The 57,671-nt window shown below is 43.8% G+C and carries 44 protein-coding genes and 1 tRNA gene (2 of these 45 running past the window's edge); 19 read left to right on the top strand and 26 right to left on the bottom strand.

Features of this window, described 5'->3' with window-relative positions; all coding sequences use genetic code 11:
• The 5 genes from K5Q73_RS03105 to cutA all read right to left on the bottom strand — a co-directional run.
• Positions 1–2,434, bottom strand: the 5' portion of a protein-coding gene (locus K5Q73_RS03105) for a glycoside hydrolase family 2 TIM barrel-domain containing protein (RefSeq protein ID WP_220758992.1). It extends 779 nt beyond the left edge of the window; only the first 2,434 of its 3,213 coding nucleotides appear in the window; its start codon is at positions 2,432–2,434; its stop codon lies off the left edge, out of view.
• Positions 2,435–2,476: 42 nt separating this feature from the next.
• Positions 2,477–3,403 carry a hypothetical protein gene (locus tag K5Q73_RS03100; RefSeq protein ID WP_220758993.1) on the bottom strand — a complete coding sequence of 309 codons (927 nt, stop codon included), beginning with the start codon at positions 3,401–3,403 and terminating at the stop codon, positions 2,477–2,479.
• 68 nt (positions 3,404–3,471) lie between these two features.
• Positions 3,472–5,130 (bottom strand): cation:proton antiporter family protein, encoded by a 1,659-nt coding sequence (locus K5Q73_RS03095; RefSeq protein ID WP_220758994.1) that lies wholly within the window; start codon positions 5,128–5,130, stop codon positions 3,472–3,474.
• Positions 5,131–5,338: 208 nt separating this feature from the next.
• Positions 5,339–7,171, bottom strand: coding sequence for a protein-disulfide reductase DsbD (locus tag K5Q73_RS03090; RefSeq protein WP_220758995.1), 1,833 nt, complete (start codon positions 7,169–7,171; stop codon positions 5,339–5,341).
• Entirely contained in the window at positions 7,168–7,491 is a 324-nt protein-coding gene (gene cutA / locus K5Q73_RS03085) for a divalent-cation tolerance protein CutA (protein WP_220758996.1), read from the bottom strand. The genes K5Q73_RS03090 and cutA overlap by 4 nt, the downstream gene beginning before the upstream one ends.
• Before the next feature lie 317 nt (positions 7,492–7,808).
• Between cutA and K5Q73_RS03080 the strand changes: the two genes are divergently transcribed.
• Positions 7,809–8,411, top strand: a complete 603-nt coding sequence (locus K5Q73_RS03080; protein WP_220758997.1) for an FxsA family protein — start codon at positions 7,809–7,811, stop codon at positions 8,409–8,411.
• Here the strand turns inward: K5Q73_RS03080 and K5Q73_RS03075 are convergent.
• On the bottom strand, positions 8,408–10,210 hold the full coding sequence (locus K5Q73_RS03075; RefSeq protein ID WP_220758998.1) for a protein kinase: 1,803 nt from the start codon (positions 10,208–10,210) through the stop codon (positions 8,408–8,410). The genes K5Q73_RS03080 and K5Q73_RS03075 overlap by 4 nt on opposite strands.
• Positions 10,211–10,455: 245 nt before the next feature.
• Here K5Q73_RS03075 and K5Q73_RS03070 point away from each other — a divergent pair, with 245 nt between their 5' ends.
• Both K5Q73_RS03070 and K5Q73_RS03065 read left to right on the top strand, forming a co-directional pair.
• Positions 10,456–10,797, top strand: a complete 342-nt coding sequence (locus K5Q73_RS03070) for a hypothetical protein (RefSeq protein WP_220758999.1) — start codon at positions 10,456–10,458, stop codon at positions 10,795–10,797.
• A gap of 236 nt (positions 10,798–11,033) precedes the next feature.
• Positions 11,034–11,693 (top strand): thiopurine S-methyltransferase, encoded by a 660-nt coding sequence (locus K5Q73_RS03065; RefSeq protein ID WP_220759000.1) that lies wholly within the window; start codon positions 11,034–11,036, stop codon positions 11,691–11,693.
• A 230-nt stretch (positions 11,694–11,923) separates the two neighbouring features.
• Here the strand turns inward: K5Q73_RS03065 and K5Q73_RS03060 are convergent, their stop codons facing one another.
• Both K5Q73_RS03060 and K5Q73_RS03055 read right to left on the bottom strand, forming a co-directional pair.
• The gene (locus tag K5Q73_RS03060; protein ID WP_220759001.1) at positions 11,924–13,021 is read right to left on the bottom strand and encodes a porin; all 1,098 of its coding nucleotides are present in this window, start codon (positions 13,019–13,021) and stop codon (positions 11,924–11,926) included.
• A gap of 595 nt (positions 13,022–13,616) precedes the next feature.
• A complete protein-coding gene (locus tag K5Q73_RS03055; protein ID WP_220759002.1) occupies positions 13,617–14,681 on the bottom strand; it encodes a porin in 1,065 nt (354 codons plus the stop codon).
• Positions 14,682–15,070: 389 nt separating this feature from the next.
• On the opposite strand from K5Q73_RS03055, the gene tcdA reads away from it, so the two are divergent.
• Both tcdA and K5Q73_RS03045 read left to right on the top strand, forming a co-directional pair.
• The gene (tcdA, locus tag K5Q73_RS03050) at positions 15,071–15,871 is read left to right on the top strand and encodes a tRNA cyclic N6-threonylcarbamoyladenosine(37) synthase TcdA (protein WP_220759185.1); all 801 of its coding nucleotides are present in this window, start codon (positions 15,071–15,073) and stop codon (positions 15,869–15,871) included.
• Between the two features lie 180 nt (positions 15,872–16,051).
• A complete protein-coding gene (locus K5Q73_RS03045) occupies positions 16,052–16,669 on the top strand; it encodes a superinfection exclusion B family protein (RefSeq protein WP_220759003.1) in 618 nt (205 codons plus the stop codon).
• A gap of 96 nt (positions 16,670–16,765) precedes the next feature.
• Here K5Q73_RS03045 and K5Q73_RS03040 read toward each other — a convergent pair whose 3' ends face one another.
• On the bottom strand, positions 16,766–16,900 hold the full coding sequence (locus K5Q73_RS03040; protein WP_012153859.1) for a DUF3149 domain-containing protein: 135 nt from the start codon (positions 16,898–16,900) through the stop codon (positions 16,766–16,768).
• Between the two features lie 342 nt (positions 16,901–17,242).
• On the opposite strand from K5Q73_RS03040, the gene K5Q73_RS03035 reads away from it, so the two are divergent.
• Positions 17,243–17,327, top strand: a tRNA-Leu gene (locus K5Q73_RS03035).
• Between the two features lie 390 nt (positions 17,328–17,717).
• Here K5Q73_RS03035 and K5Q73_RS03030 read toward each other — a convergent pair.
• Together K5Q73_RS03030 and K5Q73_RS03025 are read right to left on the bottom strand one after the other, a co-directional pair.
• Complete coding sequence (locus tag K5Q73_RS03030; protein WP_220766126.1) at positions 17,718–18,455, bottom strand: response regulator transcription factor; 738 nt, start codon at positions 18,453–18,455, stop codon at positions 17,718–17,720.
• A gap of 48 nt (positions 18,456–18,503) precedes the next feature.
• Positions 18,504–20,324, bottom strand: coding sequence for a cytochrome c3 family protein (locus K5Q73_RS03025; RefSeq protein ID WP_220759005.1), 1,821 nt, complete (start codon positions 20,322–20,324; stop codon positions 18,504–18,506).
• A gap of 651 nt (positions 20,325–20,975) precedes the next feature.
• Here K5Q73_RS03025 and K5Q73_RS03020 point away from each other — a divergent pair.
• The 4 genes from K5Q73_RS03020 to K5Q73_RS03005 all read left to right on the top strand — a co-directional run bounded on the left by K5Q73_RS03020 (position 20,976) and on the right by K5Q73_RS03005 (position 29,701).
• Entirely contained in the window at positions 20,976–21,851 is an 876-nt protein-coding gene (locus K5Q73_RS03020; protein WP_220759006.1) for a LysR family transcriptional regulator, read from the top strand.
• Positions 21,852–22,176: 325 nt separating this feature from the next.
• Positions 22,177–26,424: an Ig-like domain-containing protein gene (locus tag K5Q73_RS03015; protein WP_220759007.1), complete on the top strand. Its 4,248-nt coding sequence runs from the start codon at positions 22,177–22,179 to the stop codon at positions 26,422–26,424.
• Between the two features lie 58 nt (positions 26,425–26,482).
• Entirely contained in the window at positions 26,483–27,565 is a 1,083-nt protein-coding gene (locus K5Q73_RS03010; RefSeq protein ID WP_220759008.1) for an OmpA family protein, read from the top strand.
• Positions 27,566–27,787: 222 nt separating this feature from the next.
• Entirely contained in the window at positions 27,788–29,701 is a 1,914-nt protein-coding gene (locus K5Q73_RS03005) for a S9 family peptidase (protein WP_259650680.1), read from the top strand.
• A gap of 192 nt (positions 29,702–29,893) precedes the next feature.
• On the opposite strand, the gene K5Q73_RS03000 is transcribed toward K5Q73_RS03005, so the two are convergent.
• The 9 genes from K5Q73_RS03000 to K5Q73_RS02960 all read right to left on the bottom strand — a co-directional run bounded on the left by K5Q73_RS03000 (position 29,894) and on the right by K5Q73_RS02960 (position 40,682).
• Positions 29,894–31,018, bottom strand: a complete 1,125-nt coding sequence (locus tag K5Q73_RS03000; RefSeq protein ID WP_374706797.1) for a site-2 protease family protein — start codon at positions 31,016–31,018, stop codon at positions 29,894–29,896.
• A 113-nt stretch (positions 31,019–31,131) separates the two neighbouring features.
• Complete coding sequence (locus K5Q73_RS02995; RefSeq protein WP_220759010.1) at positions 31,132–32,796, bottom strand: DUF342 domain-containing protein; 1,665 nt, start codon at positions 32,794–32,796, stop codon at positions 31,132–31,134.
• A 534-nt stretch (positions 32,797–33,330) separates the two neighbouring features.
• The gene (locus K5Q73_RS02990; protein ID WP_220759011.1) at positions 33,331–34,356 is read right to left on the bottom strand and encodes a methyltransferase; all 1,026 of its coding nucleotides are present in this window, start codon (positions 34,354–34,356) and stop codon (positions 33,331–33,333) included.
• A 285-nt stretch (positions 34,357–34,641) separates the two neighbouring features.
• Positions 34,642–35,946, bottom strand: coding sequence for an alkaline phosphatase (locus tag K5Q73_RS02985; protein ID WP_220759012.1), 1,305 nt, complete (start codon positions 35,944–35,946; stop codon positions 34,642–34,644).
• Between the two features lie 14 nt (positions 35,947–35,960).
• A complete protein-coding gene (gene gshB, locus K5Q73_RS02980; protein ID WP_220759013.1) occupies positions 35,961–36,914 on the bottom strand; it encodes a glutathione synthase in 954 nt (317 codons plus the stop codon).
• A gap of 108 nt (positions 36,915–37,022) precedes the next feature.
• Complete coding sequence (rsmE, locus tag K5Q73_RS02975) at positions 37,023–37,754, bottom strand: 16S rRNA (uracil(1498)-N(3))-methyltransferase (RefSeq protein ID WP_220759014.1); 732 nt, start codon at positions 37,752–37,754, stop codon at positions 37,023–37,025.
• Between the two features lie 13 nt (positions 37,755–37,767).
• The gene (locus tag K5Q73_RS02970; RefSeq protein ID WP_220759015.1) at positions 37,768–38,511 is read right to left on the bottom strand and encodes an endonuclease; all 744 of its coding nucleotides are present in this window, start codon (positions 38,509–38,511) and stop codon (positions 37,768–37,770) included.
• Between the two features lie 152 nt (positions 38,512–38,663).
• Positions 38,664–39,242 carry a SprT family zinc-dependent metalloprotease gene (locus K5Q73_RS02965; protein WP_220759016.1) on the bottom strand — a complete coding sequence of 193 codons (579 nt, stop codon included), beginning with the start codon at positions 39,240–39,242 and terminating at the stop codon, positions 38,664–38,666.
• 279 nt (positions 39,243–39,521) lie between these two features.
• Positions 39,522–40,682 carry a hypothetical protein gene (locus tag K5Q73_RS02960; protein WP_220759017.1) on the bottom strand — a complete coding sequence of 387 codons (1,161 nt, stop codon included), beginning with the start codon at positions 40,680–40,682 and terminating at the stop codon, positions 39,522–39,524.
• A 411-nt stretch (positions 40,683–41,093) separates the two neighbouring features.
• Here K5Q73_RS02960 and K5Q73_RS02955 point away from each other — a divergent pair, with 411 nt between their 5' ends.
• From K5Q73_RS02955 to K5Q73_RS02930, 6 genes are all read left to right on the top strand, one after another.
• A complete protein-coding gene (locus tag K5Q73_RS02955; RefSeq protein WP_220759018.1) occupies positions 41,094–42,425 on the top strand; it encodes a sigma-54 dependent transcriptional regulator in 1,332 nt (443 codons plus the stop codon).
• Between the two features lie 188 nt (positions 42,426–42,613).
• Complete coding sequence (locus tag K5Q73_RS02950; RefSeq protein ID WP_220759019.1) at positions 42,614–43,219, top strand: hypothetical protein; 606 nt, start codon at positions 42,614–42,616, stop codon at positions 43,217–43,219.
• Between the two features lie 23 nt (positions 43,220–43,242).
• Complete coding sequence (locus K5Q73_RS02945) at positions 43,243–44,337, top strand: hypothetical protein (RefSeq protein WP_259650681.1); 1,095 nt, start codon at positions 43,243–43,245, stop codon at positions 44,335–44,337.
• 64 nt (positions 44,338–44,401) lie between these two features.
• Positions 44,402–45,088, top strand: a complete 687-nt coding sequence (locus tag K5Q73_RS02940; RefSeq protein WP_220759020.1) for a C39 family peptidase — start codon at positions 44,402–44,404, stop codon at positions 45,086–45,088.
• 8 nt (positions 45,089–45,096) lie between these two features.
• Positions 45,097–45,807 carry a hypothetical protein gene (locus tag K5Q73_RS02935; RefSeq protein ID WP_220759021.1) on the top strand — a complete coding sequence of 237 codons (711 nt, stop codon included), beginning with the start codon at positions 45,097–45,099 and terminating at the stop codon, positions 45,805–45,807.
• 29 nt (positions 45,808–45,836) lie between these two features.
• Positions 45,837–47,168 (top strand): transporter, encoded by a 1,332-nt coding sequence (locus K5Q73_RS02930; protein ID WP_220759022.1) that lies wholly within the window; start codon positions 45,837–45,839, stop codon positions 47,166–47,168.
• A gap of 44 nt (positions 47,169–47,212) precedes the next feature.
• On the opposite strand, the gene K5Q73_RS02925 is transcribed toward K5Q73_RS02930, so the two are convergent.
• On the bottom strand, positions 47,213–48,124 hold the full coding sequence (locus tag K5Q73_RS02925; RefSeq protein WP_220759023.1) for a LysR family transcriptional regulator: 912 nt from the start codon (positions 48,122–48,124) through the stop codon (positions 47,213–47,215).
• 122 nt (positions 48,125–48,246) lie between these two features.
• Here K5Q73_RS02925 and K5Q73_RS02920 point away from each other — a divergent pair, with 122 nt between their 5' ends.
• The gene (locus K5Q73_RS02920) at positions 48,247–52,803 is read left to right on the top strand and encodes a biotin carboxylase N-terminal domain-containing protein (protein ID WP_220759024.1); all 4,557 of its coding nucleotides are present in this window, start codon (positions 48,247–48,249) and stop codon (positions 52,801–52,803) included.
• A gap of 102 nt (positions 52,804–52,905) precedes the next feature.
• Here K5Q73_RS02920 and K5Q73_RS02915 read toward each other — a convergent pair whose 3' ends face one another.
• Both K5Q73_RS02915 and glf read right to left on the bottom strand, forming a co-directional pair.
• Positions 52,906–53,721: a DUF707 domain-containing protein gene (locus tag K5Q73_RS02915; RefSeq protein ID WP_220759025.1), complete on the bottom strand. Its 816-nt coding sequence runs from the start codon at positions 53,719–53,721 to the stop codon at positions 52,906–52,908.
• Between the two features lie 23 nt (positions 53,722–53,744).
• Positions 53,745–54,890 (bottom strand): UDP-galactopyranose mutase, encoded by a 1,146-nt coding sequence (gene glf / locus K5Q73_RS02910; RefSeq protein ID WP_220759026.1) that lies wholly within the window; start codon positions 54,888–54,890, stop codon positions 53,745–53,747.
• 165 nt (positions 54,891–55,055) lie between these two features.
• Here glf and K5Q73_RS02905 point away from each other — a divergent pair, with 165 nt between their 5' ends.
• Entirely contained in the window at positions 55,056–56,045 is a 990-nt protein-coding gene (locus K5Q73_RS02905; protein ID WP_259650682.1) for a sensor domain-containing diguanylate cyclase, read from the top strand.
• Between the two features lie 79 nt (positions 56,046–56,124).
• Here K5Q73_RS02905 and K5Q73_RS02900 read toward each other — a convergent pair whose 3' ends face one another.
• The gene (locus tag K5Q73_RS02900) at positions 56,125–57,015 is read right to left on the bottom strand and encodes a LysR family transcriptional regulator (RefSeq protein WP_220759027.1); all 891 of its coding nucleotides are present in this window, start codon (positions 57,013–57,015) and stop codon (positions 56,125–56,127) included.
• A 115-nt stretch (positions 57,016–57,130) separates the two neighbouring features.
• Here K5Q73_RS02900 and K5Q73_RS02895 point away from each other — a divergent pair, with 115 nt between their 5' ends.
• On the top strand, positions 57,131–57,268 hold the full coding sequence (locus K5Q73_RS02895) for a hypothetical protein (protein ID WP_220759028.1): 138 nt from the start codon (positions 57,131–57,133) through the stop codon (positions 57,266–57,268).
• Between the two features lie 20 nt (positions 57,269–57,288).
• Here the strand turns inward: K5Q73_RS02895 and K5Q73_RS02890 are convergent, their stop codons facing one another.
• Positions 57,289–57,504 carry a TIGR02450 family Trp-rich protein gene (locus K5Q73_RS02890; protein WP_220759029.1) on the bottom strand — a complete coding sequence of 72 codons (216 nt, stop codon included), beginning with the start codon at positions 57,502–57,504 and terminating at the stop codon, positions 57,289–57,291.
• Between the two features lie 107 nt (positions 57,505–57,611).
• A protein-coding gene (locus tag K5Q73_RS02885; RefSeq protein ID WP_220759030.1) for a DUF5062 family protein crosses the window boundary here: on the bottom strand, positions 57,612–57,671 show its end. 201 nt of this gene lie beyond the right edge of the window; the window shows 60 of its 261 coding nt (coding positions 202–261); its start codon lies off the right edge, out of view — the gene reads right to left on this strand; it ends in the stop codon at positions 57,612–57,614.

Raw genomic sequence — 57,671 nt, 5'->3', positions numbered from 1 at the left:
CATTATCGGTCGGGGCGCGCCAGAAGTTGGCTATTAACGGACTCTTGAGCTGAGACTCTCCCTCGACTCGAATATCCGTTAACCAGCCGGTGTCTTTGTTGATCAGGTATTGAGTGCTCTTTTGCCCTAGAATCCAGTTGTCACGGGTTTCCTTGATGGCATCAATGGTTTTTGCAGTAACTGGCTTAGGCGCTTGCAGGTCAAACTGCTCGAAGGCGATTAGGTGATCGCTTGGCAACATAGGCTGAGGAGTATTGACCTTTATCTCTAGTAGTAATTGATATTCATATTGTGGGCTTTGCTGCATCGTACCAATCGCAGACTCTGGCAAGGCAAAGTTAATCACTTGGCTGCTACCCGCCTTAACTTTTGGCATGGCGACTAAGCCTTCGGTAAGCGGATGTCCGTCTTGCTGCAATGTCCAAACGAGGTTTAGCCCTAGGGTGTCGATAAAGTCATAGCGATTGCTTAAGGTAAACGCCACCTCCTGCTTATTTTGCGTTAGCTTGGTGAGCTTGAGTGGTTGATAAACCTTTTTAACTTCCGACAGATGCGGATGTGGGTTTCTATCGGGATCAACTAAGCCATTATTTAGAAAGTTACCATCGGTAGGCATATCCGGATGATAGTCTTTACCGTAGGCCCAATAGCGCTGACCATTTTCATTGGTAAAGGCAAGTGATTGGTCGACCCAGTCCCAAATAAAGCCGCCTTGCAGCTGAGGGTACTGCTCAATGACATCCCAGTAATCTTGCAGATTACCGACCGAGTTGCCCATGGCATGGGCGTACTCAATCATGATAAGCGGTCTGTCGTTGTGCTCTTTGGCGTACTTTTCGATGCGCTCAATAGACGGATACATAGGAGCGACGATATCGGTATAGGCGTGTTGGCCTGCAGGCTCATATTGCACTGGGCGGCTAGGGTCGCGCTGCTTAATCCAATCGTAGAGTGCAGAAAATAGTTTACCTTCTCCAGCTTCATTACCCAGAGACCAGATGATGATAGAAGGGTGATTCTTATCACGTTCGACCATACGTTCAACCCGCGCCTGATGAGCTGGCAACCAGCTCATTTCATTACCAAGCTGGGTATTTTTATCGATAGCTAGAGGGTGTGATTCGATATTGGCTTCATCGATAACATATAGGCCGTACTTATCAGTGAGGCTCAACCAGTATGGATCATTTGGATAGTGGCTTGAGCGCACTGCGTTGATATTGTTCTGCTTCATTAGGCGAATGTCGGTTTCCATGCTGGCTCGACTGACGACATGACCCGTATCGGGATCGGTTTCATGTCTGTCGACACCGCGAATGGTGATCGCCTTATTATTAACAAGCAGCTGACCATCTTTTATCTCGACTCTGCGAAAGCCTAGGTGTTGACTACTGGCTTGCAGCAATTCACCTTGGTTATCGCTAAGACTGACAATTAGTTGATAGAGGTTAGGAGTTTCTGCGCTCCAAAGTTTGGGTGAATTGAGAGAAAAGTCGAGCTGCTGTGTCTGTTGTTTTGCCAGCTTAGAGATACTTTGAACGCCACTGCTAACCTCTACACCTTGAGGCGATAGCAGTCGATAGCTGAGGCTGACATCTTTGGCTTTGGCATGGTTTGCTAACTTCAATTTAAGTGAGACTTCTGCCTTATCTAAGTTTGCCGACATCTGATAAGTGGCGTCGATATCGCTAATGCGTTGTTTTTCTGTAGCGTATAGATAGACGTCACGCTCTATGCCACTGACCCTGAGCATATCTTGGCTTTCTAAGTAACTGGCATCACTCCAGCGGATGATTTGCAGCGCTAGTAGGTTTTCTTGTCCATTTAGATAGGGAGTGATATCAAATTCAGCAGGGGTTTTGGCACCTTGGCTGTAACCGACTTCAGTGCCATTCACGAAGGCGGTCAGCGCTGAGCGTGCGGCGCCAATATGCAGAAATACCTGCTTGTCTTGCCAGCTCTGCGGCAGAGTGATTTCACGGCGATAACTACCTGTAGGATTGTGATCTTCTGGGGCATCGGGCCAGGAGGTGGTAAAGGGGTAGCGCTCATCTAAGTAGATGGCGTGGCCAAAGCCCTGTGTCTCCCAATTGCCAGGAACTTGAATGCTCTGCCAACTTTCAAGTTTGGCATCCCTTTGTGCAAAATCCTTTGGTGCACTCGATGGATTGTTAGCATAATGAAATTGCCAGCGACCGTTAAGGTCGAAGAAATTTTCACTGTCTCGATACTCATCTTTAAGCGCTTTTTCTTGGCTGGAATAACCAAAGAAACTGGCATGGGGTGGCTGCTTATTTTGCTCGAAGATTTGATGGTTTTGCCATCTTTGGGGGGCATCTTCAGCATAACTTAAGGGGCTGACTAACAGGGTTAGTACACCTGCGATAAGGCGGCTGTTAGTTACAATTTTACTCGTTGATTGTCGGGTATTCATCAGGCGTGACTCTTCATTAATTATTATTTTTTGATTTGAAGTTTATTTTCTCTGCCAAACCACAGCTAAGTGTTTGCTATCAGGGCTAATAGCAATACGAGAGGCATTTAGGTAACGCTCGCTCGGCGCCGCAATAGGACTCAATATTTGCCAGTCTGGCTGCTGTTTAGAAGCTGAGTTCCAGCCGCGTAAATGGCCGCTATCTATATTTAAAAGCCAATTATTCTTGCTCCAGGCATAGTCTTCGCTTGCGCTACTAGGGAGTGTTATTAATCGACTGTGGCTATTGTCTTGTGGCGAGAAACGCTTAATTACTCTGTCGCCATCAAGCTGCTTATGTAGGTAGCTAAAGGCGCGGTCATTGGGGATGGCGTGGATACTGCGGCCAACGTTGTCTACCACAAAGTGGCGTTCATCTGCAGTTTCGCCCTTAGGTTCAAAATAGAGACTATAGGCATACCTTGCCCAAATGAGGGTGCCTAAACGCGCATCACTAGCAAAGTAACCCGTTGGAATATAACTATTGATGGCACGCTTGCGTGGGTTATTGCTCGTTTGTTGCCAAACGCTTTGGTGAGGTACACCTTGCTCGACTACATACTTGAGCTGATAGCTATCAGTGCCATTTTCGAAAGCTTGCGGTGAATATTCGCTCTGCTCAGGGGTAAAGGTCAGTTGGCTAAGACTGCTGTCAGTGAGGCGATACTGATATATATCGTTTTGTGCGTTTACTCTGTCTGAAGTAAACAGCAGGTTTTGGCTATCGGGGCTAAAGCTCGGTTGGTTGTCGTAGCCATCGCGCTCAGTGACGGCTTGGGCTTCACCGAGGCTCCATTGTTTGCTGGTGTCGTTGTAATCTAAGGGATAGATCCAGATATCGAACCCAGCAGCCAGAACGCTGCTGGGAATAAGAAGGCTTGCTAGAAATGCATAACCCGCCAGAGTAGAGTTTTTATTATTATTTGGCATTGTATGTGATTGGTCATTATATACTCGTTAACAAATAACATACGCTATAATAGGGATAATGTATACAATTAGCCCGTTTGCTCATTTTCTAATGCATTCGCCTCATTTTGACGGTTAATGGCATGAGGATTATCAGGAGCAGCACCATTAGGAGTCAGCAACTCTTTGACTAAGTGTTCAACAAAACCGGCACCTGCCGCCTCATAAAGGTTATAAACACTGTGTACCCCAGACTCACTCAGAGAGTGGGCATCTTCTTTATATTTGACAATAGCGCTCAATTTTCCTTGATAATCGAGCAGCTGTAATTGCTCAACGGCAAACTGGTTACCCACATGATGAGGCATGGTCAGTAGCACGAGTTCAAGGTTGGGGGCTTTATCGAGCTTCTCCCAAAAGTCGGTATCTGAAGCATCGCCCTGTACTACATTTCTGCCCTCTGAAATATGAAAGTCGACCAGCTCTTGTTTATGCTCAACCCCTAAGATCTCACCATCATAGCGAGCCCTGAGTTCATCATAAGCACCAGAGCCGATACGTCCCATGCCTAAGATCAGAAAGCGCGGGTTGCCAACGGGAATAGGTCTATCTTCAGGATGAAGAGGGTGTTTCTCTAAGCGCTTAAGTTTGCCTTGGAACTTTTGATAAATACGGCTGGAGGCGGTATTGAGCGGGGCTGCAAATAGAAAACTAAAGCTAAGTGCTACCGCAAGGATCACCATCCACTGTGGTGGTAGCCAACCTTTTGATGTGGCCACAGCCGCAACAATCAAACCGAACTCACTGTAGTTACCTAAATTAAATGAGGTCATCAAGGCTGTACGTGAACGCAGCTTAAAGTGCGTCAACAAGTACATAAATAGAATGACTTTAATCGGCACCACGAGTACCAAGATAGCCGCTAGGCCAATATCGGAGAAGGTAGGTAAGCCGTTAAGGCCGACCGTTAAGAAAAAGGCGACTAAGAACAGCTCTTTGAAGTAAAACAGCGACTTTGCTAACTCCGAAGATTTTGGGTGACCCGCCAGCAAAATACCTATGATAAGTGCGCCCAAATCTGGTTTTAGCCCAACTAATTCAAATAGGCCTGCGCCCATCACCAGCGCCATCACTAAGCCAAATAATACTAATAACTCACCGTGACCAACTCGGTCGAATGCCTTGTAAATAAGTGGCTTTGCCAGCGGTAATAATAGGAGCGCTAATGCCCAGTAGGAAGGAATGTCTCCCTTAGATATGGTGAGAAACGCAACTGCAAAGATATCTTGCATAATCAAGATACCAATGGCTACGCGGCCATAAAGTGACTGCATATCACCCTTATCTTCGAGCACCTTTACCGCAAAAATGGTACTGGAAAAGCTCAGTGCGAAAGCGAGTAGGGCGAGCTGGTCAAGTTCAAGACCGGTAAGCTGCTCTAGGCCTAATAGGCCGAGGATTTTAAGCAGTGGGATGAAAAACAGCATGGAGCATAGCAAGTGTAAACTTGAGCCAGCCCATACTTCGGCTTTAAATAGGCTGCGCAGATCTAATTTTAGGCCGATGGCGAATAATAATAGGGTGACACCTAAGTTAGCCAACTGCTCCAGCATAGGTAGGCTAGACTCTTCAATTCCGAATAAAAACAGCATAAATCCCGCAACAAGATAGCCAATTAGGGGGGGGAGTCCCACGCGGCTAACTAACATGCCGCAGGCTAAGGTGATAATGAGTATGGCGGGTTCCATGATGCTCCTTTTTAAATATGGAATGATGCACCATTGTATAAGAAATTTATGAAGTTGAGCTGAAAAATGTGAACAAAAGTGATGTTTATTAATGCTTTTTATTAAATTAGGAGCTAGGCACAAAAAAGCCTCGGTTCATTCAATGAACCGAGGCTTATATTGGTTTACTCTGTGATGACTTATCATCAACTGAGTGACGGCATAAGCACTATTTAACTAAGTGATCCAAGTGCTCAGCAAAGGCCTTTGGTCGCATAAAGCCAGTGACACGTAGGTCATCACGAATGGCGCCACTTTCATCAAACATTAACAGCGTAGGTAGGCCGAGAATGTTGTAGTGCTCCAGCAATTCGATATCAATTGCATCATTCTTAGTGACGTCAGCTTGTAGCAGTACCATCTTGTTCATGCGCTCTAGCACTTGGGCGTCTTTAAAGGTGATAGCTTCAAACTCTTTACAAGCGACACACCAGTCAGCATAAAAGTCGACCATTACCGTTTTGCCTTGTGCGGTTGCTGTAGCAATTTCGGTTTGTAAATCTTCTAACGACTTAATGCGCTTAAAGGCATGATGCTCAGCTGTGTTATTAGCGGTTACAACTGAGTGATTTTTGAAACCAAGCTGAGCCATAACGGCTTGCATGCCGTAAGAAAAACTCGCCAGTAGTGCCAACATCAGTAGTACCGAGCGTACAGTTTGTTTCCAGTTAAACTCGGTAAGTTTGTTCTGATGCATCAAGTAACCTATCAACACAATACCCCAGATTGACCAAAGGAGATCTGAGATAAAGCCTGGCCAAATACGGCCTAGCATCACAATCGATACGGCGATGAGTAGGAAACCGAAGACCGTCTTGATGACATCCATCCAGCTACCAGCTCTAGGTAATAATTTACCGCCCGAGGTACCGATAATCAGTAGTGGCAAGCCCATACCCATGCTCAGTACATACAGTGCTAGGAAGCCCTGCATTAGATCGCCTGTTTGCGCCACATAGATCAGTGCACCAGATAGCGGAGCCGTGGTGCAAGGTGAAGCAACAAGACCAGAGATAATGCCCATCACGAACACACCAATAACGTTGCCGCCTTTTTGGTTGTTCGAGAATGAATTCATTTTTTCCTGCCATTTAGATGGCAGTTTTAGATCGTACAGGCCAAACATTGACAGACTTAATACAAAGAACAGTATTGCCAATACAATAAGCACGGCAGGGTGTTGCAGCGCAGCTTGGTACTTCATACCAGCAGAGGCAACAACAAGACCAACTAATGAGTAAGTAATCGCCATACCCTGCACATAGACCATCGACAGGCTGAAAGCTTTGGCAGTTGAAAGCTTTTTACCTTGGCCCACAATAATACCAGAAAGGATCGGGTACATTGGGAATACGCAGGGAGTTAGCGCAAGGCCAACACCTAAGCCAAAGAAGATCACTAAGGTCCAGATAAGGCTGTCGCCTGAAAGCATAGCGCTTAGGCTGTCTTGTTGGGTGATTGGTGCGCTGGTGGCATCGGCAGGAGTTGCCGTTGCATCGACACTAGCTAACGACTTGTCGGTATCGCTTAGTAGGCCATCATTGGCAGCGACTTCGGTTAACTCAGCCGTTTTCTTGGTCGGTGGAAAGCAAAGCTTGCCCTCGGCGCAGCCCATAAAGGTGACATTTAACTTGCCGCCAGCAAGCGACTCTTTGATTGCGACTGGCATCTCGACGTAAGTGTAATATACCTCTTGCTCACCGAAGTATTCATCGGTGTGAGGCTTACCTTGAGGCAGTGCTATTTCACCTAAGATAGCTCCGTCGGCGGCTTCGAATTTAAGCTTGTCGCGGTACATGTAGTAACCGTCGGCGATGACCCAGCTAATTTTGACTTGGTCGCCTTGTTGTTTAAAGTCGAACACGAACGCCTGATCGACAGGCATAAGCTCAGGCTCGCCCTTTAAAAAGTCAAACTTATTACTACTGAAAATACCCTCTGCATGTGCCAGTGGCGTCAGCAGCAGTAGTGAGGCTAAAAACAGGTTTATGATTCTTTTCATGGCTGTGTGGTTTCTTTTATCCAATCAAAATAGGCTGGCAATCCTTGGGTCACAGGGAGTGCGATTAGCTCGGGTACATCATAGGGGTGTAACTTAGAAAGAAGCTGCTCGATAGCGTTGTAATGTTGCGCTAAACATTTTATGTGTAAGCCAAACTCTTGTTCTTCACATATCTGCCCCTGCCACTCATAAACCGAAGTCACAGCTTGCGAGATTTGCACGCAGGCAGCGAGTTTAGCTTTGACTAACTCATGGGCAAGCATTTTAGCCTGTTCATGACTTGGGCAAGTTGTGATAACTAATAAAAATTCGTTTTGCATGACACTCTTTCTATTTATCAACAGATTAAAACTGTATTAAGCCTGCTATTGTATTATGCGGTTCAAGTTACGATGACAGTACTTAAAGCTAACGGCTTTTAAAATCTAATCGATACTTTACGTCTTTTAACTTAGCCTTGCATTAAGGTGTGGCTAAAATAGTGATGCCAGTAGTTTTTGCTTACAATTACACACCTAATTGAGGCATACGTTAGGATTTATACTGCTATTTAGTGGCATCAAATAAACTACGACTTGAAAGTAGACCGAGTCGCCCCAATTTAGTTTTCAACACCAGCAAAAAATGTGAGGTCAGTGTGTTTTTTATTTTGTTATTAATATTCGTGGTAGTTCCTGTGATGGAGCTATCTGTACTGATCCGCGTTGGTGAGGTTTTAGGTAGCTGGACGACTGTGGCGCTAGTGATTTTTACCGCAGTTGTGGGTGTCTCTTTAGTGCGCAGTCAGGGCATAAGTACCTTGATGCAGGTGCAGCAAAAACTTGCTCGTGGTGAAGCGCCAGGACAAGAGATTGTTGAAGGTATGATGCTAGCGGTTGCTGGCCTATTATTGCTGATCCCTGGCTTTGTAACTGACTTTATCGGTCTGGTACTACTGACCCCCTTCACTCGCATTCCTGTGGCTAAGTTCTTTTACAAGCGTATGCAGCTAAAAGTGCAGGCAAATGGAGGCTTCCAGTCGGGCTTTGGTCCTGGGTTTGGCCCGGGAATGGGTCCACAAGGGCAAAACCCATTTGAGAGTCCATTTGAAAAGAAGAGTGGTAACTCACCATTCGATCAGGGCAATACATTCGACGGTGATTTTGAGCGTAAGCCCGATCCGAGTGATAAGCGTCCCGAGAGCCATCAAGTTAATGATACGACTAACCAGCCTAAGAATGATAAAGAGCCAAAAGCTTAACTCTGTTTAGGATTTCTAGGGTAAAAGCGATCGGCTTTACGTTCGATATGGTTAAATTTTCGGGTGTTCTTATAAGGCAGCTTCATAAAGCCTGACACCCCTTTGCCCTGGATCTTATCCACATGAGCCAAGATCCTATCTAGGCTAGCACGAAAAGCAGCCTGTTTTCTTGGATTGAGTAGCCGCAAGTAGCTATGGATCTTCATGTGGTTTGGCAGTACCTCAAAAATGATGCAGCCGGTATGGTGAATTTGGTTGATCCAGCCCAATTCGGTCATGATCTCTTTTGGCAGTTCTAAGTTCTCTTCTGGGTCGCGACCATCTTCAAAATAGGAGTGAAGTCGTGACTTATCTTCCAGAGAAGGCACATTCCCCACCTCAAATGGCAACTGTTGATCGCAACCGGTAACGAAAGGCTGCGCGCTGTCTTCACGTTCAATATGCAAGGTGTCGCGAGCATTAAAGAAACAGGCTTTAAATACCCCGATACGACGGATCCCGCGAGCCAATGTCACCATATTATTAACCGCAATTGTAATAGCGTGTTTTTGCTCGGCCTTGTAAATCGCCAAGTTGGAGTCGATAAACACCCCGGTTTCGCGCCAATGAATGGCTAGCCCGCCTACAATCGCGTACTGGCTAAGACGACCTACGGCGGCGATAAAGCCTTTTTCGGTATCTCCCATGCCAGCCATAAAGTTTCGGTAATACTTTTCTAGCTGCAGATCATCCATCTTGTTTATGGGATCATCGCCATTGTGCTCTTTTAAGAATGCTTTACGTGAGCTATAACTTACGGTCTCAACCTCTTTATCTTTTGGCAGGATCCACACTGGGATCTCTGCTGTGAGCGCAGTCGAATTAATTTCGGGTAGATGCATTCGGTGGCTGTGACTCATACTCTTTAAAAAGTAATCGCCAGCTTTTCTACGCTGCTTTGGATCCTCGCTTAGCATGCCATCTAAGGTTCTAGCCAGCTCGATGGGAAGGCCTATACTGGTCGGCGGGATCACCTTGCTACCAAAGCGGCTGGCCTGACCAGACGCTAGCGCATAAAGGGTTGCTGCCACACCTTGCTCATCAAACCTTGGGCTAGAAAGCGCGCCATTGAGTTGTTCGTCACCAATAAAGTAAACATCACCCATCCGAGCATTGGTATGCTGGTGATCGCTAGACATCAAGTCCATTACATTACCATTAACCGGATTTCCGTCATTATCTCGCTGAGCAAATACAGCCGAGCCCCAGTCAATTAAAGACAGGTGCTGAGTGTTAGTGTCATAAACTAAGTTGGAAGGTTTGATATCGCCATGAATAAGCGGTCGACCATTATGTAGGTACTGCAAAATGGCCGCCAGTTGCCGAGCAATGTTCATTACTGTGGCAACAGGTAAGGCGCCGACTCGAATGCAAAGTTGCTCGAGATCTTCACCTGGAGCCCTCGCCATTACTAAGATCCCTTGCTTGCCTACATGTTCAAACTTAATCACAGGGGGCACATTAGGATGAATGACCTGCGACAGCATAAAGGCCTCCTCTTCAAGGCGATCTTGAATATGCTGAGGCAAGGTTAGGCGAGAGAACTTAAATACGTGAGCCTGCCCTAGCTTATTCACTCCAGCAAACACAAAGCCATAGGCGCCTTTACCGACTAACTCTAATTCTTGATATCCCAACTTGCCTAGCTGCTGCTTACACAGGCGGATCCATGCTCTATGTTTACGGGCATCGTGAGCACCCAGCAGATAGATAGATTGCTCTTCTGAGATGTAAAAATGTTGAAGTTCAGGTGTTTGCAATTGAGATCCCTCTTATGTGAACTCCATTAAATCAACAAGCTGTAATAAAGTCCAAGTGGATTCATTTTAAAGCAAGAGTCGTTGCATATAAAAAGCCGATATTAGTGACACCTAACCAATATTTTCGAGTGAGATATTGATACATATCAAACCGATGAGAATAAGAGAGAGGTAACCTTTAGTTAGTACGACTATAAATGATATAAGCCAGATAAAAAGGCTTACATATCAACACAGAGGTGGCTATGTCAGGATTAGACAAATTACAATTAATTGAACTGCTTGAATACCCTAGGCGTCGAATTCTTCAGTCAATGGAACTGAATTATTGTCCTCATGCAGGTTTTTTTAATCACACCGATATGGAGTGCATTAATTGTCATCAAGGTATGGAATGTACCTGGATGAATCACAATGATGAAACCGTCGCGGTTGAGAAAAAGTCAGTCGAAGAGCTGAAGCAACAACTGCTGGTCGCAGTCGACTTCATCGATTCTAGCTTAACGCCACATCATCTATCGCGTCGTCAATGTGAGTGTGAAAACTGTGTGTGGTTAAAGAAAGTACAGCAAGTGCTGAAGGTGTAAACAAGTCGATAGGTTTGACTTGGTATTTAAAATTAGGCGCTGCTGATATGTTTTGCTTCTGCTTAAAGGTGTCTATAAAGTAAGGCCAAAGCGGTATACCCCGTCTTGTGTCATTGGCTGTTTTTTGTGAGCTAACTTGAGTGAGAGCTCACTTCTGTGAGATGTTAGTCGTTCAGCAGCTGATGATATTCAAGTGCTAGGTCATACCTTGGTTTTCTTTGATATGGACCTTGAATATGCAGCCAAGTTTTTGGCACGACAAATGGGATGCCCAGCAAATTGGCTTTCATTTAAGTGCAGTTAACCCCCTTCTGGTAAAATACTGGCCACAACTTGAGTTAGCCGCCAATACTCAAGTATTTGTTCCTCTGTGCGGTAAATCATTAGATATGTGCTTCTTGGCTGAGCTGGGCCATGATGTTTTAGGCTGCGAGTTAAACGAGTTAGCAGTGCAGCAATTTTACCGTGAAAATGCACTGGCTGTTGATACTCGCACAGTAGCTGAACACCAACGTTTTCATACCGAACAAGTCACTATCTATCAGGGCGATATTTTTAGCCTTGATGCAGCAGAAATGCCAAGTACAAAGGCTTTCTATGATCGCGCGGCCCTGATTGCTTGGCCTGAAGAGATGCGTTTAGCCTATGCGCGTCAACTGGCTAAGCTGATCCCAACAAGCAGCATTGGTTTACTCATTACTCTCGATTACCCACAAGCAGAACTGAATGGTCCGCCTTTCGCTGTATCAGACGACTGGGTACAGGCAAATCTTGCTGATGACTTTGAGATTGAGCGCTTAGCCTGTGAAGATGTGCTAGCAGAAAACCCTCGTTTCGTGAACAAGCAGGTTTCATGGCTGACAGAGTCAGTTTATAAGTTAACCCGAAAAGGTTGAAAAGAAGGTTCTAGGAAAAGCAGGTTCTAGGTCTTAGGAAAAGCAAAGACGGAAAAGCCGGATAGAGCAGAGACGGTAAAGTTAAGATGATAAAAGCCGAACGGCCTACGGCCTAGCGAACGCCTCGCTCACGGATAACGGAACGCTGCGCTTACGGAAAAGATCAAAAAAGCGACCCTGAGGTCGCTTTTTTATGGCTTTAAATCGTTAGAGTCTTAAGACTCAATCGATTAGAAGTTGTAACGCATACCGATAGTGAATACGTTGTCATCTTCTAGATCTGTCTTAGCGCCAGCGATCTTGTAATCACCTGTGTACATAGCGTAGTGGCCATATACCATAGTTGATTTAGAGATCTTGTAGTCAGCACCAATAGTGATGTTTTGTACGTTTACATCGTTAACAGTTTTAAGGAAACCATTAGTTTCGTTAGCTTCTGTATCTGGAGCATTCGGGTTTAAGTATGCGAATGAGTTAGAGAAATACTTGCTTAGGCCTGACTCATCAACACCGTATTGAACTTTCAAGTTAACACCGTTTAGGTTGTAAACTGCGTTTACAAAGTAAGTGTTACCTTCTAGGTTGTCATACTTGTTGCTTTCAGTGTTCTGGAAGAAACCACCCACTTTAAAGTCACCAAATTTAGCTTGAGCTACAGCGCGGTATGCATCGATATTTGAGATGCCTTTGTTGTAAGCTGCTGCTACGTAGTAGTTTTGTGCTTTGAACTTCTTGTCACCAAGAGTTGCGCTTAATGCGTACTGAGCATCAGAGTCTGTACCAGCACCTTGATTGTTGTCAGTCATTAGGTAAGTCGCGTTCAAAGTTACTAGGTCAGCGATCTTTGGCGAGTAGTACCAGATACCGTCTGCAGCACGAGTTTGACCAGCAACTAGACGGTCGATATCGGCGTTAGTGTTACCGAATGCATCGATGCCACCTTCAGCTTGCTTAAATACAGTGTCGTTACGACCAACAAGTACTGTACCTGCTTGAGACTTAAGACCTAGGAAAGTGTTACGCGCTTTAAATACGTCACCTTCGCTTGAAGTATTTTCTACTTGGAATTCCATCTGGTAGATAACGTCGATGTTGCTAGTTAGGCTTTCGCTGCCTTTCACACCGATGTGAGAGAAGTTGTTTTCTAGATATGTACCGCTTTCACCAATGTTTACACCGTTAGTGCCGCCCTGAAGAGTTGTACCTTGATCAGAGTTTGTAACAGCTAGGTCTAGACGACCGTAAAAGCTAGGACCATCGGCTAGCGCGCCGAAAGAAGCTAGGGTTAAAACTGATGCCACTGATGCAGAGATTAGTGTCTTTTTCATTTCATTTGCTCCCAGAACCTAAGTTCCTATTCGTTTCTTATGGTTTCTTACGTAATCTTTTGTTTTTGTTACAAGCATCCGAGCGCATAACAATTGTGGTGCCAGATATTACAGTTTTATGAATTTTAAATTGTGGACTAGATCATGTTTTCAAGGGTCAAGCACGGAATTGAGATTTTTTTGTGACGATTAGGCGATTTTGGTTATCTATTTGGTAACTTCTATCGGAATGTCGATTTAAATGTATCTATAAATAGGTATTTAAAGTTGTTTCCACTAAATCGCTTTAGCTAAATTAGTGGTAGAAACGAGTAATATTAGAGTTTGTCTATTGCCTGAGCTCTGTATGAAAATTGCTCAAAAAAGGCTTTGCAATGCAAAATTGCATCAAAGCGCTAAATACCTGTGTTTGTCATGGTAGTGACAAAGTGATGAGGCATGATAATGGTGTTAAATCAGGTGGGCATTGAAGTAAGTTATTGGTGCAGAAATAACAAAGGCAGCGAAAGCTGCCTTTGATGATAGTGTGTTGGCTTCTCCATATTGCTTTTAATCAAACAAGCATCGCTGGAGAAGTCAGAACTTAGCAGTCCGATTAGAAGTCGAAACGCATACCAACAGTGAAGATATCGTCACTTAGGTCATGGCTAAAACCGCTTAGTTTCATATCGCCATCGTACTTAGTGTAGTGACCGTATACTAAAGTGTTTTTGCTTAGGCGGTAGTCTGCACCAAGGCTGAACTGCTGTAGGTCGACATCGCTAACAGTTTCTAGTGTTGCGCCATCAGTGCCACCTACATAACGGCTAACATACTTACCTAAGCCAGAATCGTCGCTACCGTACATAGCCTTAAGCTTAAGGTTACCCATTACATAAGCTGCGTTAACAAAGTAAGTATCACCTTCTAAGTTGTCAAACTTACTGTCAACGTGCTCACTGTTTTGGTACAAACCACCTAAGATTACTTGGCCAAACTTAACTTGAGCCACACCGCGGTAGGCTTTTACGTTGTCGATGCCATCGTTGTAGGCCGCAGAAACATAGTAATTCTGAGCTTTTAAGCCTTTGTCACCAACTGTTGCACTTAGTGCGTACATATTGTCAGTGTATACTTCTTCACCTTGAGCATTGACTTGATCATAGTTGTCATCCATTAAATAAGTGGCGTTTAATGTCACTAGATCGGCAATTTTTGGTGAGTAGTAACTGAAACCATCAGCGCTACGAGACTGGCCAGCTACCAATAGGTCGATGTCTGAGTTAGTGTTACCGAAAATATCGAAACCACCTTCAGAAGCTTTAAATACCGTGTCGTTACGACCCACTAATATAGTACCTGCCGTAGCAGACTTAAGACCTAGGAAGGTGTTACGAGCAGAGAAAGTGTCGCCTGAATTGTCGAAGTTACTGACGCCAAACTCCATTTGATACACAACTTCAAGGTCGTTATTGATTGCTTCAGTGCCTTTAACACCTAACCATGAGAAGTTGTTCTCAATGATAGTTCCTGACTTTTGGTTTTGAGTTGCGATACCCATATCAGAGTTAGTGATGGCAAGATCAGCACGGCCATAAAAATTAGGCCCATCAGCTAGTGCTGTAAAAGAAGTGGCGGCTAGTGCTGAAATAATAGTGGCAGACAGAACAGTTTTTTTCATTTTCATCTTCCTGTAGCGAATCGCTATTTTATAGTTGCAGGCTATCAATAATCGTCAGCCCTACTTTACGGGCTAACAAGAGTGAAGCTGTTATTTGTCGGATGAGATTTTTGCACGAAAATGAAATTTACGGGTGTGACAAAGGTCACGGTTTTTGGATCTTGTGTGATAGCTGCTAGCTATTTTTACCTTTGAAATACAGTAGTTTATACATACTTGTAACGCCGGTAATATTTCAGGTGTCTAGTGATATAGGTTTTCATTTGTTGGTTACAAATGTATCTGCTTGGGGTTTATTTTTTTAGGGTTTTATTCGCTTTTGAGATAAAATAATAACTAAGCTTTACTTTCTACATTTTACATTGAGTATCATTTTGAATAATCACACTTTGTCAGACGCTTACTTGAATCGCTTTGCTGGGATTGGCCGTTTATATGGGCAACAAGCCTTGAGCTTTTTTGCTCAGGCTCATGTAGTCGTAGTTGGGATCGGTGGTGTCGGCACATGGGTGGCAGAGTCTTTGGCTAGAAGCGGTATTGGCCAGATCACCCTTATCGATTTAGACGATATCTGTGTGACTAACACCAACAGACAATCTCACGCATTAAAAGACACCATAGGTGAGTCTAAAGTTGAAGTGATGGCTCAGCGCTTAAAACAGATTAACCCTGAGTGTATTGTGAATGAAGTGGAAGACTTTATTACACCAGAAAATTTGTCTGAATATTTTCAAGGTAATAAGCAGGGCGGCAATCTTGATTACGTGGTGGATTGCATCGACTCGGTTAAAGCCAAGACAGCCCTGATTGCTTGGTGTAAACGTCAAAAGTTACCTATTGTAACTGTAGGTGGAGCGGGAGGGCAGATGGATCCTACTCAGGTACAGGTTGCTGATTTAGCTAAGACCTATCAAGATCCGCTATTGGCTAAAGTACGCAACATGCTTAGGCGTGAGTATAACTTCTCTAAAAATGTAGCCCGTCGTTTTGCCATCGAAGCGGTATTTTCAACCGAACAGTTGGTATACCCGCAAGCTGACGGTACGGTATGTAATACAAAGGCTACAGCAGAAGGCAGTATGAGAATGGATTGTGCGTCAGGGTTTGGTGCCGTGACTGTGGTAACAGGTACCTTCGGATTTGTTGCCACTAGTCGTGTATTAACCAAGCTTGCCGCTAAGGCACAATAGATTTCTACAGACATAAATGGAGCTAAGTATAATAGTACTTAAGACTCTGTAACTCGAGAGGCGCTAATTCAGCGCCTTTTTTGTGCCCGTTGATTCAGAATTAGTTAGCTTCAGTGGAAATACTGGCATTATTATTGCTTTTATTTGCTTAGGAACAGAATTCTGACACTGGATACGGCTATGCAAAAAGTGGCTTTTAATACATCTTCTTTTAAAATGATCTCAGCTAAAAAGTTGGTTTTTACCAGTATGCTATGGCTAACATTAGCCTGTGCAGCGCTATTGCTCGCACCGCAAACACTGTTGGTGCAGTTAAGCCTTGATGAGCTATTACAAAACCATACTCATTTTATTGGGTTAGGCTTAATCATTGGTGCCGCTTATTTATTGACGCTACTGCTTAATTACTTTCTCGATGAAGCGATTAGCTACTTTAGTGATAAGCGTTCGGTTGAGGTGATAGAAGAGAAGGTTAAGCTACTCGATCCAATGGAGCGTGCTTTGCTAAGGGAGTTTTTTCTGCAAGGGGAAACTATTCTGACCTTACCAGAACAAGAGCCTGCAGTTAAAAGTTTGTCTAAGGCTGGAATCTTAGAGTATTTGGGTAACCAGCAGCATTATGCGATTCAGGGCTCTACCGCTGATTTTAAGATTTCAATGCGTGCAAGAGTTCACTTAAACCGTCAGGTACTCCGTTTTCCTGTTGGTGAGCCGAGCGCTGAAGAGATGAAAAACCTGATTAAGGCGCGCCCACACTTCGTCAATAACCTGGTCGCACCGAGAAAACACGCTGCCTAGAGAGTTATTTAGCATTCATCAACTTTGATAGTGGCTGTTTGTTTGGGCAAAAAAAGGGGGGCGAATAGCCCCCTGCATTAGAAAGAACATTGAAAACTAATTCTCGGGATCCGCAGACTTGGTATAGAACATCCACATCAGATAGGAAATGATGCCTATAGTGCTAAAGATAACTATCATTGAAAGCAAGCCTATTGGGTTGCCAAACATCAAATCTAACCAGAATGCCATTTGCGAAATCCTCTTTCTTTTTCTTAGTTCCCGATAACGATACGCCGAGGTGTAAGTACACTTTTTGATCTCAGTCAAAAACAGTGTCTGTTATTAATGAAATGAGGGTTTATTGTTAATAAACATGCTGTAGATCATGTTTTGCTAATTTTGAGTATTAATCGCAGTGCTAGTCAAAATAGTAATTTTGCACGGATAGTGAACGGGTAGACGTGCTTAAGCTTGAAAAATGGCCACTTGATACAAAGCTTGCCTCAAAGTACTTGCCATTCATCTGCTGGTAGGTATAATTCCGTTCACTTACTGAGGTCGAGCAGATTTACAGTGAGTGTTATTGATAATGCCTGAGTGGTGGAATTGGTAGACACGTCGGATTCAAAATCCGATTTCGAAAGAAGTGACGGTTCAAGTCCGTCCTCAGGTACCATTATCAACAAAGCAACCTGCCATCGAGCAGGTTTTTTTATGCCTTTTTTTTATGTCTAAAGTTTGGCTATGCTAGGCTTTCTCTAAGGCTTAGCATCACTTGCCGTGATAAGCCTACAGCACAGCAACCTTTCATCATCTTTTTTATACTGATTGGTATTAAAGTCTTCTTGTACGTTTAGCCAAAGTGTCATCTGATTCATTATGCGCTTATCAATGATAGTCAGGCGATTTCTTGGTTCAGTGCTATCGTTTTAGGCGCTAGAGGGATTGGTTGTGTGTAGGGGCGGGCGAGGAATGGATACCAACCTACAATTATACTCATAGGTTTGAATTAATCTAAGTGTACTGAACACGTCTTGGCAATGGGAACCCTTATAAAAGGTCTCAATTACAACGTAGTAAATATACCATGACGATGGGCTAGGCTGATTAAATGAATTCGATTACGGGCGCCCAGTAGATCGCGAGCTCTATCAATATGATAATTAACCCCTCTTTCTGTAATGTGAAGTTGTTTAGCAATTTCACGACTACTTGCACCGTCGGCTGTTAATTTTAAAATTTCAATACAAGGCTTAGATAACACGGCATAATTCGTAATTGGATTCAGTGTGTTCATATGCTCTTGAGTCAGCTCTCGACAAAACTGTTTTAAGATTGGTTTGATCCAATCGGAGTCATGTTGAAGCGTATCGGTCAATGCTATTTCACTAGACTTGGAAAACCCTTTAAAAAATCCAGAATAATTATTGTGTAAATCAATAGTGTAACTAAAGCTAGATTGTGCATTTAGGCGTTGCAACTGTTGTTTTACGGCTTGCTGACAGCGTAAGTTTATGTGGCTTAACGGCCAAACCAAGGGGTCACTTTCACAACACGGCTTCTGGTTGATAAAAGTACGATCATACGCGCTGAATCGTTCATGATAAAGCTCCCTAAAACGAAGTACTGCATCACTGCTGACTGCAAGCGTACGCATATTCTTAATGTTGCCTAACTTTTTAATTAATAATTTTTCACGCAGCGCATTAGTTGGGACTAAAGAAAAATAAAAATGCGTTAATTGTAGTGGCGCTATTTTATGTAAGAGTTCTTGGCTAAGCTCTGTTGGGATCATGATTGTCATACAAACCTAAATAGGGGGGAGTTCCCCCCTCTAAGAAATAACTAAATACTATTTTAAAGCTGGGTCAACATGGCAGGTTAAGCATGACTCAGGTTCTTTAAAGTTTGTGTACTGACCTGTGTAATCCTTGCGATTACTATAAGCGTCACCATGAAGCTTCATTGTCTTAGCATGACAGAATCCACAAGTCATCACTTCCCCGTGACTATCAGGTGCACCGTTGTTGCCATGACACTCAGCACAACCCCAAGGAGTCATATCTTCTAGAATATGACCGTTGCCAGATTCAACGTTATGACAGCTTGTACAATCTGGTTGTTGCCAACCAAAGTGGCTATCAGTTAATGGCTCTTTAGCTTTACTGATATCGATAACATTTGATAAGTCAATCATATCTTTTGCATCAACATCACAACCAGATTTAGCTGGTGTACCGTAGCTAGCGCTACCGAAAGCTGCACCAAGATAGTTGATGTATTCTACGTTATACATCACCATCGCATCACCCGTTAGATGTGGGTCATTGCCGCCGAACGGAGTATAACCTTGCATGTAAGCAAAGTTAGAACCATCAACTACATCTTCATGCTCTTCACCAAAGCCATAACCTTTAGCTCTGAAATAACATTGACCTTCAAACTCCATATCTACGCGATTAGAACACATTACGTAGTTATACAAGTTATGAGATTTGTTGGTGTTGTTGTAGTGCTTACGCTCACCAGTATGATGAACAAATCCACAGGCGCCATTATTGGTATAACGTTGATTAATAATGGTGCCATTTGAGTCTACACCATTAAACTCAATGGCAGTTGCTACATAACCTTGAACGTTTGCATTAGTTGAAAGCTTAGGCCAGTAGCTCCACTGGATATTCAAGCCTTTATCTTTCCAAGCATCTTGCAATGATAACCAAGCGTCAAGCTCTGTGATTACGCCCTCTTTGTACAGGTCAGGTCTAAGGTTATTCGGCTTAACTTCGATGTTGTGGAACTCGGCTCTAACCCCTTTATTAAAGATACCATCAATAATTTGGCCTGGCTTAAAGTCAATTACGATTTCAGGAATAATTGTCTTGCCACCGTTCTTGTCGAATCGCTCCATTTCTGTTTGGTACTTGATTTCACGGATTTCCATTTCAGCGGGTTGCGCCTGAATGAAAAGAACGCTCATATCATTCTTAACAGGGAAGAGGTCGGCACGATGATAAATCTCTTCTTCTTTATAGATGAAATCTACCGCATCACCTGTCACATCACCGTCTTCATCTGTCTCTGGCCTGATTTCCCAGATATCAACACCGATAAGCATTTTGAAACCAGCGTCATCGTTCTTATACTTTTCTGGCTGTAGCATTTCAGGTAGACCATCATACTTAACGCCATCTTTAGTGATAGATCTAACCCAGTGAGTTTCTAGCTTAGCATCCCATTCGGTTTCAACATCAAAACCATATTTCTCACCAGCGTAAAGCAGCAAGTCAACGAAAGACCCCCTACCTTCAACAAAAACATCATCACGCAGAGCTTTTAGCTTTACATCCTTCATGTTGATGTCCATTGGTTCGATAATCCATTTGAAATCATCTTCAAATAGCGAGCCATAAGTCGTGTCGTAAGCACCTTTAGTAGCAGCTCTACTTGCTTTTTCTTCAGCAGTCCAAGCACGCTCAGCGATTGCGAATCGAATGTTTGAGTAAACTTTCTTCTCTTCTTCTGCTGGTGCGCCGAAAACATTTGCAGGAAGTTGTTGGGATGGTGGATCAATAGGTGGGGGCGTTGTTGGGCCATCATTATTATCGCTGCCACAACCACTAAGAGTGTACGCAAGCGCCGTAGCACTAAGCCAGTAAAGTGAACGTTTCATCATTATTCCTTATTATATCCCATTAATGGGGTTTGCAGTCTAAGGGTGATTGAGGTGGTAAACGCTGGGATATTTAACAGTAGATAATACCGCTGTGATCTGTATTTTGTTCTAGGCCACAAATGAAGCACTTATGTTATTCCGCCATGATATTATTTAGGCTTTAATAATAAATTTTATGCTTATAAAAAAGGGAGGAGTAAGTTAGATAATAAGTCGCTTACTCTTCTGACAAAAGCAGCTTCCTGTAGGTACTGGCGGTGGGTAACCCTACTTAAGTGTTTAAAAAAGCTGTTACAACTTAAGTTCGCTCTAAAATGCAATATTCAACAAGGAAACCTGCCATCGAGCAGCTTGATTATGGTTGAAATGCTTTCTTCCGCTGATGGTATTTAAAAGCCGTATTTTTACGCTAATTAAAACAGCAGTGGATAAAAGCTTAATCACTTATTTATGTTGTAAAGTTGTTATTGGTAAGCCTTTCTTGCTAAGGCGCTTAATATGGATTAAATATTCGAATTAAAGTGCAGAGATTCATTTCTGTTAGTTTGATTTTGTAGGCAAACCCTTACATTGTTGATTGTCGTTCCTTAGGTTGTAAATATATAATTAACACATTAATCATAATGTTATTGCTTTAATGAGTGAAATTTGAATCTTAATGAATTAATTTATTTTGAGTCTGTATTTAGAACAGGCTCGATAAAATATGCCGCTAAAGAGTTAGGAGTGTCAATTGCTACTGTTTCACGTGCTATTTCGTCTTTAGAGCTTGCTTTGGGCTATCAGCTATTTCAAAAAGATGGTGCTAAGTTTCATGTGGCTAAAAACGCAGTTGATCTATACCAGCGTGTCATTAATCCTGTTGCTGAATTGAACCTAATTTCTAGAGAGGTTAGCTCAAATAGTAGCTTTAGAATTGTGGCTCCACCTTTCTTATCTTATAAAACTTTTAGTCACATTCCGGGCAGGTTTGAGTCGTACTTTAAGCAACAACTCGTTATTGAATATAGTCACAATATTCAATCGAGAGTTCGAGCCTATGCCGATCTACGATTAGGCCATCTAGATCTATTTATTGATCTTAAGTCTGCCGATGAGTTCTTATTAAAATCGACTCAAATCCTTAGCGATAACCTTTGCTTATTTCGTTGTAAAAGCCATCAGGAGCCCTCTGAAGTTGCAACTAGAGCCGCAAACTACAAGTACGCTAAGTTGAAGTGGCTTGCTACAGAGCCTCACTTGTTTGTAGAGTACTTAACAAGTCAAGAATTAGCCGCTGCTGTGATATGTTTAGATAGTTATTCAGACTATCTGGATATCATTGAGTCAGACGATAATCTCAGAGGGCTTAACTTTAGCCGTGCTGTTGATACAAGGCGCTTTAACATTGAACCGATTTGTTCAGATGTAAATGTACAGCTTTATTCAATCATGAATAAAGAGCTCATTTTATCCTCCGGTGAGCAAAGGCAGTGGTTATTTAATGAATTTAACGCCATTGATGACTGGGTATTTAAGTTGTAACAGTTTGCTGGTTACTAAGTATTGTTTGTTGAAGTTTGTTATTGTTTGCACTGTTTTTAAACGGCCTTTAACATTCTGGATATGCTGGCAGGTCTTGATATTGACTACGTTATAAATCTTAATAGTGAAACATGATGTTTCACTATTATTCTGTTTTTCTTTAGATTAAATTAATTTACATTCCATTAAAAAGTATACCGATTCTTTTCTTAGTTTTACTTTATCTTAAAGCTGCAAGTTAAGCGCCTGTTATAAAGCTGAAATTTATAACCTGAAAGTAGCTTGTTTTTTAGGAACAGTAGTCGGTATTGTTTAGGATGTAATAATGTTAAATTCAGCGCTCAGACTCCCCAGTACAACTTCTATCTTTAAAAGAATCAAACTCATTTTTTTAGCATTCGTTATTACCCTGTTTGGTTGTAGCGAGAGTGATGAGGTATTGCTTCCCGATCTAGGTAAACCCGATACTATTTATTTAGCCAGTTTTGCTGAAGAGATGACTAAGGGGCAAACATTAACACTCGATATATCTCCTTATGTAATGAGTAAAGCCGAGTGGAGTTTGGCTGGCGTGACGGATCCTGAAGGCTTAGTGAGTATTCAAGAGCTATCAGGCACCAAGGTGACATTTAAAGCCGATTACTCAGGTATTACTCAGTTGGAATATGAAGTTGTTAGTCAGGGGCAATCTTATCAAGCTGATATTTTACTGGGGATCCAGGATATTGCTGCCTCAAACTCTGCTCCAATCGCTGAGCTTGTATCGCGCAGTTTATTGAGTGATGGCACGCAAAGCATTGAGCTTAATGAGGTGATCTATGATGCCGATGGCGACGAGTTAACCATCATTGAGTTATCACAAACTGCGGAGCGATTTTCACTTGTAGGCACCTCACTTATCTATAAACCAAATGGTTTTGTCGGCAGCGATTTTGCTATGTATGGCGTCGTAGATGGAAGAGGTGGTGTCACAGTCGGTCAAGTTGTAATGACGGTTTCTGATGCCTCGCCTACAGAGCCAAACCAAATCCCCGTAGCGCTTAATCATAAGACCTCGGTAATGCAGGGAGATAAACTGGCCATAGATGTAAGTGAGCTTATATCCGATCCCGACGGTGATAGCTTGAAATTGGTGGACTTAAGAGCGACTTCTGGGCGTGCGGTATTGTCAGAAATAACAGCTAATACTATTCAGTATGATGCTAGTTCGTTTACTGGAGAAGATAGCTTTCTGTATGTTGTGTCCGATAAAAAAGGCGGCTATGCGGCGGCTGAAATTAGCATCTATGTAGAGCCTTTACCTATTCCTGTTCCTTTATCACTAACGCCACTCGTTTTTGACTTTACCGTTGGCGAGGCTAGGACGATTGCTATCGACTCAGCGGTAACATCTGGGCTGGATTGGGCTATTAGCAGTATTGGAGATACAAGTGGCTTGGTGTCGCTCAGTACTGTTACACAAAATACCGTTACGATTGAAGCGCTAACCTCAGGTGTTGCTGTACTCGAGTTTTCAGTAAAAACGGCTAATGAAGAGAAATCCAGTCAGATAATAGTAGCCATAAGTGAGAGCGAGAATACGCCTCCAGAGGCTTCAAATATCGCTAAAACAACAAATAGTGAAACTCCCTTTAATTTAGACCTTACTACGCTGATATCAGATAGTGATGGTGACGTTTTGACTATATCCTCCGATTTATACCAGCTAAGCAATCGTTTTAGCTTAAATGGCTCGGTGTTAACTTATGCTCCAGCAGGCTTTATTGGTGTTGAATCTGCGACCTACATAGTGAGTGATGAACAAGGAGGTTACGCTGCAGCCTTGGTGGTGGTTAATTCACTCGATGCAAGCCCTGAATTACCTAATAACCCGCCAACGGCAACAGACTTAAACTTTAGCACCAACAGTAAAACTCCAATTACACTCGATCTATCGAATGCCATTGCTGATGCCGATAATGATGAGCTTGTCATTAACGTTTACGCCAGTAATGGTCGGGCAGTCGTAGATGACTTAAATGTGACCTATTCACCCAATGAGTTTTGGGGAGTCGATGAGGTTATCTACGTGGTCAGCGATCGTAAAGGGGGCTTCGCACTAGGTACGATCGTCTTCACGGTTTCAGATGCTAGGCCGGTAAACACAGTGCCAACAGCAAACAGCCATGTTGTAAATTTAAGCCTTAAAGAAGTACTGGCGCAGCCTGAACGTCTAATCGATATTAGTGGGCTTGTAGACGATACTGATAATGATCCCATCGCGCTAACTCGTGTAATGGCTGCTATTAACCCGGTTCGAATTGAAGCGCCATTACTGATTAAGTACACAGCCTCTGAACTACTGGCGTCAGATAAGTTTACCTATGTGATTGAAGATGGTAAGGGCGGGGTGGCGCAAAATATTATTGAAATTAATATTGTTAATAGTGCGCCAATCGCTGAAGCCGCTGCATTGTCTATTGATCCATTCGATGTGAGCACTCCAAGTATCACAATTGATCTTAGCGATGTTGCTTATACCTCAGATCCAGACGGTGACAGTCTCGAACTCACTTATGTGGGCAAAGTAATTGCGCCAGCAACTTTGGCACAAGACGGAATGAGGCTGACCTATGAGCCTAACGGTGCCGAGCAAACTGAAACTATCACCTACACAGTTTCTGATGGCATGAAAAGCAGCAGTAATGTGATCAGTATTATTTCGGCTTCAGATACAAGTTTAACCGCGACGAGTGTTCGTCTGCCTAGGCTAGAGATGGACTCAGTCAAGGTTCCGGTGGATCTGACTCATTATGTGACAAATAGTAGCGGCAGAGCCGTGTTTATCGAGCGTATTTTTGGTACTCGTTTAGGCACTGTTGAGTTTGAGCCGGGCTCAATGTTATTTACTTATCAGCCAAATGATATCAGTTATGGTGTGGATACTTTTTACTATTTAGTGGCAGACCATGAAGGTCATCAGGTACAAGAAAGTGTCACCGTTGAAATTACTGCGCCGGCTAAGCCAGAGATTACCGAGCTTACTCTTGCTTACTCGGGGCCAATCACTGCAACCATGACTTGTGTTGATTGTGAGCACCCAACTAAAACCGACTATCAGTTTGAAGTAGCCGGTTTGCCGGTATCGACACCATCAAACGTACTTAACCCAGCGATCCACCAAATCGAGCAAAATATTGGTGTGCTGGTCACCGCCAAAAACCGTTACTGCACCGCCAACAGTCAAGGTATAGGCGGCGGCAATGCTTGTAAGGTTTCTCAAGAAAAAGTGGTGATTAAGGCTGATTATTTAGATCGGGTTTATTCCAATGACTATGCGTTTGCGGCATTAAAAACCGATGGAACCGTTGTGGCGTGGGGGGAGGAACGTAAAGGTGGTGATAGTAGCGCTGCTGACTCAAAGCTATTTGATATAAAAAAAATCTCTGCAACGTCCGGCGCGTTCGCTGCTTTAAAGAATGATAAAACCGTTGTGACTTGGGGAGCAAGTGGGGATGGTGGAGATAGTCTAGCCATTGAGCATTTACTTAACGATGTGCAAAGCCTGCACCCTATTTTATTTGCTTTTACCGCATTAAAAACTGACGGCAGCCTAGTGGTGTGGGGAGATGCACAATTTGGCGGCGACCCAAGCGCAGTAAAAGATGAGCTATATAATATTACCCAAGTATATGGCTCTAAACATGACTTTGCAGTGTTAAGAGCTGACGGCAAAGTATTTTCTTGGGGAAGTATAGTTGATGATGAACATAGCTCTAGTTTTCCGACTGGGCTATCCAATGTTAAAGAGATATTTTCTAATGCGTACGCATTTGCTGCGCTAAAGAAAGATCGCACAGTCGTAGCATGGGGTGGAAAAAATGACGGTGGAGTAATCCCTAATGGTTCTATGGGGACAGATGATGTGCAGAGTTTATTGATCAATGTTGAGCATATTTATTCAAACTCTAGAGCTTTTGCTGCGTTAAAGGAGGATCAGACTCTAGTGGTTTGGGGCGGATACGGTGGAGATAATAGAGATGTTGCAGGGTTAGCTGATATTACAAATGTTTTTAGTAATGATGAATCGTTCGTCGCTATTGATTCTCATGGCAATGCATTTACATGGGGGCATGATTTCAATGGTGGTAATAGTGATGAAGTTGCGGAGCAACTTGTCAATATTGAGACTGTTTTCTCAACTAAAACAGCTTATGCTGCTCTCAAAAAAGACGGCACAGTTGTGACTTGGGGGAACCCGTTTAATGGTGGTTACAGCAAGCCTATAGCTTCAAAATTAACTGACGTAAAAACTATTTACTCAACGCATAAAGCCTTTGCAGCATTAAAAAATGACGGAACAGTAGTGACATGGGGCGATGCTGCAAGAGGTGGGTATATAAGTAATGAAGAGTTAGCAGCTAAGCTGACCGACGTGAGAAGCATCTACTCGACAGGCAGCGCGTTTATTGCCCTTAAAGGCAATGGCGATATGGTGACATGGGGCGATCCGAATAATGGCGGGGATAGCGCTGAAGCCCAAGCCAAGATGCTTTCTCAAACCGTGCTTTACGATAGCCTTAATCCTAATTGATATTTGCCCTTGGCCTGCGTCGTTACGTAGGCCATTAAGGTCTGGAAATAGATCAATAATGAAAAACATATCAAGAATCGAATTGAACACTAACTTTAACGCTAAGTTGAAAGCCAAATTGAAAGCGAAGTTGAAAATCCTAACGCCAATTATGCTATCTCTGTTGGGCGTTCATTCTGGAGTACTGGCAAGCGAAGCGCTAGCTCCTTCTGCCTCAGAAAATCAAGTAGCATTCGATGGTTATTTCTATATCGGTGCAAAAGCCGGTTATAGCAACATGGAAAATAGTTGCCACTCAAGTTATCAAGACTGTGATATTTCTGCACTAGGTTACGGTATTTTTAGCGGCTACCAATTTACACCTTCGTTGGCGTTAGAAGTTGGGGCAACCGACTACCAAGACTACGATGCTTTTTATGCTGGCCATGATGTGAGTGCCGATATCATGGGGTATGACGCTGCTTTAAAGTTATCACTTCCAATTACTGATGCTGGGCTCGATGCCTATCTAAAAGCGGGTGTCAGCTATATGGATATTACTCGTACTAGCTCCTTAACGTTAGCTGATGCCAGTGGCGCCACGCCATTAGGCGCTGTAGGGCTTGAGTATCAAGTGTCATCATCGGTTGCATTAAGGCTGGAATATCAATATCTAGCCGATGTCGGTGGAAGCCAAGGACATTTCACATCGATAGGGGTTAACTACCGCTTTGGTCGGGCTGCAAAGCCTCAAGAATACATCCGAGAGTCACATATTAGCTCAAGTACCGTGTCTGTGATTAATAAACCCGTTGTAGAGCTGACACCTCATCAACAGCAGGTAGTGGCGCTATTATTTTCTTTTGATAGTAGCAAAATCGATGACAGTGCTAAGCGCCAGTTAGACAGTTTCGTCAGCGCATTGAAACAATACCCAGAAGTGAGAGCTGTAATAACTGGGCATACAGACTCTGTTGGTGCTCAAAGCTATAACTTAGCATTGTCAAAATCACGTGCTACCGCTATTACTGACTATTTGATTGAGCAAGGTGTGGCTCAAAGTCGGATAGATAGTGATGGGGTTGGTGAAGCTGAACCTATTGCGACCAATGCCTCCTCTGAAGGTCGGCTGCAAAACCGGCGGGTAGAGATCTTATTTTAAGGATGATAAATGAAAGCCGGCTTATGCCGGTTTTTTTATGCCTTTCGTTTGTCTTGAATATTAGAGTTATGCGTTTTTCTAATGTAAATCTAATGTTTATAAAAGTTTATCTTGAGTGAAAATCAGTTGAGTTGCTGATTTTTGGTTGTAGAATTGTTGCTGGTTGAGGGTGTTATATCGTAAGCCGCATGTATAAAAGGACATTTATAAAAGGACATTTGAATGAAGTTGATAAAAAGGATGATTGCAGGCGTAAGCGTTGCAATGCTCAGCTGTAGTGCTTTGGCGATCTCTGTGGAAGATCTTTCTAAGCATCGAGAATTTTACAATGTAAAAATCTCGCCCGATGGTAAACATCTTGCCGTATTGGTTAATGATGAAGGGCGTAAAACATTAACCTTCTTGGAAACGGAATCCTTCGAAGTGACTTATACCCTTAAAGGTGGGGATCGCGATCAGGCTGGAGATTACTTTTGGGTTAACGATGAGCGAGTGATTGTTCAGGTAGAGCAGGTGCGAGGCGCATTAGAGCAGCCATTGAGTTTTGGCGAAATTTTTGCTGTGAACTATGATGGCCGTAAGCGCAAAATGATTTTTGGGTATCGCTCTAAAGGTGGAGTGGTGCTTGCTGGTTATGCTGGATTTTTACTGGATAACCTAAAGGATGACGAAAAGCATATTTTGATCCGTAAGCAGCTTATGGAGAGACGCAGCGATACTCGCCCTTCTGTGGTAAAGCTAAATGTTTATAACGGCAAAGAAAAAAGGGTTAAAAAGGCTCCAATTTCTTATAGTCAGTTTTTAGTCGATAATGACGGGAACCCAAGGTTTGTTGCCGGAGTCGATAAAGACTATAACACTAAGCTCTTTTACTCAAAGGGTAAGAATCAAGACTGGCAGCCCTTTGGTGATGAGTTTGAGGGAGAGTTTTTTCCCGTTAGGTTCACTCAAGACAACCAAGGTGTTTATGCACTAAAAAGTGTCAATGGTGAACCTAAAGGCCTGTATAAATATGATCTAGCTAGCGGTAAAGAATCATTGCTATATCAAAGCGAGATAGCAGACCCAACCTACCCGATCTCTTCTAGCCTTAATGGGGTTTATGGTCTTCGAATGGATGAAGACTACCCAACTTACCTTTTTATTGAATCTGACTTACAAGAAGCCAAATTACATAAGGCATTGGTCGGTGCCTTTAATGGCGATAGCGTGGCAATTACCAGTATGACACGTGATCGTCGTTTGGCTGTGGTTCATGTTTCTGGCGATAGAAATCCCGGTGAGTTTTATCTGTTTGATACTGAAAATATGAGCGCCAAGTTCTTGTTAAGTAGTGCTAAGTGGATTGATAAAAAGCAGCTCGCAGCAACAGAGCCATTTCGAATAAAAACGCCAGATGGGCTAGTGCTGAATGGTTTATTGACTCTGCCAGTCGGTAAAAGTGAAAATTTACCTACAGTAGTGTTACCACATGGCGGCCCACACGCCCGCGATTATTGGGGTTATAATTCTCATGTTCAACTGTTAGCAAATGCAGGTTATGCGGTGGTACAGGTGAACTTTAGAGGTTCAACTGGCTATGGCAAAAACTTTGAAAAGGCAGGCTATGGACATTGGGGCACAAAAATCCAAGATGATATTTTATTAGCGACTAAATATGCTATTCAGCAAGGCGTTTCTGATAAAAACAGAGTCTGTGTATTTGGCGCAAGCTTTGGTGGTTACTCGGCCCTGCAAAGCGCCATACGCAAGCCAGACGCCTTTAAGTGTGCCATCGGTTATGTGGGAGTGTATGACTTAGAGATGCTTTATACCGAAGGGGATATTAAGGGACATACTTGGGGCGATGCCTATTTAGATGAGACCTTAGGTAAAGATAAAGCTGAGCTGATAGCCCAGTCTCCGGTACATAACTTAGATAAACTCAAAGCCCCGGTACTTATCATACATGGTGAAGATGACCAACGTGCTCACTTTGAACATGCGCTAGCCTTAAAGGAAGCGATGGATAAAAAAGGCCACTCTTATGAATGGTTAGTGAAAGAGAAAGAAGGTCATGGCTTTTATAACGAAGCCAACATATTAGAAGCTAACGAGCGGATTTTAAGCTTTTTAGATAAGCATATTGGTGATTAGTCTGACTTTAGTTTAGATATTCAGCTCTGTAAATCAGCTCTGTAAATCAGCTCTGTAAATCAGCTCAGTTAACTGCGACTAGCTAACAGGGGGGGGAGAATAAAGGGGCACATATAGTGTGCCCCTTTTGATGTTTTAACCGCAATTACCGTCTTTAGAGTAGTGGTTTAGATTGCCAATTAGACGGGCTGTTTAGCTCTTTAAGATCTCTAGCGGTAGCGCTAGCATTTCATCGCCGCTGCCAGCGAAATACCAGATGATGCCAATCAGCGCCGCCACGGTAACGAAATACCACACAGTAGAAAATATCTGGCCGTATCTATCGAGTGGCAACAGATGACTCTGATGGCGGGTTTTCCATTCGAACACGATTTCAGCGCTACCAATAAGTAGCAAGAAACCGAGTAAGGCGAGTCCGAGAGAGTAGCTGATGTAAACACCTACTGCCGCGCCAAGAATACAGGCGACTAACCCCATCTTACTGTTCATCGAAAAGCTAATACTCTTGAGGATATGACCGCCATCAAGCGGCAGAATCGGCAGGAGATTAAACAGATTCAGCAGAGCGTTGAAGGTGGCTAAGCCGGCAAAGAAAATATTTCCGGTGATCCAGTAGGCTGCAAGCGATGCGATTGACATAAATAGGCCAAAGGTCGGGCCCATAATGGAGATCACCACATCTTGCCAGCGGGTATTAATCTTCTCATCGCTCAAGGCGAGGCCACCCATAAATGGGATCAGATAAATGCCTTTGGTTTTCATGCCAAAATATTTCATCGCACGAATGTGGCCATACTCATGGAATACCAAACAAGCGATAAGTGCCAATGCGAACTGAAATGAAAATAACCAAGAGTAGGCCGCGACACTGGCACCAGCAAGCAGCACCTTAATCACTTTGGCACTTTTCAGTAGCTTAAAACCTAAAGAGGCCAAACCCACCACGCTAAATTGCTTCTTCTCTGGGATAGGCGTTGTTGGCGTCTGTCTTTCGATATCTTTGGTAGTGCGTTGGCCTGTCGTTATGACTTCATCATCTTTGAGCAGGCGGTAATCAATAATAAAGGGTTGCCATTGCAGATCGGTCTCTAGGGTGATCTTAATGGTCTTTAGCGGCGGAAGTTCTGCGTCTGCAGCTTGCGCTAAAGCAGGATCTTGAATCGATAACTCAAAATCATGGCTCTTAAGGCCTTCATTATCTGGGCTAGCCTGAATGACGGAGACTAAGCTGTCGCCCCAAAATAGTTGTTGCCAGCCTGCAAGAGAGCCCTCTAAGCGTAAGGGTTTGCCAAGGCAATCGATCTTCAATAATTCCACGTGATAACTCAAAGGGTAAAAGTGAGCTAATTATGCCGTGAATGCCTTGTGCAAGGAAAGCCAGAAGCGCTTGAAAGCAGCCTAATTATCCTGAAAAAGGGTGTAATCAATCGCTAACGGCTGTAATCGAAGCTGATCTCTTGGTTAATATTTCTGATCTGACAGGGGCCGTGCTCCCTTTGGGTGCGCTGAAATGCGGTTCCTATATGGAGCTCAACATTAGAGAAAACATGTTTGAGCGCATTAATACCGTAGTGTTTATAGTAACCATCAATTTCCTGCTTTAAAGACTCAAACTCAAGCTCTTCTTGGGTACGGAGCATCGCCGTTCGGCGCTTCTCATCTAGCATGACTTTCACTTGCTCAACCATCATCGCATCTGCTTGCCACTGTTCTTTAGGTGGCAGTTTTCTGAGTTGAGCTTCGATATTTAGACCGGCAACGACCATGGACTTAATGCTTTGGTCTAGCTGCTTGAGTTGTTGTTTTAACTCAGCCAGCTCCATGGCGCAATAAAGTTCGGTTTTAGTATCAGCTGTGGCGCCGATAGCGACAGCCTTAATGCCTTTGTTGGCTTCTGCTTTACCGCCAACGAGGTCGCCTCGACGAGCGCTGCCATCACTGACGATTAATTGTTGCTGTGTCTGTGTGTGACTATGCAAAAGCTGTTTAGTCACTAAGATATTACCCTTAGATTTAAGTTGAGAATACTGCACGAACTGCGCACTGATCTGCCCTTGTGCGTGTAACTTAGTCGATAGGCTAAGATCTTTTAACTGGCGTCCAATGACCCCTTTACTGACGGTAATGTCACCTTTGGCCTCAAGGGTGGCGGAATCGACAAAGCCCATCACAGTGATATCACCTTGGCTTTTAACGACCATGCCTTCACCCACATCGCCAGTGATCAACACGCTGCCTTTAAAATCAACATGACCATAGCCCACATCGACGTTCTTTATTTGCAAAACATCATCAACCTGCATTCCCGATGGCGTTTCTACTGGTTGACCTGCCACCGTTGCGATGAGCTGATTGGGATTATGTGCCGAAAATTCGGTGCCGTTACCTGCGGTGAACTTAAGATCTTTTCCCGGCTTTGCGATAAGCGTTTCGCCATAGACGTTATAGCCGTTGACGCCTTGAGTCGCGGGGTGCTTTTCAATCAGTAAGTTGCCAGGTTTAACCATGATTACAGCACCAAGATTACGCATATCGACCGTGCCATCGCTATTCTTTTGCGGCTGCAATAATCGCTCCCTTGCCAGGGATACTTTTCTCTCAAGCTTGGCTGGTGTGCCATTCACTGCTGCGCGGCCATTGGCGATGACATTGTGGCATTTTGCGCCGGGTGACAGGGTGGAAAATTGGGCTAGTAAGGCTTCTATTTTAGCTTTGCTCAGCCCCATGCTAATGCGCTGTAGCTTGAGATTTTGCAGTACATCTCTGAGGCCTAAATCTTTGCCTCCAAAGGCAGCGGTCAACACCATCGTCGCTTGCATCTTGTCGCTAGCGATCTCGAAGCTTATTTCGGCATCACGCCTTTCAGCTATTTCAAAAAACAGCTCAGTCTTGCCTTCATCTTGAGGATGCAGTTGGTTGACTTGAATAACGGCTTGAGTAATTACGGCGTGAAGGGGGCACAGACAAGAAAAATCTGGTAGCGCCATTAATTGCAGTAAGTCATCTTCAGTGATCGGCCCATGCAGATTGGGGATGATCTTTAATTCAGCTTTTTGGTTGTCTTGGCTAAACTCAATGAGCTCTGGGCGTAACATAAAAACCTCATCGTTTATTATTATTTTTATTAATATTGTTTTTATTGAAACTGTTCAGCGAGTATAACCACATAAGAGCTTGGTTAAAAAGTGTCTGTGATTAATTGTGTGAATATACCCAAACAACTTCAAGATACAGGATTCAGCATGTCGAGAAGTGACAGAGTTCAAGGCATGAAATTGTAGGGCTAGTTATTCTCGGCTCTGGCATCCTGCTTCGCCCTACCTTCTGCATCCATGCAGTCGTAATTCAATATTTCATAACACAGAAAAATGTTGCTTATCGCCATGCCCTACGGGAGTTCCCGTAGAATAACTGCACTGCGTTAGTGATATCGACAAGGGAAAAACCATTATCCTCAATCACTGCCTTGTTCAGCTACCCTACGGGAGCTCTGAAACGAGCATCTTGAGGTAGCTTGGGTATAAAAGGGGAGGTAAGAGCTCTAAGGCGTGAGCAATGTCATGCCTTAAAGCATATTTTACTGGGGCGTATTTTACGTTAGTTGCTTTAAATTAGTTACTTTAAAAAAGTTACTTTACGTTAGAGTAAATTTTGTATTTATTGTTTTCGGCCGCCACGTTTACTGAGCCGAAGTTTTCAGCAATGGTGTCAGAGTAGGGCAGGTGACGGTTGGCCACAATGTGGAAAATCCCTCTGGCTTTTAAGTTGCTAGCACTATCTTTCACGAAATTAGTCGCAATATTAGTGGTGCTTGCTAAGCCGTCGTGAAACGGTGGGTTTGAAATTATGCCGTCATAGCGCTGAGATGTTTGCGCTAAGCCATCGGATGCAAAGACCTTAGCTGTAAATTCATTGGCTGCTAATGTTAGCTCGCAAGAGGCTAGCGCCATGGCATTGATATCGACACACTCAAGCTTTAATTCAGGCTGAGCCTTGAGTAAAGCGGCGGCGATCACGCCTGAACCACAGCCAAAGTCGAGCACATTACCACTCATCTTAGGTAAATTGGCGAGTAGTAATTGCGTGCCTTCATCGAGCTTCTTCTCACTAAACACGCCGACCAAATTACAAATAGTTATTTGCCCTTGAGGAGTATCGAGTTGGTAGCGACTGAGCCAGTCCTTGAGTTTTAACTCTGGAGCAGGCGAATTTAGCTCACTGGTAAACACAATACAGTGGCGAGCATTATCGACTTTAAAGGCTTTATCAAAATAACTCGGCAGCTGCTTAGGAAGTGACTTAATTCCGCCTTTGTTTTCACCCACAACAACCAGTTGGCCTTGAGGTTTTAAGTGCTTGGCCGCGAGATTAAATAGATATGGTGCTAACGCCTTTGCTTTAGGGAAATAAACGATCACTGAGTCAAAAAGCTCATCGGTTGGCAGCTGATGGCCAAAATACAATTGAAGCTCTTTACTGGCATAAGGCTGCATCATCAGGTGGTGATGATAGTCTAATGCTAATCCACACACGCTGCTGGCGGTTGCTAACAACTCTTTTGGCAGGTGATCACTTTCATAATTGAGTACTAATACCGATTGGTCTTTGACTAAATCACTGTTTCTGAGGAGGACTTGCGAAGCGTTGGTTAGCATGTGTATTCAAGGTCGACTTTTAATTAGCTGCGATTATACCGTAACCGCTTGGGAATGCGAGTTTGATGGTTTTTTGTATCAAAAAGTGCGATGGGAGTTATGCTGTGAAGTGAAGTGAAGTGAAGTGAAGTGAAGCAAAAGTCTGACTCATAAACAAAAAACTATAACCACGAAGCGCTCACTTTGCTCGCTACACTGAGAGCTCGAAGAAAAGATCGAGGCTTTCCTTCGTGCTCTTCACATTCTTCGTGGTCAATTGTTATCTTTACAAGTCATCTCAAGAGCTTATTTCGCTTTAGGCAATAGGCTTATCATCTTGTCTGCGATATCGGTATTGTCTTGATTGCCCTTGAACAGATCGGCAGCTGGCCCCGCGGCAAACACTTGCACATCGACACCAGTGTGACCACTAGTCGTCCAGCCGGTAAAACTGCGGTTATCGATAAGCTGTTTTAAGGCGGTGTCTAATGTGACTTGTCCTTGCATACGAGCATTGCTAAGGCGCTGCAACTCTTCAGGTTTGATTTCAAAACCGAGTTTTTGGTTCACTAATGGCTGCCAATCGTCGGTGGCGATAGCAAGTTCTGCGATACTCGCAGGGCTGGCTTTGATGCCTTTGAGTAACGCGGTATCCCAAGCATATTCACCGTTGGCACCGATAGATAAGCCGCCGGTATTATGATCGGCGGTTACCAGCATTAAGGTGTCAGGGTTCGCGCGCACATACTGCTCGACCACTTCGATAGCATTGGCAAAACCGTGCATTTCAGCCATGGCCGTGGCGATATCATTATTGTGGCCAGCCCAATCGATAAGACTACCCTCAACCAGTAGCACAAAGCCGTTGTCATTTTGTGATAGTAGATCTAAGGCTTTTTGGGTCAGTAAACTTAACTGAGTCGAATCTTGTTGATCAATCACCCAAGGCATCTGCACCTCGGCAAATAGGCCTAAGGCCTTGCCTTGCGTCAAACTGTCGAGTTGACTCAGTTGGTTAATATGCTGGTAGCCTTTCGCGGTAAACTGCTTAAGCAGATCCTCTGGGAAGTACTTTTGGCCTCCGCCAAGCAGCACATCGGCATCGGATGTTAAGTAGCTCTGTGCTATATCATCGTAATTTCGACGGCTTTCGTTATGGGTAAGAAAGGCCGCTGGAGTGGCATGATTAACTTGAGCCGTTACGGCAACACCGGTAGCCATGCCGCGAGCTTTAGCCATCTGCATTATGGTCGTAAGTGGACGCTTATCTACATCGACTGAGATGGCGCCATTATAACTTTTTACGCCGGTTGCCAGAGCGGTAGCCGATGCGGCCGAGTCGGTAACATAGCCACTCTGCCTAGCCGGGTAGGTAGATGCCATGCCGACGAGCAGCCTATCAAAAACTGTTTGCTCAATCTCTTCGGTATCGGGGTTATTTTGGTAATAACGATAGGCGCTGGTGTAAGCTGGCCCCATACCGTCACCTATCATGATAACCATGTTTTTAGGGCGCGATGGAGCCTCATGAATATCGATGTTGGCCGATGCAAATAGTGGTAACACAACAAGGGCACTGAGTGCCCAAGTGTATGTTTTTCTCAAGTTCATGCCGAATCCTTTGGCTAAGCTGTTTTATTGATACGTGCTTCGATTGCATCCATTAGCATGCCAGTAATATCAACGTCGAATGCTGCTTCAATCTCTTTAATACAGGTTGGGCTGGTGACGTTGATCTCGGTAAGCTTGTCACCAATTACGTCTAGGCCAACAAAGATAAGACCACGTTTTTTTAGCTCAGGGCCAATCGTGCGGGCAATGTGCCAATCAGACTCAGATAGAGGTTGAGCAACACCACGGCCGCCAGCGGCTAAGTTGCCACGGGTTTCACCTTTTTGTGGGATACGGGCCAGCGAGTAAGGCACTGGCTCGCCATCAACCACTAGAATACGTTTGTCGCCGGCAGTAATATCAGGAATAAATGCCTGTGCCATTGCGTATTGGCTACCTTCTGCGGTCAAGGTTTCGATGATAACCCCTAGGTTTGGATCATCTTTTTTCACTCTAAAAATAGAGCTGCCACCCATGCCATCTAGCGGCTTAAGGATTATGTCACCTTTAGCTTGGTGGAAAGCGCGAATACGCTGCTCGTCACGGGTAACGATGGTTTCTGGTGTAAATTCAGAGAACCAAGCTGTAAACAGCTTTTCGTTAGCATCACGTAGACTTTGTGGCTTGTTTACGATTAACACGCCTTGCTCTTCAGCGCGTTCAAGCATATAGGTTGAATAGACGAATTCTGTATCGAACGGCGGATCCTTTCGCATCAAGATAACATCGATATCGGCAAGCGGAGTATCAACAGCTTCTTCTAGTTGGTACCACTCTAGCGGATCATTCTTAACGGTTAATGCGCGCATGGTGGCCATTGCTTGGCCGTTAACCATAGCAAGATCTTTCATTTCCATGTAGAACAGCTGATAACCACGAGACTGGGCAGCCATTAACATGGCAAAGCTAGAATCTTTCTTGATATTAATGTCGCTGATGGGATCCATCACGATGCCGAGTTTGATCATGGAGCGGTTTCCTTATCTTATATTCGTTTCAACGATAAATATGGGGGCATAAGCCCCCGTTTTCTAGCGTGTTACTAATAAATCTTCTACTTGGCAGCGGTAAAGCGTTTAGCCGATATCACCAAACTTTAGCTGCAAAGCACTAATGGTAGTAAGCGCAGCGGTTTCTGTGCGCAATACTCGTGGGCCAAGCAAAACATCGGTAAATTGGTGCTCTTCGGTCATGGCTATTTCAGGAGCGGATAAACCACCTTCTGGGCCAATAACCAGCCTGACTCGATTGTTCGGTAGTGTCAGCCCATTAACGCCGTGAGATGCGCGCGGATGCAGGTTAAGTTTTACGGCGTCAGAATCTTCTGCGCACCAATCACTAAGTTGCATAGCAGGGCGAATAATTGGTACCACACTGCGGCCAGACTGCTCACAGGCGCTAATGACAATCTTTTGCCACTGCTGAATTTTTTTCTCTAAACGCTCGCCAGTTAATTTGACGCCACAGCGCTCTGAAAACAATGGCGTAATAGTGTTTACGCCAAGCTCAACTGACTTTTGAATGGTGAAATCCATTCTGTCGCCGCGTGAAATCACCTGACCTAAATGTAGGTTTAGTGGCGATTCACTATTATTGACCTCACAAGAGAGGACCTTAACTTCGACGTTTTTCTTGTTGGCACTAATAATTTCAGCAAGATAATCATTGCCGTCACCATTGAACAAGCTAACCTGCTCACCTGAAGACATTCTTAATACGCGGCCAACATGACCTGCCGCTTCATCATCTAATGCGACCGATTGGCCGACAACTAATGTTGATTGTTGATAGATTCTTGGCACTCTCATGATGTTGCTCGCCTTATTCTGCGTATGTTTTTGAGTCGGTTAAGCCTCGGCACTGAGCTTGTACAAACTCATTGTGATTGCCTTGTACTTTGGCTATTTCGCTATCGCGTCGACATTCAATAGTATCAACTGGGTGGGTTTTATCCCATGCTTTAAATAACTTTAATTGGCTACCCGATATTTTCAAACCATATGTTTTTTGCATGTAAAAATAGGTGCGCGCAATTTGGCCGCGGCTATGTGCTGGTGGTTGAACCTTGCGGCCTTTAAAATCAACGCTGACTTGGCATTGACCATATTGAGTCGGTTTGGCATTCCATTGACTAAAACGGTAGTTACTGCGATCGCCGTTAACTTCGCCAATTGCAGGTACTAGGTTGTGTAAGTCAGATTCCATCTTCTTAAAAGTGCGGTCTTTACGGCCACAATTTTTGCGTCCGCCTTCTTGCCAGCATAGTAGCTGGTGGCCAAATTCCCATGCAGGAACCACATGTTCCCATTCGATGCGTGATGCACGCACTTTTTGCTTACGTATTTCATAGCCGCAAGTATCAAGTTCTGGGACCCACTTCTTACCTTTAACCGTGATATCACAGCCACAATAAAAACTAGTTTTAGGCAGATGGTTGAGATAGATCTTCCGAATATTTTTTTTCGCTTGGTTGAAGCTTTTAGCGTGACCAGTGGAAGCATAAGTTGTTTGAGGTGACAGCCACAGCAGGCCGAGTGCTACTATGAGCACTTTGATAAATGACATCTAAAAAAATCCCTAAAAAATATCGCAATGACGAAACGTTTGTTCGTTTGGGCGGGATTGTAAGTGAGCCGCAGTTTTGTCGCAATGCAAGATTTGATGCGATCAAATATTCAAACGCTATCGGCCTAGTGACTTAGCTATTGATTACATAGCTAGCCGATAATTGGCTCAGAGGTGAGTTGCTGGCCGCACCTGCGGCAGCGGTACTGGGTTTCACCTCGTACCACCTTGTTATGGCGACGAATGCTGAGATTAACCGGGCCACACTGGCAGAAATACTCGAAGGTTTTGCCCTCGACAGATCGAGTATCGAAGCTGTGGGTAGTACGCGGTACACGCCCATAAAGGTGTTGCATTAAGTACTGCCACTCTCTGCCATGGGGCTTGACGCGGCCATAGATTTGGAAGGCTATCAAATGGCAGATCTCATGAGGGATGACATCGTCTAAGAAGGCTTGCTGATTATCGTTAAGTAGCTTGGGGTTAAAGCGCAGCTTATTGAGCTGTAGGTGGGCAGTACCAGCACTCTTGCCACGCAGCATAAAACCGACCTCGGGTCTTGGAAAGTGTTTACCCAGTTTAGATTCCGCGACTTGATAGCAATCTTCAACCTGCTGTGCCACCTGCTGATGCAGCGGATCCGCAAACTTCATTACAGGCTGGATCTGCAAAGGGGCTTTTGACGACTCTTTGCTCTGTAAGGATTTGAAAGGATTAAGCGATTTGAACATTAACTCTCACTACTGCAATAACAATGGGATATAAATGATTAGATGTAAAAGCAGGGGCTAAAACATAGCGTATAACGGCTTTAACCTAGCTATTTTAACCGAGGCGGCTAATGCAGACCAGCACTACATCTATCTGTCACTCGCCGCTATAGAAAGCTTCTTGGGTTCAATGTAACGGCAGTTAACAGTGCTAAATAGATGTGATACAGCTACTCGCTTGAGCTAAGCAAACAAGCGAGCAGGTTAGTAGGAGAGTAGAGCTATTACTCATAATTAAGATTAAAGTGTGCCTGCAGCAGCGACCACCATAGCTTGTACTTGCTTGACGATATCACTCTCGACTTTGACATCGTAGGCGGCGATACGTGGCGTATGAATATGGCCCACTGGAATACTGCTATTAAATTGTTTTTGCAGCAAAATGGCGCGATAGGAGATCTCATTCGACAAGTAGCCACCGCCAGAGCCTTCAATCGATGTCTCGCCTTGTAATTGAGCTAAGGAGCTCGCTTCAAATTCACCGCGAGTCAGAGTTGATACCGTATGGTTGTCATTAATTTTCCATGGGCCTTCTACCGTTTGCATAGCTGTAATTGGTAGAGAGAATTCAACAAACTCAGGGCCATTTAAACTGCCGCCATTAAATTTAGGCGCTATCGGAGCCTGTTTGTTTGCGCCAGTTAACACGTTTAGGTTGTCTGGTGCGCTAGCGCTGCGATTACGCCCAGGGAAGCGTTCGATATCAAAATCATCACGGCCCATGCTGACGGTAAAGATCATATCTACGCTACTATCACGATAGATAGGAGTGAGCAAGGATTCAATCATTCCTTCATCGAAGTCAGCAAAGCGCACTGGGATCATCACGGTTTCAATTTGTGCTTGTTTGCCATCAACTTTAAAACGGTAACCGTCTAGTGCCAGCGCAGCAAGTCCAGAGGGATTGCTCTGGTCGATATTACGATCAAGAAAGAATGGGTCGAAGCCGGTCAGTAGAATTTTTATCTGGGCATCATCTTTGAAATTGAGATCGCTAAAGCCACGAGATGATTTTTCGACGGCTTTAATCAAAATATCTTGCTGCCAGGAGGCAAGCTTGAAATCGGTTTTTTGGCTCTTTAGTCGTTCGCGCATCGCTAAGCGATTCCAATATAGAGAGCGATCATCCAAATGACCAGACTGCACATCTCTTACCGCTTGTTGCCATAACCTAAGCCCTTGATGAGCTACCATTTGGGTGACTTTCAATTCATCTGAGTGTTGGCTGTATTTGTCACCTAAATTACTCACAAAAGCCTGATAGCGTGAGACGACTTCAGGCATGGCTTGGGTCGCTGTTGATAGGCGGCTTTCCTCAACATCAAGTTTCGCAAAAGCGGGCTGGATTAACGTTAATGAAGTAATAGCGCAAGCAAGTATTGCAGTGCTGAGAGTCGTCATTGCCAAGTCCTTTATTATTATGACCGCATCCCTTTTTTTTCAATTTTTTGCTTTACTGGGTAAGTAGCGGTTTTACATTGTTTTTCGAGTTTTATGCCGCTCAGTATGCACCACAATAAATCTCATTGAAAGTGGTGTGCTTAGATAGCACTTTTACTAGTTAATTCTGGTTGTTAAGGCCTTACAAACCCTTTATCTATCTGGCTTTGCTGAGATAGGACTAGTTGCGGAATTCTTTGAGCCGCCGCTCTTATCTTGGATTTCATAACTATAATCTATTAACTATCTTGCTATGGCTTGTTAAGAGCTTGGGAGGTTGGCTAACACCAAAGTAGGTTATCAATTGATGAGGGTTAAACATTTGATAATTTCTTTTTGTGTGCAAGGAGAGGTAAGTCTAGGGAGTAGATGATGAAATATGTCAGTGTAATTGGGCATCAGTACGATGAGTATTTGTGTGAGCAGCTAAGGAGGAAGGAGATATATGTAGACTTTTACAACGCGAGCAACCCAAAAGATTTTAACTCCGACTGCCATCTATTATTGCTGGATCTTAGAGGAGAGGAAAATACCTGCTGGGCTAAGAAAATGATCAAACAGTGCCATAAGGCGACCTTGGTTATTATGCTTATCGATCGCTTACAACTGAGATCTGCATATTCACAGAAGTTAATAGGTCAGTTTGCTTGGGATTACCACACAGCTCCATTTGATCTAGATAGGCTACTTAGGTTAATTGGTCATGCTTTAGGTTTGATTAGGATCCGTCTGAACTGTGAGCAAGAGAAGCGGCAGAATCATTGTGATGAAGTTAAGGCAGTGATGAATTCAAAGGCGATGCAAGCCCTAAGTAAGCAAGTTATTAGAGCGGCTCCTACTAATATTCCGATACTTATTCGTGGTGAAAGTGGGACAGGGAAGGAATTGATAGCCAAAAAAATCCATCAAGGTTCAAGCCGTTCTTCAGGTGCCTTTATTGCGGTCAACTGTGGTTCATTAAGTTCTGGTGTGGTGCAGTCAGAGCTATTTGGCCATGAAAAAGGTTCCTTTACAGGCGCAGTGAGCTCTCATAAGGGTAAGATCTCTCAAGCCGATGGCGGCACATTATTTTTAGATGAGATCGGTGACCTGCCGATTGAGCAACAAGTGAATTTACTGCGCTTTTTACAAGAAGGTACGTTTGATACGGTAGGCGGCAGTAAGCCTCAAGTTGCTGACGTGCGTATTCTTGCTGCAACTCATATCGATCTCGATACGGCCATTGAACGTGGAGAGTTTCGTTTAGACCTGTTTTACCGTCTTAACGGGATCACATTGGAGTTGCCCCCTTTGCGGGAGCGCAAAGAGGATATCATTCCTTTGGCTGAACACTTTTGTGAACAGTATGCGGATGAATTTAATACCGGGCTGTGCAGCTTTAGCGAGCATGCTAAGGCGGCAATGTTAGAGCATGAATGGATTGGTAATGTGCGAGAGCTGATTAACCGAATTCGCCGAGCAGTTATTCTATGTGAAAACGGAATTATTCAAGTTGCAGATTTAGAGCTCAATGCAAGGAGGGAGGATTCAAAGCTTGCCCAAGGCTTGAAGACGATAAAAAATGAAGTCGAGAAACATGCTGTCATGACCGCTATTCAGCGTTATAACGGCCAAATGGAAAGTGTTGCTCGTGATCTTAAAATTTCTAGAGCTACGTTATATCGCTTGATCGATAAGCATGAAATCTGCTCGCTAGAGTCGTGATCTCAATATTGAGATCACTGACCTCATTTATGAACCCATCAATATCAATAACTTAGCCTGCAGCAGTCTTACTTCTGAGACAAAGCCTTAACCTCCATCATTTAACTTACTGAAACTATTGTTATTAATCTACTGGCTCGATGCTTGCTAATTAACTTGTACGGTTTTAGTTAATTATCGGGTGTTGAATGAAGTTAAGTGGTGTTCAAGCTGGGCTACTTTTTTGTCTCGTCGGCTTTTCAGCAGTTGCTTGGGCTGATAGCGGGGATAACACGCTCATTCAGCATGTCGATAATCGTACTACAGTCGGCACCAAATCTTTTAGCAACAACAGTGGACGTATTGCAATTAACCAGGCTGCTGGCGGCAGCAATCTTCAAACCAATAGCCATGCTATTGGCGAGCGAGTCATTATTTTATCGGATCAAAAAAATCCCTATCTGCCATTAGCCAAAGGCTCTAATGGACAAAATCTTTCATATATCGAAGCACTGGCTTTCGAAAATGCACAAGGTCTTATTAGCGTTAACCAGGTCAGTGGCCAGGGGAATATTCAAGCCAATCTAGGGGCAATTGCTTTGCAGTCCGTGATTGGTTTGGGATTAGATGATAATGCACTTGATAACATTGCTAGCCCTACCGCTTTGCCACTCGAACATCAGGATACAAACCTTACCGTTATTGCTGCGAATAGCTTTGAGAATGCTCAAGGTATTGTGCAAATTAACCAAATTTCTGGCGATGGTAACAGCGCCATAAATCAGTTCTCGCTGCAGTTACCTAGTGGGAATTAAATTACTTAAATGGAGATATGAAAATGGAAATGAAAAAATTAACCCTAGTGCTCTGCATTGGTGCAGCAATTAGTGGCAGTGCTTTCGCGAATGGTAATGATGACTCTAGCTCGAATTCAACATCAAATAGTAGTGTTGAGCTCAATAAAAAGGTCTCAGTTGAGAAAGATGTGACGTTTAAAGGCGGTGCCTTAGTTCTAGGCGTAATTAAAGTCGACGCTCTAGGTATGGCTGTGGTTGACAACGTACAAACAACAGGAGGCAATCTAACGGGTAACTCTTATGTTGATAACTCCGCGTCAGTCTCAGGTTCGGCCTTTAATAATGCTAGCGGTAATATTGGTGTGAACCAGGCGGCAGGTGATTTTAATATTCAAGGAAACTCCGCTGCTTTAGCATCAATTGATGCCAGCTTTGCTTTTGGTTCTGGTGATGCTGAAATATTCAGTACTCAGCGTGGCTCATTTAACGGCACCATGAACTATGCGTCGACAAATAGTACATCGATTGGTGATGGAGCCTTCCAAGGTGCCTCAGGTAACATAGGTGTGAATATCGCTTCTGGTGGTAATAATGTGCAGGCCAATAATATGGCTGCATCAGCTCATAAGGGAAGCCTAGGTGAAGCGAGTGTTTCTAACTCACAGGTGTCTGCCCATAACGGTGTAAAAAATCAGAGTGTTGTACAAAATACAGTTGAATCAGTGGCTGTAAGTTTGGCTATGGATGCTACAGGTACCTATAGCGGTACTTCAGAGCAAAATGCCGCTTATTACCCTGAAATTTGGCAGGATAATGACGGTGCACACAATACCCCAGGTGCTTCTTTATGGGGTCATATCGATATGGATAATGAAAACCCAACAGGGGCTGATGGTCTAAGTTTTGATGAAAGTGGTGATATGACATTGGCGGGCACCGTAAGCGGTCAGCTACCTATTTATATTGAAACAGTGACCCAGAAAACGACCAATACGGCTTCGCTGAGTGGCAGTGCCTTCCAGAATGCGTCGGGTAACATTGGCGTGAATATGGCTTCTGGTCAAGGCAACTTACAATCTAATAATCTATCACTCACTAGTATGACTGGAGGAGCAATCATTTCTGAAAACCCATAAACCTTCACCTTGGTATCCACAGTAGCCTGAGTTGATTTTCAGGCTGCTGCTACAAGGATGTGTTATGAACAAATATCTACTTATTATTTGTATTGCTTGGTTTTCACCGAGTTTATTGGCAGCTGAAATCATGCTTACTGGCATGATCCCGGGAATGGGAAGTTACAGCAAGAATATCCAAAGTATACGAGAGCGAAAATTTGAGTTTGTGGTGCAGCAAAGAACCGACTTTTCCTGTGGCGCTGCGAGTCTGGCAAGCATTCTTAAGTTTGGTTATGGCAAAACAGAAATAACCGAAGAGCATGTTTTATTGGAGATGCTAAAAGTGTCCGATATGGACGTTGTACAACAGCAAGGGTTTTCTTTGTTGGATATGAAGCGATATTTAGCCACCCAAAATATGCGTGGAAGGGGTTACCGAGTTGGCTTGAAAGAGATGCAACAACTTAAAATCCCCGCAATTATACTGTTAAACGATGGCGGATATAGCCACTTTGTCGTGATGCGCAGATTTACCGATAACCAAGTGTACCTTGGTGACCCAGCACTCGGTAACCGAATATTAGAATATGACGAATTTACTGAAAAATGGAATGGAATTGTATTTGTTGTTATCGGCAATGAATACATAAAAGACAATCCACTGCTTCAACCTCGGGCTCGGCTGACTTATAACACGCTTGGCCCTATGCAACCGCTATCAGACGCCGAGCTATTAGAGTTTGGTTTTGATTATGCAGATATGCTCTAGGAGGCAAAATGCGATTTTGCTTAGTAACAGGGATCTTATTGGCTAATTCTGTGTTTGCATCCAGTACCCCTTTAGATGTTTTTGAGGGGAAATCTCCACTCTTGGATGAAGAGTTAGCTGAACTAAGGGGTAAATATACCGAAAATGGCCAAGACTTTTATTTCGGCCTGCAGATGCAAACACATTATATCAATGAACAAGGAGTGCCCCAGCAAGTACAAATGCAGATAGAGATGTCCAATGCGATTAGTGGCCCTGCAATGCGGATCACTGTGGCGGATTCCGTTACCTCTACGGCAGAGAGTCTTGAATTGTCTGCTAGTGGTCAGCAAACCGGTTTACAGCAACGGATCCAAATTTCCGGTGACTTTAATCAGGTTAATAATCAACTGGACTTTGAACCAGGTAGCCTAGACCCGCTTGCTAATGGTGTAGAAATTGTTATTGGACAGAGCTTAGTAAGTAGTAGCGGTAACGTTATGTACTCTACAGCGGATGGTCAGCTTGGTTATCAGGTGGATATGCAATCAGCCTCATTTGGGCAAGGAGTATCTTCTCAAGGCGGCAATGGGCAGTTGCTGCAATCTATTCGAATTGATGGCGCTTTCCATCAAGTTACCAATCACTCTTTAATCCGTTATAACGGCATTGAACTGGGGGTAAAACAAAGACAAATAATGGGAATGCAGGTACGCGATATTATAGGTAGTGGTCTATAGTTTTTGAAAGCTTTATCAAGGATAAAAAAATGGATTTTACATGGACTAAAGTCGCTTTACTGGTTTGTATTTCGTGTATGCCTATTTCATGTTTTGCGGCTGATGGCACACAGAAAAATCAAGTAACAATGACAGAAGCTGAAGAGTTACAGCTATTAAAAAAGCAGCTTATCTTACTCAATCAGCAACTGCAGATGCAGCAAAGGGCCATTAATCAAATGGCGCAAAAGGTGTTATCTAAAGAAGCTCAGCTTCAGCAGGGGGCTTCAGCCTCAACGGCCAATAAGCCGGTACAAAAAGCACCGCAGCGCAGTCAACAGTCCATCGAAAGAGCCCCTCAACAGCCTACTCAGATCGCCAATTCTCACGCACACGCTCAGACCACAGCTCAAGAGAGCGTAAAAAAAGAGCCGGAGCGGTCGCGTAGTACCGAAGATGTATTACAAGAAGCGCATAATGTGTTTGATCGTAAACTCACCATCGAGCCGTCACTGACATACAGTTACTATGGGCGTAAGGACCTGGTATTGCGTGGTTTTTTAGCCTTAGATGCTATTTTTCTAGGCAACCTAAATTTAGACCGTATCCGCTCTAATACAGTGCAGTTAGATCTTACTACGCGTTACACCCTTAATGACAGTTGGCAATTTGAAATGGCGATGCCGTTTGTCTACCGTCTCAATAAGTATGAGTCCGTGGGGGAGGGCAATTCTAGCCAACTGTATGAATCAGCTGATGTAGAAGGCTCACAAATTGGTGACATGAGCGTTGCCGCCTACTATCGAATAATGACAGAAGGTGACGGTTGGCCTGACTGGGTGTGGAACGTAAGAGTGCGAATGCCAACGGGCGAAGACCCTTTTGGTATTAATTTAGAATCATCTGAATCTGGCAATTTAACTTATCCAGATCAAATAGCCACAGGTGCAGGAGTGTGGGGGATTTCGACTGGTTTTAGTTTAGCGAAAACTTATGACCCCGCAATCGTCTTCTTTAACTTGAATTACGGTACATTCTTACCAGAAGAGTATGGCGATCTATCGGGCCTACCAGGCCTTTCTCCTGGAGAGATAGATCTCGGTGATTATATTGATTACAGCTTCGGTTTAGCTTTTGCTGTATCTGAGCGAATGAGTATAGGCATGAGTTTTAATCAACGTTTCTTCACTAAGACTCAACAAAAGCTTCAGGGGGGAGAGTGGCAAGATATTGCTAGAACAGATACCAATACGGCTAACCTAGGTTTAGGTGCGACCTTGGCCTTAACTGAAAACTTCTCTATGGTGACAAGTATTGGAGCAGGTTTAACCGAAGACTCTCCTGACTATCAAATTAGCTTGCGCTTCCCTTATCGCTTTTAAAGCGTGTTTCTATGCATAAAACAAGCACCTTAACTGGCGTTTCTTTACATCATTAGCGACTGTAATGATTCTTGGCTAGTAAAGCGTTTATGGAAGAAGTCTAGAAACACGCTGATATTAGTCGCTAATTGACGACGGCTAGAGTACACACCATAAACCTTAAAAGCCTCCATGGGCCATTCTTGTAAAATGGGCACCAAAGAGCCGCTCGCCAGTTCGTTCTTGCAGACAGAGTTAGACAACATAGCGATGCCAAAATCATCCATCACCAATTGCTTTACCATCACAGCGCTATTGACTCGCACTTTACGCTGAAAGTTAACCATGGTTTTTCTGGCGCCTTTGCCTAGGGGCCAAATGGGCGCAGAGCGTGAGGTGCCTAACAATATGCCGCTATGCTCGGCTAAATCTTGTGGTGTTGCAGGAGTGCCATGGATTTTTAAGTAGCTAGGACTAGCGACCAAGATAGGCTGGCGCTCAAATAGCAGCCTTGCCACTAGATCGGATGACTGCAGAGGGCCGTACTTGATGGCGATATCGTAACCTTCACCTACTAGGCCAACATCACTATCGGTAAATTGCACGTCGAGTTCAACATTTGGATAGAGACGCAAAAAACCACTGCATAAGGTGGCAATCAGTTCTTGGCTAAATGAAACTGGGATTGCGATACGCAACAAGCCAGACACGTCATTATGGGTGTTTTCTACAGTCGCTTTTGCAGCTTCTATTTCATCGCTTATACTGGAGCAATGCTGAAAAAACAGCGCACCGACCTGAGTTAAACTTAGATTGCGGGTATCTCGTTGCAAAAGTCGTACGCCAAGCTGTTCTTCTAGCTGGGCAACCTTACGACTAATGGTTGATTTTGGCATGCCTATTTCACGGGCAGCTTGAGAGAAACCTTTGGCTCTAACTACCGCCGCAAAGAGCATCATACCGTTTAAATCAGGCATGTTATCTCCACTGTCTCAAATATGGAACAAAGCGTCTAGTGCAGTTTAATAGCAATTGACGGGATAACAAAGTTATATTTACGGGCTAAAAATTTCAGAGGCTAAAAGCAGAGGATCTTTCGATGACCAGCAAAAATCAGCCCGCTAACATGACTCAAGTGCAAACTGCCGATCCGCTTTTTCTAAAAGCAGAGCAGTTAGCAAAAGACTTTTCATTGTTTCCTGAGCACAGCAAGCAGACGCTTTCAGAAGAGATTAAAGGTCTTTTAGACGATGACGCGATTCAGGCGAATCTTAAAGACTTGGCTCAGTTAGACGTTGATGGTTATGTCACTAAGGTGATTCAACCGACTCAAGATAAAAATCGTCCCGGCGCTAAGCGCATCATTGCCGATCTTAAAGGCAAACTCATTACTGAAAACCATATCGGCCCTTTTTACAGTGCAGAGATCGAACTGAATTTTGGATCTCGTACTCGCCGTATCGGTTTTGTGGCGCAAGAGCGCACAACAGCAAACGGTGCATGGATGCCAGAGCATCACATTGCATGCTGTAAAGCGATACGTCACTTTGCTGAACTGTCTATGCCGATTGTTTACCTTATCGACACCCCTGGTGCCGACGCGGGTGAAATCGCTAACAGCCAGAACCAAGCACACTCTATTTCTAAAGCGATTGCCGAGAGCGCGAACGTTGACGTACCAACAGTAGGTATCGTTATCGGCGCGGGTTACTCTGGCGGCGCAATCCCGTTAGCAGCAGCAAACATCTTATTATCGCTTCGCGATGGTATTTTCAACACCATTCAGCCTCAAGGTCTACAGAGCATTGCGCGTAAGTACAACCTATCTTGGCAAGAATGTGCGAAATCAGTAGGTGTTTCACCTGAAGAGCTTTATACCTCAGGCTGTATTGATGGCATCATCGACTTCTCTCCATCTGACCGAGATGAGCGTCAGCACAACCTGCGCCGTGCGATTATTAGCAGCATTGAAGCGGTAGAGAAAGCAGCTGTAAACTTTGTCCGTGAGTCAGAAGATTTACGTGAACACTATGACCGCAGCTTAGAGCGTTTCCTTAGCCCATCTAAGAGTCTTGAAGCATTGGAGCTCAACGCTGAGCTAGCGGTTGCTAACAACCCTACTATGCACTTGAACCTATTTGGTAGTACATACCGTTACCTGCGTTACCTAACGCTGCGTAGCCGTATTCATTCTATCTCGCAAGAGCAGTATGGTCGTCTATCTAAGGTAAGTGTACCTGAAGGTGATTTGCTCGCGCGTATTCAACAAGAGCAAGATCGCGTATTCCAATCTTGGCTATCAAGCCCTGATAAACTGGTTTACGACGAAGATCTAAATAAGCTTTGGGGTAACTTCATCGCTAAGCGTGATGATGTGTCTACCGAACGTAACATGCTAACGCGTTTGATTTTGGGTGAGCCAAAAGAGAACTATAAGAAAGCACGTAAAGCGCTTATCTTCAACATCAGCTGGTCGCTATACCACCGCTGGAAAGGTAACGCAGAAAACAACTTTAAAGGTCTTATCAACTACCTTGAGACTCTTCCATCAGAAGTGACTCAAGCAGACTGGCCTGAGCTAAACAAGCTGACCGTACTTGACGTGATCATTCACGACGAGCTACGTGAAGACTTCATTTGGCAGTGTCATAACATTCTTGTTTTCAACGCGCTTTACGACAACGTTGTAGGCAACTTAGCGTCAATTGCTAAAGAAGCCATGATGTCTAAGAGTTTGTCACGTAATTCAGTTGATAACTTGCTACATGATTCAATTGATCGTGCATTGTCGACGCAAAACGTTGCTAACGATAAGAACAAGTTCTACAAGTGGCTAAAGTACTTTATGTCACAGTCAAACCGCGCTGAACTACTGACTCGTACCGAGCAGTGGAAGAGTGTTGGTTTCCCACAGTTGAACGACAGTTTATTCGTTATTCTGACCTACTTCTTCGAGCGTTTACTCCCTGAGTATTTCGACAGCGAAGAAGAGAGCGGTGAATACACTGGCGCGATTAACCCTGTGCGTATCGGTCGTCGTAAAGACTTCTGGAACCGTTTGACCATGGGTTATCAAGATTTGCTGATCCAGAAAGTGCTACGCGATGAAAAGCGCGCTGGAAAAATGGGTTGGGAGTCAATTGTCGGTAAGTTCTTCACTGAATTTGAAGAAATCAATGGCGACAAAATTTCGGCTAACCTACTTAACTTCCCAGGTTTCCGTCTATCTATCGAAGATGCACTAGACAAGGGCATTCGCCCATGTGGTTTAATCACAGGTCTTGCTGATTTCGAACAGAATGGTCAGCCGATGCGTGTGGGTGTTGCGGTATCGAATACTGCATTCCAAGCCGGTGCATTCGATATGGCGGCAGCTGAGAAGTTCAGTGCACTATTGATTGAGTGTGCTAAGCGTAAACTACCTGTGATCTGTTTTATCAGTTCAGGCGGTATGCAGACTAAAGAAGGTGCTGCTGCACTATTCTCAATGGCTGTAGTAAATGACCGTATTACGCGTTTTATCCGCGATAATGAATTGCCAGTATTGATGTTTGGTTATGGTGACTGTACCGGTGGTGCACAGGCGAGTTTTGTAACGCACCCGCTTGTACAGACTTACTACCTATCTGGTACTAACATGCCTTTCGCTGGCCAAATGGTTGTGCCTGCGTACCTACCTTCAACTTCAACTTTGTCGAACTACTTGTCGAAAGTACCAGGTGCAATGAATGCCTTGGTGACGAATCCATTTAGTGAAACGATTGATGATCAACTACAAAGCATTGACCCGTTAATGCCAAAGCCAACGGCTAAGATTGTTGATGTTATTGCAAGTGCGGTATCAACATTAGTACCTGAGCGTTTAATCGCTGAAGAAGAAATTGTTCAGGACGACCCGCGTAAGCTAATGAAGCCAATTGACAAGGTACTGGTTCATGCGCGTGGCTGTACTGCGGTTAAGCTTATCCGTAAGGCACACGACAACAATATCAATGTGGTATTGGTAGCATCAGATCCAGATATGACTTCTGTGCCAGCAGACATGCTAAAAGACAACGATAAGCTGGTTTGTATCGGCGGTAACACGTCTGATGAAAGTTACCTAAACGCATACTCGGTACTTAAAGTTGCCGAATATGAAAACGTTGATGCACTGCACCCAGGTATTGGTTTCCTATCTGAAAGCCCGCAGTTTGCTGCGTTATGTGTAAACAACGGCGTTAACTTTGTTGGCCCAAGCGTACACAGCATGACGACTATGGGTAACAAATCGAACGCGATTAAGACCTCGCAGGCGCAAAACGTGCCAGTTGTACCTGGTAGCCACGGTATTTTGACTAACGCAGAGCAAGCGGTAAACGTTGCTAGCGAAATCGGTTACCCAGTACTGCTTAAAGCGGTACAAGGTGGTGGCGGTAAAGGTATCCAGGTTGTTGAGCGTCCAGGCGACATGATCTCCTTGTTCCAAAAGACCTCTACCGAAGCTGCTGCAGCGTTTGGTAACGGTGACTTGTACTTAGAGAAGTATGTTACTTCACTGCGTCATATCGAAGTTCAGTTACTACGTGACCAGTTCGGTAACACAAAAGTACTTGGCCTACGTGACTGTTCTGTACAGCGTAACAACCAGAAAGTGGTTGAAGAGTCTGGTTCAACTATGTTGCCAGATGAGCTTAAGCAACGCGTGATGGAATACACTCGCTTACTAGGTGATGCGACTGACTACATGGGCGCAGGTACTGTTGAGTTTATCTATAACTTAGACGCGAACGAAGTCTACTTTATGGAGATGAACACCCGTCTACAGGTTGAGCATCCAGTAACAGAAGCCACTTCTGGCATCGATATCGTAAGCGCAGGTTTTGATATCGCTGCAGGCCGCTCAATTGCAGAGCTTGAGCCACAAGATATTGGCTACGCGATGGAAGTACGTGTAACGGCAGAAAAAGCCGCTCTTGATAGCCATGGCGTACTGCAATTGCTGCCGTACCCAGGTCTAATTACTGAGTACCAGATGCCAGAGCGTGATGATATTGAAATCATCTCAATCGCAGGCGAAGGTAAAGAGGTTTCTCCTTACTACGATAGCTTGATTGCACAAATCATCTGTCGTGGTGAGAGCCGTGAAGATGTGATCGTTAAGCTACACGACTACCTAGCGAATCAAGTGGTGATTAAAGGTATCGCAACTAACATTCCATTGTTAACGCGTATTCTTAAAGATGGCACGTTTAACGAAGGTGTTTACGATACTAACTACCTACCACGCTTTATGGCTGAGCTAGATGTGCCAGAGATGATTGCTGAGATGGAAGCGGCGGCTGAAACCGTTGGCGTCGATACAGCATCACTGCGTGTGGGTGAGAGTAATGAGCTTAAAGTGATGGCTCAGGGTGCAGGTATCTTCTACACTTCTCCAGCGCCAGGTGAAGCCGACTTCGTTAAAGAAGGCGACATTGTTACTGTAGATCAGACTTTAGCGCTTACAGAAGCGATGAAGATGTTCTCGCAGGTCACTCTAGCCGGCTTTAACCGTAAGAACGCCGTACTTTACCCTGAAGATCAGCAGTATCGTATTGAGCGTATTCTTAACAGTAACGGCCAGCAAGTATCACAAGGTGAGCTACTGTTTGTAGTATCACCAGTGACTAAGTAAAACCTGTGATTAGCTGAGCAATTCAAGTTGCTCAGCTTTACTGAATAAATGAAAAAGCCCGCTAATTTGATTAGCGGGCTTTTTGTATTTAGTTAATTGTAATTAGTTAGTTGGGTACTTAGGTCGCTTTTTAGCTTGATGCTTCGCTATAACGCGTTGAAATTTACCGCGTATACTAGCAAGCCGACCGCTATGAGTGCTCGATTGAGATACTTGGGAATAGACTTTAAATTTATTCGGGCCGTGACGACGGCTAATATTAAACTGTGGATATAAGCTCTGCAGCTGCAGAGCATCCTTTTCAGGTGATAACTCGGGATTAAGCTTATAAAGCTCACCACCGACAGGACGAGTATGAATCACTGCAGCGGCATCTATCACAGCAATTTTATCGTGCTTAGGGTTGTCAATCAGGTGTGGCCATAGTGCGTCTAAGCCCCATCCAGAAGGACTTTGCCCCATACTTTGTTTTAAATTTTCTAGAGCTAACTTTGAAAATATGGGCACCATGACTTCAACAAAATTACTGTAACGTAATACTGAATCAGGCTGGCATAGTAAGCTTGAGTGTGAAAAGTAAGAATTCATTGTCAGTGCCGGTTGCGCTAAGGCTAAATCAAACCCTTCAAACAAGCTAAACATTTTATTGATGGTGTTAGCGTCAGCGAGAATATCATCATCAGGGATCCATACGGCCTCATATTGAGAGATCAGCGACCAGTTATTACTGATCAATTGATGCACGATAGGCCATTTGCCCCCTTTTACTTTCTCGTAATAGGTTGCTTCGTTGAGAAATTTATCGTCAGTATCACCAAAATAGCTTAAGAATAAGTCGAAGTTAGGCTCCGCATTTTCTAACCACTTAGGGTGCAATGAGTTATCGCCAATACGAGCAATGACTAAGTATCTCTTCATGTTAAGTCACTCTTTAAAATTGTTTATTGCTCAGTAAATACTGGCATTGCTTGGCCATTAGCCAAAGAGGTTAAAAATAGTTTGCTAGCGTTTAATGCTTGATCGATAGTGACATCCATATCTAAGTAGCGATAGGTGCCTAAACGGCCAACAAAGGTGATGTTTTTTTCTTGCTTAGCAAGACTGATATAACGCTCTAGCAAGCTGTTGTCATCACTTAAACGTACTGGGTAATAAGGTGTATCTGCTTCGGTCGCTTCGCGACTATATTCCTTAAAAATGACAGTTTTGCTGTGCTCCTCCCATGGGGCAAAGTGCTTATGCTCGCTAATACGAGTATAAGCTTGGCTAGTATCACAATAGTTGATCACTGCATTACCTTGATAGTCGACACTATGGGTTTCTTTGACAAAATCTAAGGTTCGATAAGGTAAACGTCCTAGCTGATAGTCAAAATAGGCATCTAATGGCCCAGAGAAAAAGACATGGGCATACTGGCTTTTCATCGCAGCATTAAACGCTGAGTTTAAGTGGACTTTAATATTGGGGTGGTCGAGTAATTTTTCGATTAATACTGTGTAGCCATCTGCAGGCATGCCCTGATACGGGTGATTAAAGTAATTATCATCGTAATTAAAGCGCAGTGGTAATCGCTTTAAAATGCTTGCTGGTAAGCTATCGGGTGAGCGTCCCCATTGCTTGATGGTGTAATGCTTAAAAAAAGCCTGATACAACGACTCGCCAATCATTTTCTGCGCTTGTTGTTCAAAATTCTGCGGCTCGGTAATTGTCTCATCTGCTTGGCTGGCGATAAATGTTTTTGCCTCGTCAGGTGACATCTGCTTATTAAAAAACTGGTTAATCGTATGCAGATTGATAGGCAGTGAATAAACCTGTCCTTGAGTGACGGCTTTTACCCGATTAACGAAGGGTTTAAATTCACCGAGTTGGGTGACGTAGTCCCAAATATGTGCTTTATCAGTATGGAAAATATGCGGTCCAAAATGATGTAGCATTATTTGGCTCGACTCATCTCTTGCTGAGTAACAGTTACCCGCAACATGAGCTCTAGGTTCGTAGACGGTAATGGTGTGGCCAGCTTGAGCTAGCTCATTGGCGATAACTGCGCCGGAAAAGCCTGCGCCAGCGATGGCAATATTTAGTGGCATATTTAAATCTGCAATCAACTTAACTTGGCAGTAGTTTACCCGATAAAGACAAGCATTAAGCTATTTTTTGAGCAAATGAGAGTTAATTCAGGCGTTAGCTTATATTTAAATGTTAATTAATAGTTGTTATCTTTGTATTGATTATGCGGGCATGGAAAGCAACTGGTGGAAATCAAACAAAAGTGTTCAGTGTTTCAGGCTGAGATAGATAAACAGCTTGCTGAGATAAAAGCACAGAACCTCATTTTGCAGCGAGACAATCAGCTACTCAGACAACAAAATAGCTTGTTAGAGCAGAAGCTCAATGCTGCGCTTGATGGCACAGGCCTGTGTGTTTGGGAGCAGCACATCCCTAGCGGAAACCTGACTATGTACAACATGGAATGGGGCTCGTTACTTGGTTATACCATTGATGAAATGGCGGCGCATGTCGATAGCTGGAAAGGGAACCTTCATCCGGATGACCGAGAATGGGTGATAGCCAATTTTTATGACCATATTAATGGTAAAACAGACTCCTACGATGTGACTCATCGAATGGTGCATAAAGACGGCTCTGTAAGTTGGGTGTCAGACCGAGGGCGAGTGATAGAGTTCGGCGACAATGGTGAGCCAATACGCATTATGGGTACGCATATCGACATCACTAAAGAGAAGCGCTATGAGCTCGAGTTAGCCAAGCTTGCTCATCGTGATCCGCTAACGGATTTACTTAATCGAAAAGCATTAATTGAGGCATTTGAGGCTCAGCGTCAGCAGATAGCAACCGGCGCGCTTATGTTTATCGATCTCGATGACTTTAAGTCGAACAACGACCGCTATGGCCATAAGTTTGGTGACAGTTTACTGATTAAAATTGCGGAAATATTGCAACTACAGCTCCCTGAGTCTAAGACTATCGCTAGAATGGGGGGGGATGAGTTCGTTATTTTGCTTGAGTCAGATGATCCTACTGAGCTCTCACAAATAGCAGACAGGATATTAAGCGCTTTTGGTTTGAGCATCCTAGTAGAGAATAAAAGTATAAATATCGGCATGAGTATCGGGATCAGTTTATTCACTACGCAATCTTTTGCCGAGATCTGTGAGCAAGCCGATCACGCCATGTATGAAGTAAAACGCCAAGGTAAAAATAGTTATCTATTTCATCAGTAATAACGGTTAAAAGCCCTAGGGCGCAATTAACGCTAGCTATTGCTGCAGTCCTAAATCTTCTTGAGCTATTTTCTTATGGCTAATTTTCAGGGCTCAATTCTTGGCTTAAACGGATAAAGCTTTCTGCAGCTGGCGTTAATGGTAAATTTTTGCGCCAAATTAACGCTAAGTCCCAAGTGAGATCTGGAGATAATGGTCGATATTCTAATTGAGCTGAATTCACTTTTTGGCAAATAGGCTCAGGTAATATCGCTAGTCCCATTTTTGACTCAACCATCGCAGCAATAAAATCCCATTGGCCGCTTTGTGCTGCAATGTTTAATTCGATATTGGCTTTATGGGTAAGTCGACGAATAAGTTTTGCGAGCGAGAAGTCATCGTTGTAAAGGATAAAAGGGGAGTCAGCTAAGTCTGACCAAGAAATCGATGCTTTTTTAGTGAGAAGGTGCGCTTTCGGAAGGCAAGCAAATAGTGGATAGCCACCTAGGTTATGGCTACAGAAATCCTGAGTATGAGTGGTTGGTAAAGCTGTAAACGTAAGATCAAGGGTGTCATTAAGTAAAGCTTGCTCTGCAGCAAAACCACCAAGTTCAACAATACTTACGTCTATTCGTGGGAAGCGTTGCCTGTATTGCGATAACAGATCAATGACCATTTCTCCCATCATAGGGCATACTCCTAGTCGCAGTTGCCCTGTTTGTAATCCGTTTAAGCTGTTCATCTCTTCTTGTAAACGATGCCATTGTCCAACTATCTGTTTAGCACTATTTTGAAGTAAACGCCCTGCCTCAGTTGCAATCACTTTTTGATTATTACGTATGAGTAATGGCTGCTCTAAATGTTCTTCTAAACGCTGGATCATCTTAGTTAAAGTGGGTTGAGTAAGGTGTAATCTTTCAGCCGCACGGGTGTAATTGCCGACTTCAAGTAAAGTAACGAAACAGTGCAAACTTTTGATCTGAATGTTCATGCTATTTTGGAATCCACTTAATGCTAACTATTCATTTTACTAATAACCAAGAGGCGGTTACTTTAGCATCAATAAAGTCGTTTTGTTGGTTTTTAATACATTAATGGGGATTAAAATGAAGTCATATCAAGGTTTATTTGCTCAAGCTCTTTACCTAGCAGCTAAACCACTAGACAAAGAGCAGAAGCAAAAATTAGCAGCACGTTCAGTTCAGCGTCGAGACTCTGGGCAAGTAAACATCAAGCAGGCTTAATATAGCCTGCTTGTATATTGTTATTTCCAGCCCATAAGCCAGTCTGTCTCTTGTGTTAACTCGCGCCAATCAATTGAGAATTCAGCGCGAGTCAGCACAGCTTCTATCAGACATAAGCTCACCTTTCCTTGCTCATCAAATTTCACTTTAGTAATAATGAAGTGCTTCTGTTTTTGCTTTGGTTTTACAGCTGTCCACTTGCTATGTAGTAGCTTCTTTGGATTAATTTGATTCATAAATATCTATTACGAATAGACTTGGAAAATCGATCTTTTGGCTAGGAATTAATGGTTTCAGTCTCCGATAGCGTGTGATGCAGAGACTGAAAAAGTGAGTAGAGACATTAATTGAGCAGTTCATGCTCTGGTGGTAACTGGCGGCTTATCCATAGCACTAATTTGTG

The sequence above is a fragment of the Shewanella sp. MBTL60-112-B2 genome, from assembly GCF_019655055.1.
Lineage (GTDB): Bacteria > Pseudomonadota > Gammaproteobacteria > Enterobacterales > Shewanellaceae > Shewanella.
Note: the sequence above shows the minus strand (reverse complement) of the source record. Positions and strands in the feature narration are given on the sequence as shown.

Excerpts from the sequence above, each read along its gene's own strand:
- K5Q73_RS02955 (WP_220759018.1), top strand. The coding sequence starts at position 41,094 with ATGAAATATGTCAGTGTAATTGGGCATCAGTACGATGAGTATTTGTGT.
- K5Q73_RS02970 (WP_220759015.1), bottom strand. The coding sequence starts at position 38,511 with ATGTCATTTATCAAAGTGCTCATAGTAGCACTCGGCCTGCTGTGGCTG.
- K5Q73_RS02960 (WP_220759017.1), bottom strand. The coding sequence starts at position 40,682 with ATGACGACTCTCAGCACTGCAATACTTGCTTGCGCTATTACTTCATTA.
- K5Q73_RS02915 (WP_220759025.1), bottom strand. The coding sequence starts at position 53,721 with ATGAAGAGATACTTAGTCATTGCTCGTATTGGCGATAACTCATTGCAC.
- K5Q73_RS02995 (WP_220759010.1), bottom strand. The coding sequence starts at position 32,796 with ATGTTACGCCCAGAGCTCATTGAGTTTAGCCAAGACAACCAAAAAGCT.
- K5Q73_RS02895 (WP_220759028.1), top strand. The coding sequence starts at position 57,131 with ATGAAGTCATATCAAGGTTTATTTGCTCAAGCTCTTTACCTAGCAGCT.
- K5Q73_RS02940 (WP_220759020.1), top strand. The coding sequence starts at position 44,402 with ATGAACAAATATCTACTTATTATTTGTATTGCTTGGTTTTCACCGAGT.
- K5Q73_RS02985 (WP_220759012.1), bottom strand. The coding sequence starts at position 35,946 with ATGAACTTGAGAAAAACATACACTTGGGCACTCAGTGCCCTTGTTGTG.
- glf (WP_220759026.1), bottom strand. The coding sequence starts at position 54,890 with ATGCCACTAAATATTGCCATCGCTGGCGCAGGCTTTTCCGGCGCAGTT.
- K5Q73_RS02965 (WP_220759016.1), bottom strand. The coding sequence starts at position 39,242 with ATGTTCAAATCGCTTAATCCTTTCAAATCCTTACAGAGCAAAGAGTCG.
- K5Q73_RS03040 (WP_012153859.1), bottom strand. The coding sequence starts at position 16,900 with ATGGCATTCTGGTTAGATTTGATGTTTGGCAACCCAATAGGCTTGCTT.
- K5Q73_RS03060 (WP_220759001.1), bottom strand. The coding sequence starts at position 13,021 with ATGAAAAAGACACTAATCTCTGCATCAGTGGCATCAGTTTTAACCCTA.
- K5Q73_RS02900 (WP_220759027.1), bottom strand. The coding sequence starts at position 57,015 with ATGAACATTCAGATCAAAAGTTTGCACTGTTTCGTTACTTTACTTGAA.
- K5Q73_RS02935 (WP_220759021.1), top strand. The coding sequence starts at position 45,097 with ATGCGATTTTGCTTAGTAACAGGGATCTTATTGGCTAATTCTGTGTTT.
- K5Q73_RS03095 (WP_220758994.1), bottom strand. The coding sequence starts at position 5,130 with ATGGAACCCGCCATACTCATTATCACCTTAGCCTGCGGCATGTTAGTT.
- K5Q73_RS03030 (WP_220766126.1), bottom strand. The coding sequence starts at position 18,455 with ATGACAATCATGATCCCAACAGAGCTTAGCCAAGAACTCTTACATAAA.
- K5Q73_RS03070 (WP_220758999.1), top strand. The coding sequence starts at position 10,456 with ATGTCAGGATTAGACAAATTACAATTAATTGAACTGCTTGAATACCCT.
- cutA (WP_220758996.1), bottom strand. The coding sequence starts at position 7,491 with ATGCAAAACGAATTTTTATTAGTTATCACAACTTGCCCAAGTCATGAA.
- K5Q73_RS03045 (WP_220759003.1), top strand. The coding sequence starts at position 16,052 with ATGCAAAAAGTGGCTTTTAATACATCTTCTTTTAAAATGATCTCAGCT.
- K5Q73_RS02925 (WP_220759023.1), bottom strand. The coding sequence starts at position 48,124 with ATGCCTGATTTAAACGGTATGATGCTCTTTGCGGCGGTAGTTAGAGCC.
- K5Q73_RS02920 (WP_220759024.1), top strand. The coding sequence starts at position 48,247 with ATGACCAGCAAAAATCAGCCCGCTAACATGACTCAAGTGCAAACTGCC.
- K5Q73_RS03015 (WP_220759007.1), top strand. The coding sequence starts at position 22,177 with ATGTTAAATTCAGCGCTCAGACTCCCCAGTACAACTTCTATCTTTAAA.
- K5Q73_RS03065 (WP_220759000.1), top strand. The coding sequence starts at position 11,034 with ATGCAGCCAAGTTTTTGGCACGACAAATGGGATGCCCAGCAAATTGGC.
- gshB (WP_220759013.1), bottom strand. The coding sequence starts at position 36,914 with ATGATCAAACTCGGCATCGTGATGGATCCCATCAGCGACATTAATATC.
- K5Q73_RS02945 (WP_259650681.1), top strand. The coding sequence starts at position 43,243 with ATGGAAATGAAAAAATTAACCCTAGTGCTCTGCATTGGTGCAGCAATT.
- K5Q73_RS03055 (WP_220759002.1), bottom strand. The coding sequence starts at position 14,681 with ATGAAAAAAACTGTTCTGTCTGCCACTATTATTTCAGCACTAGCCGCC.
- rsmE (WP_220759014.1), bottom strand. The coding sequence starts at position 37,754 with ATGAGAGTGCCAAGAATCTATCAACAATCAACATTAGTTGTCGGCCAA.
- K5Q73_RS02950 (WP_220759019.1), top strand. The coding sequence starts at position 42,614 with ATGAAGTTAAGTGGTGTTCAAGCTGGGCTACTTTTTTGTCTCGTCGGC.
- K5Q73_RS03010 (WP_220759008.1), top strand. The coding sequence starts at position 26,483 with ATGAAAAACATATCAAGAATCGAATTGAACACTAACTTTAACGCTAAG.
- K5Q73_RS02990 (WP_220759011.1), bottom strand. The coding sequence starts at position 34,356 with ATGCTAACCAACGCTTCGCAAGTCCTCCTCAGAAACAGTGATTTAGTC.
- K5Q73_RS03025 (WP_220759005.1), bottom strand. The coding sequence starts at position 20,324 with ATGAAACGTTCACTTTACTGGCTTAGTGCTACGGCGCTTGCGTACACT.
- K5Q73_RS03005 (WP_259650680.1), top strand. The coding sequence starts at position 27,788 with ATGAAGTTGATAAAAAGGATGATTGCAGGCGTAAGCGTTGCAATGCTC.
- K5Q73_RS03090 (WP_220758995.1), bottom strand. The coding sequence starts at position 7,171 with ATGAAAAGAATCATAAACCTGTTTTTAGCCTCACTACTGCTGCTGACG.
- K5Q73_RS02890 (WP_220759029.1), bottom strand. The coding sequence starts at position 57,504 with ATGAATCAAATTAATCCAAAGAAGCTACTACATAGCAAGTGGACAGCT.
- K5Q73_RS03100 (WP_220758993.1), bottom strand. The coding sequence starts at position 3,403 with ATGCCAAATAATAATAAAAACTCTACTCTGGCGGGTTATGCATTTCTA.
- K5Q73_RS02930 (WP_220759022.1), top strand. The coding sequence starts at position 45,837 with ATGGATTTTACATGGACTAAAGTCGCTTTACTGGTTTGTATTTCGTGT.